This window comes from Vibrio sp. 1CM24A (genome assembly GCF_023161725.1).
In the GTDB taxonomy this organism is placed as follows: Bacteria; Pseudomonadota; Gammaproteobacteria; order Enterobacterales; family Vibrionaceae; genus Vibrio; species Vibrio coralliirubri.
Genome location: NZ_JALNTS010000003.1, coordinates 403,700 through 461,370 on the forward strand (window position 1 = coordinate 403,700; position 57,671 = coordinate 461,370).

Consider the following 57,671-nt stretch of genomic DNA (forward strand, 5'->3'; position numbering starts at 1 on the left):
GTTGGGCTTTCATCTAAAGAGCAGAGTGCAGGTCAAGCGGTTAACCGCTTAGTGAACAAGCTTTCTGAGCCGGTAATTCGTAAAGCGATGCACCAAGCAATGAAGGTCATGGGTCATCAATTCGTTCTTGGCCGCAGCATTGCTGAAGCGCAAAAGAACGGTAAGTCTATGCGTGATAAAGGTTTTACCTACTCGTATGACATGCTAGGTGAAGCGGCACTGACCACTGCTGATGCAAACAAATACTTCAAAGATTACCTAATGGCGATTGAAGCCGTAGGTCGAGACACATACGTCTCTTCAAAATCTAGCCCAGCACCGTCTGTTTCTATCAAGCTTTCTGCGCTTCACCCACGTTATGAAGTGGCGAACGAAGACCGCGTATTGACAGAACTTTGCGACACGTTAGAGCAGCTATTGCGCCGCGCAGTAGAGCTTGATGTTGCAATTACGATCGATGCTGAAGAAGCGGATCGCCTAGAGCTTTCTCTTAAATTATTCGAAAAACTGTACCGCACTGATCTTGTAAAAGGTTGGGGTAAATTTGGTCTGGTTATTCAAGCTTACTCAAAGCGTGCACTGCCGGTTCTTGTATGGCTAAACCGCCTAGCGAAAGAGCAGGGTGATTTGATCCCGCTTCGCCTAGTGAAGGGTGCGTACTGGGACAGCGAAATCAAATGGTCGCAACAAGCGGGCTTTACTGATTACCCAGTTTACACGCGCAAAGAAGCGACAGATGTGGCTTACCTTGCGTGTGCACGTTACCTACTGAGCCCTAGCGTTCGTGGCAATATCTTCCCGCAGTTCGCGAGCCACAATGCTCACACGGTTTCTGCTATTGCCGTAATGACCGAGCATAAAGACTTTGAATTCCAACGCTTACACGGCATGGGTGACTCACTTTACAACCATGCGATGGAAGCTTACCAACAGTCAGTACGTATTTACGCACCGGTTGGTAGCCATAAAGACTTACTGCCATACCTAGTACGTCGCTTGCTAGAAAACGGCGCCAACAGCTCGTTTGTACACCGTCTAGTTGATGCACGTTGCCCAGTGGCAGAACTGACTCAACACCCAGTCGATATGCTTCTGGCGTTCGATACATTGAACAACACTAAGATTCCTCTGCCGCCAGCGGTATTCCCTGAGCGTAAGAACTCATACGGTGTGAACATTGATATCGAAAGCGAAGCGCATCAGTTTGAAGAGCAAGTAAAAGGCTTCTTAAACAATCAATGGACTGCTGGCCCAGTGATCAACGGTGAATCTCTTGCCGAAAGCATGATCAAGGCTGATCAGAATGTTGAGCAGGTGACTGCACCTTATGATCGTCGAATTAATGTCGGTCAGGTGGCTTTCGCTAACCTTGATCATGTTTCCGCAGCGATCACTGGCGCAGATGCAGCATTCGCTGATTGGAACGCAACATCGGTAGAAACCAAAGCGGCTGCGCTTGAGAAGCTGGCTGACCTGATGGAAGACAACCTTGCTGAGCTGGTGGCGATTTGTCATCAAGAAGCGGGTAAGACGATTCACGATAGTGTTGATGAAGTGCGTGAAGCAGTCGACTTCTGTCGTTACTACGCAAAACAAGCGGATAACCTACAAGGTTTCGAACTAAAAGGTTTTGATGGCCAAACCCGAATTGCTTCTCGACAAGGTCGTGGTGTGTTCGTTTGTATTAGCCCTTGGAACTTCCCTCTCGCAATCTTCCTTGGCCAAATTACAGCAGCTTTGGTTGCGGGTAACACGGTTGTGGCTAAGCCTGCCGAGCAAACAAGCTTAATTGCAGCTCGCGCAGTGGAACTGATGAATGAAGCGGGTTTCCCTGCTGGCACGATTCAGTTACTACCGGGTCGTGGCGCTGAGATCGGTAGTGCACTCACCAGTCATGATGCAATTGCTGGCGTTGCCTTTACGGGTTCAACACCAACAGCACAACGTATCAACGTGTCATTGGCGAGTCGTAACGCTAAGCCTGTTCCGTTTATCGCGGAAACCGGTGGTCAGAATGCGATGATCGTCGACAGTACCGCACTGCCTGAACAGGTAGTCCGTGATGTTATTCGTTCGGCATTCGCTTCTGCAGGTCAACGTTGTTCTGCACTACGTGTGCTTTACATCCAAGAAGACATCGCAGACCGTGTGATTGCATTGATTCACGGTGCAATGGATGAGCTGAGTGTTGGCATTCCACATCTTCATCAAACCGATGTTGGCCCTGTGATCGACCAAAACGCGAAACAGAAGTTGTTGGCACACTTAGAAAACATGACCAATACCCAGAAGAAGGTGGCTCAACTTTCTCTAGGTACGGATTGTGAACATGGTGACTTTGTTCCACCAAGTGCTTTTGAAATTGATGACATCAGCTGCTTGAAAGAAGAACAGTTTGGCCCAGTGCTACACATTGTTCGCTTCAAAGCGAGTGAGTTAACACAAGTAGTAGACCAAATTAACCAAACTGGTTTTGGCCTAACTATGGGTATCCACAGCCGTAACGAAACAACTTACCGTTGGATCGAGAAACACATTCGTGTGGGTAACTGCTACATCAACCGTGACCAAGTGGGCGCTGTTGTTGGTGTTCAACCATTCGGCGGTCAAGGTTTGTCGGGTACTGGCCCTAAAGCGGGTGGTCCTCACTACCTATACCGCTTTACTGATGTTCATTTTTCTCAATCACAAGACAAGGCATAAGGAGCAGTATCATGGTTCATCAAGTGACAGGTTTTTCTGATGCTTTGTTAGCGTGGGAACAATGGAATCTTACCGACTTTGATCATAAGAGTGCTCAGGTACTTTCATTTAAATCAGAGATCGAAAGCCAATCTGCGCCTTTGGCAGCGGTGGCGACTTATCATCTAGAGCAAGCCTCAGCGCTGCTTTCTGAACATCACCTAATGGCGGGTCCTACGGGCGAAACTAATGAGCTGTATGCCGCTGGCCGCGGTGTGGCTTTGGTGATTGTTGATGATTGCGAAGAGAAGCTGCCGGCACTGCAAACTGCAACGGCGATGATTACTGCAGCACTATTAGCAGGTAACAGCGTTCAATTGTGCAGTGATGACGTGCAGTTCAACACCTTAATTGCTGATGCTGCAAAACAAGCGAATCTACCAACCAACCTGGTACAGGTTTCATCGTACGACGCTGCTCAACAGCTGCTGTCTTGCGATGTACGAAGTGCAGGTTACGTGGGTAATTCACAAACGGCACAAGCTATCAATTTACAGCTTGCTAAGCGTGACGGTGCAATCGTCGGTTTAGTGGCTGAAACGGATCTGGCGACAATGAATGTTGCTAATGATCCACACCTATCGCTGCGCTTCATTACCGAGCGTACGCGAACTATAAATATAACAGCCGTGGGCGGTAACGCGACCTTGCTCGAACTTGGAAGCGAAGCTCACTAACCTTCAGTAAAATTGGCTCTAAGCACTTTTGGTTTCTCCATTGTTGGTTTTTCCATTTTTGGATTTACCCCATAGTGCTTTAGAGCCTGAATACCTAACTCAATGCATTTGCTTGCCTTTACGGTAAGTGCCTTGCATTGAACTAGGCATGGAAGGCTTTCTACAAAATGAGGACTATCAAATGATAGAAAACAGTTTTGCAATAACGACGACGTTCATTGCGTATCTAATTATGATGCTAGCGATCGGTGTTATTGCTTACAAACGTACATCTAACTCAACTGACTACTTCCTAGGTGGTCGTTCGTTAGGCCCATGGCCTGCTGCACTTTCTGCTGGTGCATCAGACATGAGTGGTTGGTTGCTACTTGGCCTGCCTGGTTACGCTTACGCTGCTGGCTTTGAGGCATTCTGGCTTGCTGGTGGCCTACTGGTTGGTACTTGGGCAAACTGGTTAATCAGTGCTAAACGCCTACGTACTTACAGTATTACAACTGAATCACTGACGCTGCCTGAGTTCCTATCTCGTCGCTTCAACGATAACTCTAAGCTGATCCAAACAATTTCTGCTTTCTTTATCCTTTTATTCTTCCTTTTCTACACAAGCTCAGGCTTGGTAGCAGGTGGTAAATTGTTTGAAACGGTATTCGGCCTAGATTACACAACGGCGGTAATCATCGGTACCGTATGTGTGGTTTCGTACACCCTGTTTGGTGGTTTCCTAGCGGTATCTTGGACTGACTTAGTTCAAGGCCTGCTAATGTCTGCTGCGCTATTGATTGTACCAATCGCAGCAATGAACGGCGGCCTTGGCCAGCTATCGACTGACCTTCACAACATCAACCCAGAGCTACTCACGCTATGGAATGATGCGAAAGGTGAGCCTCTTTCTGCTATCGCGATCATCTCGCTAGCGGCATGGGGTCTAGGTTACTTCGGTCAGCCACACATCCTTGCTCGTTTCAAAGCAACGCGTAGCAATAAAGACCTAACAACCGCGCGTCGTATCGCCGTGGTATGGACTGCACTGTCTATGATTGGTGCAATGCTGGTTGGTCTTGTTGGTCTTATCTACGTAACTAACTCTGGTGCACCTAAGCTAGACGATGGCGAGAAGATCTTCATGCTTCTTGTGAACGCGATGTTCCACCCAGTAATCGCAGGTATCCTACTGGCGGCAATCCTAGCGGCAATCATGAGTACTGCGGATTCACAACTTCTTGTTTCTTCATCCGCAATGGCAGAAGATCTGTATAAGCAAGTTCTGAAGAAAGACGCTACGTCAGAAGAGATTGTTCGTGTAGGCCGTTTCGCGGTTATCCTAATCTCTCTGATTGCACTTGTACTCGCGATGACGCCAGACAGTTCAGTACTTGGCCTTGTGTCTTACGCATGGGCTGGTTTTGGTGCTGCATTCGGCCCAGCTATCGTATTGAGCCTGTACTGGTCTCGTATGAACCGTAACGGCGCTCTAGCGGGTATCGTGGTTGGTGGTGTGACGATTGTACTTTGGAAACAGTTCACGGGCGGTTGGTTCGATGTGTACGAAATCGTACCGGGAATCATCCTATCGACTCTTTCTATCGTTATCGTGAGTCTAATTACGGGCGAGCCTGAAGACGAAGTTAAGAAGCAACACGCTGAGTTCGAGAAGAACCTCGTTGAGCTAGACTAATTTACATTGTAAAACAGATGTGAATTAGCAAAGAACATGAGCTAAACATAATAGAGTCACTTCGGTGGCTCTATTTTTTTGCCTATATCTAAATGCTTTGACGTTTTGACCTTTTGTTGCGCCTGGCAAGTTGAGTGTATTGAGCATGTTTACCTTGTTGGTGACGCTGGCTAAGTCATACTTCTAGGCTCAGAGCATTTCCGTTCCCATTGCGATACATTACTCTTGCTAAGAGCAGTTGAGTAAATGAATAGGAAGTTAATAGTGCCTCAAGTAATCCCGAGCATTGGCTTTAACCATGAGAAAACGGCGCAAGCTGAGCTGGAGTTGGTGCCCTTGTCTCGGCTCTATTCAGAAAGCAATATTAACCACGATCCTCAATTGCCACATCGTGTCAGCTTCTTCCTGATTCTGTTTATCGAGCAAGGCTCAGGCACGCACATGGTCGACTTTGAGGACTACCCTTTTAACCAAGGGAGCGTGTTGTTCATTCAAAGAGAGCAGGTGCACGCCTTTGATTTTAGTAACAAGCCACAAGGCACTGCGGTTTTGTTTACTCAAGCGTTCTTAGACAGCGTTCACGCTAATATGAAGTTACCAAACTACACGCCCACTCATTTGAACAAGGCGCACTCGGCACTGTTGTCACTAGACGAGTCCCACCAAGATCGGACGCGAAGTCTCATACAGCAAATTATGACGGAACTAAAACAGTCAGAATCCGATCCCTTGATTGTGATGTACTTGTTCTCAGCACTAGCCCTGATTCTTCATCGCCTGCGACCAGAAGTGAAGCAAGACGCCTTGAGCTTGCAACAGAACATTAAGTTTGCCCGCTACTTTGAGCTTCTTCAAAACAACTACCTGCGCGTGCGCGATGCAAACTGGTACGCCAATCAAATTAACACCACCTACAAGACGTTGAACCAAGTGTGCAAAGTCGCAACGGGGTTAACTGCCAAGCAGATCATCGACTCTTTTACCGTTTTAGAAATGAAGCGTCAGCTGGTGGTAACCAATATTACGTCTCAGAAAATGGCGTTGGATTTTGGGTTTGAAGACGCCAGTAATTTCGTTAAGTACTTTAAAAATCATACTCAGATGACGCCGGGTGAGTTTCAAAAGAAGTATTCCAAGCCTTCACTCTCTGAATAGCTAGCAGGTCGACACGAATCATCTAAGGTTCGATATCTACCATTTTTCTGCCTAAATCCACTCTGCCGTGAGCCTCTTTCGTTGACTAATATAGTTTCCAAGCCAACGAGAGGACTCAATAATGAAAACAATAACCAACGCATTCCCAACAGCAACATTCAAAGCAGCTGAATCTAAAGCGACGAAACTCAAATCAACACTACTCACGGCAAGTGTACTCGCAGCCTCTATGATTACCGGCACGGTTGCAGCACAAGAGCTGTCTATTCAAGAAAAAGCGGTAGCGGTCATTTCGAGCATTGAAACGGGCGACGCAAAAGCGGTGAGCTACATTAACCCTGAAAAGTACATTCAACATAACCTAGCGGTAGGTGATGGCTTAGCGGGCTTTGGTGAAGTATTACAAATGCTTCCAGAAGGTTCAGCGAAAGCGCAAGTGAAACGCTCATTTCAAGACGGTGATTTCGTAGTAACACACACTGAATACAACTTCTTCGGCCCTAAAGTCGGCTTTGACGTGTTCCGTTTTGAAGAGGGACAGATAGTTGAGCATTGGGACAACCTGCAAGAAATTGCCAAGCCAAACGCAAGTGGACGAACTCAATTAGATGGTGCGACTAAAGTCGTAGACCTAGAGAAAACGGATCATAATAAACAGCTTATCGATGGTTTTGTAAAAGACATCTTGATCGGTGGTGATATGGCGAAGATTAATAACTATATCGACAATGAAGATAGTGCTTATTTACAGCACAACCCAGGTGTAGCCGATGGCCTGAGCGGTTTGGGTGAAGCTTTGGGGGCGTTAGCGGAAGCGGGCATGCCGATGGTTTATACCGCTAACCATAAGATCTTGGGTCAAGGTAACTTTGTGTTGTCGATCAGTGAAGGCCAATTCATGAATAACCACGTTGCTTTTTATGACCTGTTCCGTGTTGATAACGGCAAGATCGTTGAGCACTGGGACACCATCGAAACCATTCCTGCGCGCTCAGAGTGGAAAAATGACAATGGTAAATTTGGCTTCTAAACCTAAGTGAAGTTGAAGCAAATATGACTTATTTAAGCGGTACTTTCATCGAGGAAGTGCCGCTTTTTTATTGCTTAATTTAGTGGCTAGCATGAGAGAGGTACTGTCGTTATAGGGTTTTACAATGTAAATTGAAACTGAGTGAACGAGAGAAATTGCATGGAAGAGGTTGGACCTTTATGGCGTTTGATGTCAAAAAATGAAACAGAAAAATGGCTATTTTTTGAACTTGGCGCTCACTTTTGTGATTAGCTCGGTGAATTGTTGAACTGAATTGGACATGATGTGTCAATTGTCAGTAACCACTAAAGACCTATAGGACAAAGGTATGCCAGATCTCTATTGCAAAGGATGTAAAAAAACAACACTACATAAGTCTATAATGAAACGTTGTGAGTCAGAGCCCGTGACAACTTCTGGCCGTATGATGCAATGGACATCAAAGCTATTTAGTGGAAATCTGTATTACGATATGGAAACTCAGCACTTCTGCCGCACGTGTAACTGCCGTTGCGAAACAGGAAGTACTGTACCCCAAGTTGGTTTAGCTTAACTTACAGTAAGCGCTCACTAACTTAGATCAAAAAACCTCCGTTTTAGGAGGTTTTTGCGTTTCTATGCGGCTTTGAGTGCTAGCTCGGCATCAATGGCGTCGCCATCAATCTTCACATCCCAACCATAGTTTGAGTACTCATTTGCTAGTGCCTGAGCAACATCTTTTGATACCGTTACGTGTGTCCATGAACCAATACCGTAAGGTTTATATGCGAGTTCTTGCGTTTTCATAATAGAGTCATCCTTTCTCTTTGATAATTCTATTATTCACTTTGGCCTATATGCTTTCTTTCGTTTCCGGCTCAACTTATTTGTTAATCAGGTCATTTCTATAATAATTTGTTAATAACCAGAGTTTGATTTATAAGGGTTGTTATCTATTTGTATGTATTTATATTTGGTGTGAATATCATCTGCACATTTAGTTTTTAAATGTGTGAGCGAGGTTTTCTTCGATTGCTGTTGGTATGGAATATACTGAGCGGAATTTAGAATGTTTAAGGAATGTTATGTCTCAGCATCAGCTCGATCGTATCGATAAAGAGATACTAAGAATTCTGCATATGAAAGGGCGTTTACCTGTGGTTGAACTGGCAAAACAGGTCAACCTTACGACGTCACCTTGCTCTGATAGACTCAAGCGATTGGAGAAAGAGGGCTACATCACGGGCTATCATGCTGAGCTTTGTTCAGAAAAGCTGGGACTCGATGTTCAAGTCTTTATCCATATTCGTCTCGATCAGACTAGCTTTTCGATCTTCGACAAATTTGCCCAAGCGGTAGAAATGATGCCTGAGGTGGAAGAGTGCTACTCACTGTCGGGTGACTTTGACACCATGATCAAGGTTCGAGTGAAAGACATGAAGGCGTACCAAGCGTTTATGGCAACGAAGTTGGGTACTCTACCTGGTGTGATTCAGACACGCAGTGAAGTGGTGATTGAAGAGCATAAAAAGGGCTTTGGTGTGAACCCTGAGTTGTTGGCAACTCTAAAATAGTGGCCTGCTTTCGCCTTACCAAGGTGATTTAGATATAAAAAAATGGAAGCTAATAAGCTTCCATTTGTTGTTGAGCGTCAGATAAAGGTAATCCGATAAATTTGTTCGGCTTACAGCGTAATGGCCGCAGAGATTAAGCCAATCACACCACCGAATACACCGCCCCAAACGACCAACCAACCAAGGTGTTTCTTGATCATGGTCTGAACCATCTCTTTAACCAGCTTAGGTGTCAGTTCATTCAAGCGCTGATCGATGATCGCCTCAATGTTCTCTTTGATTTCATCCATCATCGCAGGTGATTCTAGCTCGTCTTTGATGGCATTTTTTACAGAGTCACTCTTGCTGATTTCAATCACTGATTCTTGCATCTTCTCAACAAACGGCGCTTTCATTGGCTCTAGTGCTTCTGTGCCACCAAACATTGCCAACATACCGCCAAACTGAGAGTTCTCGATAACATGCACCAGTGAGTCGAATGCAGGGTTAAAGTCGATCTTCTGAATCACAGGCTCTAGATTGAGCGACTTTCCTGTCATCTCGCTGCTTAGGAAGCGATCGATGTTACTTTCTGTAAAGAATTGCTCCATCATCAGTTGCTTGATGGCTGCCTTGAACTCTTCAAAGCGCGCTGGAATCACGCCAGAACCGTATAGGCCGGGTACTTTCTCGAACAACATGTGAATCGCAAGCCAGTTGGTGATGGCACCAGAAAATGCGAATAGGCCTGCGTAAAGCAAGTATTGGTTTGCTGTCGCATAGCCGCCAGCAAGCAGTGCTAACGCAATAACGTTAGTTAAGACACTTTTGTTCATGGTTGATCTCTAGAAAGAATATTGCGCGCATTTTAAGAAAAAAACGCCAAGAAAAAAACAAAAGGATCGATGAAGTTTATTGGACAGGTAGCAAAGAGCACCAAATAGCAGGCATAAAAAAGGCTAGCCTCCCCCCGAAGTCTAGCCTTATTCCAGAACGCGCAAGCGAGGCGTCTTTGGTGTTAATGTCATTATATAATTACGACATAACATTCTGCCACGTGTAATTTACCGCTAATAAACAAATTGGTGTGAATCACGCCGCACTTTTAAAGTAGCACAAAAATTAAGCGCTTGTAGCTTGCTCAAGGTCATCGGCAATGAAGCCACCGGTTTGGTGATTCCATAGCTGCGCATAAATACCATTCTGGTTAATCAGCTCTTGGTGCGTGCCTTCTTCTACGATATTGCCTTGGTCGAGCACGATCAGGCGATCCATCGCTGCAATGGTCGACAGGCGGTGTGCAATCGCAATAACCGTTTTGCCTTCCATTAGCTCAATTAAGCTCTCTTGAATCGCTGCCTCTACCTCAGAATCGAGTGCAGAAGTTGCTTCATCGAGAACAAGTAATGGAGCATTTTTCAGAAGAACGCGTGAGATAGCCACACGTTGACGCTGACCACCAGAAAGCTTAACGCCACGTTCACCCACTTGAGCATCGTAACCAACGTTGCCAAACGGGTCGGTTAGCGTTTCGATAAACTCATGCGCGTGCGCTTGTTTAGTCGCCGCGTATACCTCTTCGTCTGATGCCTCTGGTCGACCGTAAAGAATGTTGTCTTTGATCGAACGGTGCAACAGTGAGGTATCTTGGGTCACCATACCTATGTTGCTACGCAGAGAATCTTGAGTAACGCTCGAGATCTCTTGGTCATCAATCAGGATGCGACCACTTTCTACATCGTGGAAACGCAGCAGTAAGTTAACTAGGGTCGATTTACCTGCACCTGAACGGCCTACCAAGCCCACTTTTTCACCCGGTTTGATGTTGAGGTTTAGGTTGTTAATCACTCCCTTATTCTCGCCGTAGTTAAAGCTTACATTGTCGAAGTGGATACCGCCTTGTGGAACGTCCAGAGGCTTCGCGTCTTTCTTGTCTTCGATAGCGATAGGCTTAGATAGAGTTTTAATGCCGTCAATCACGGTACCAAGGTTTTCAAACAGACCACCGATTTCCCACATGATCCATTTCGACATGCCGTTAATACGCAGAGCCAAGCTGACCGCAATCGCAATCGCACCCACGGTGATTGCGTTGTCTAACCATAGGTAGATAGAGATGCCCGCAATGCTGAACACCAATAGATAGTTAGCGAATTCAACGCAGATGTTGAAGCCAGTAACCAAGCGCATTTGGCGATGAACCGTATCTAAGAAGCCTTCCATGCCTTCTTCGGCGTATTCGGTTTCTCTTTTACTGTGTGAGAACAGTTTGACCGTTGCGATGTTGGTGTAGCTATCAACAATACGACCCGTCATCAGTGAACGAGCATCCGCTTGTTCGGAAGACACGTCTTTTAGCTTTGGCACGAAGTGCAGTTGGATACCGATGTAAACGAAGAGCCAAATCAGCATCGGAGCCATCAAGCGCCAATCTGATTCAGCAAGCATGAACAGCATCGCCGTGAAGTAAACCGTCACGTAGACAAACACATCGACCATTTTGGTCACAGTTTCGCGCACCGCGAGCGAGGTTTGCATCACTTTAGTCGCGACACGTCCGGCGAAGTCATCTTGATAAAAGGACAGGCTTTGCTTCAAAAGGTAGCGGTGCGCTAACCAACGAATCGACATTGGGTAGTTGCCCAGCAAAGTTTGGTGAAGCAATAGCGAGTAAACACTGATCAAGATTGGCATCACAACCAACAGCAGAATACCGAGCCCCATCAATGTCGATTCGTTGTCTGCTAAGAAAGTGTCTGGGTTGCTTGTTGATAGCCAGTCGACCAACTGCCCCATGTAACCGAACAGCGCGACTTCGATGATCGCGATGGTCATGCTCATCAACCCGAGCAAGATCAACGGTTTTTCGAAACCTCGAGTGTAATGGCGGCAGAATGCCAGTATGCCCGTAGGAGGTTGTATCGGCTCTCCCTTTGGAAAGGCTTCAGTAAAGCCTTCAAATTTCTTGTACATAGATTTCCCTTTATAAACTAGTGCATCTATAAGCGACTGCATCGTTGGTGCAGCTTTGTTTTTATGGTCTTGATTTGAAATTTAACTGTCTTAGTTTGAAATTATATAAACGCCCATGGGTTCTTATCAGTATTAAGTCATTCGATGGATTTTGTTCTAGCGCTTATTTAGGCACTTGGCTTTAAAATACTAAAACTTTGTCTAAGCGATGCAGGAAAGGTCCAAAGAAAATCTTTCATGACGCTTATTTTAGATTGAATTAGACAGGAAAAGTTAAGCTTATTTCAAACGTAATTGATTGTTATGCAACGGTGATAATCCTAACGTTAAATGGATTAAATTGTAATCAAAACTCGTGATAGGCGAGAAAATGGAATCAGAATATTTATCCATAAAGTGACTTAACGAATATGCATACAGTTGGTTCTTTCTGATGTGCTGTTATCTTGCAGTAAAAATTACCGATTAATCTAAGATCTGCAGTAATTGTTTGGGATAAATATTCAAATCATTATTCTTTTCAGTGAATCTTGTCGTAACAAGTTGTTTACAATTCTGAAGTAAATAAAAGATAGGGACGGTCGAAATGTTAAACCTACACAAAAAATCACTTCATATTACTAATGTTCAAAACGCCAATTGCGTTGTTATGGTGCCGCCAAAAGAGTTTAAATTTAACGAAGAAACAGCACGTGATAACGAATTTCAGCACAGAGTGAATCTGACCGAAGCTGAGGTGAAGGTAGAAACGATGGCCGAATTTAAGGCCATGGTCGCTTCGTTGCGTAAAGAAGGAGTGCAAGTTGTAGAGTTTGATTACCCTGAATTGGGCGTTGAAACTCCGGATGCTGTATTCCCTAACAACTGGTTCAGTACCTGCAGTGATGGAAGCTTATTTACTTTCCCTATGGCGTGTGAAAACCGTCAAAATGAAGTTAAGCCAAATGCTCTTATTGAAGCGTTAGAAGCGTCGGGTCGCATTGTTAACCACAGCGAGTCTCTAGAGTCTTACATCGCGCAAGGTTCTTATCTAGAGAGTACGGGCGTGATGGTTATCGACCATATCAACAAGACCATCTATGCTGCGCTTTCTCAACGTTGTGACCGCGAAGTATTGGAAGATTATGCGAAGCGCATTGGTTATTCTCGCGTGGTCTCGTTCCAAACGGCATTACCGTCTGGCCAGCCGATTTACCATACCAATGTGATGATGGCGATTGGCGATAATTTCTGCGTGATCTGTGATGAAGTGATTCCTGAGTTTGAACGCCGCTTTGTGGTGAAGTCGCTTGCTAAAGATAAGCAGGTTATCTCTATCTCAATTGATCAGATGAACCGTTTCTGTGGCAACATCCTGCAGCTTGAAACCGTGAATGGCGACAAGGTGATCGCGATGTCTCAATCGGCTTACGATGCGTTTTCTCCAGCTCAGTTAGCTCAGCTATCGACACATGGAAAACTGCTGCCATTTAACGTGAAAACGATTGAAGACATTGGTGGTGGTTCGGTGCGATGCATGTTGGGTGAGGTGTTCCTACCAACGCGAGTGAATCGTCTGTAACAAGCATTCATTTCCAGCAATGAATTTTTGAATACCACTCTCATCGTAGAGTGGTATTTTTGTTTTTATCTATCACAAATAAGAGAACAAGAGCTCGATACAGGAGTCAACGCGCAAAAGCTAACGTAAATAAGCTATGAAGCGTCCTTAAAAGCTCTGTGTTCGATGAACTGAGCCGACAGTGTTACGACTTCTTTGGAGTAGACAAGCGCCGTGTGGTTGAGTTTGAGGGCGTAAGTATCCGTTGCTCCTCTCAGGTTGGCGTCTTCGAGTGTGACTGTGCCATCGCCCGGATTTCTTCCCAATACAATGCGTCCTACTCCGGCGTCGTAGGTACCTGTAATCACGCCAATCGGCACATCAATATCGTAGTCACCCAAGCCATCGCTTAAGATCATTTTGCTCGAACCAAATATAAACCCAAGCCCATGATTCGAAAGTGTTTTGGCGATGGTTGCCCCATTGTGCGGCGTGCCTGCTGTAATAATGCAGGTGTCGGCAAAATTGGGCTGATAAAACTTAAAGTAGTGACGAATGAGCAAGCCACCGAGTGAGTGACCGAAGAAATAGACCTCATCGTACTCATTAAAGCGAGCATTCACGAAGCGATTGAGGCGTTTGGCTGCTGAAGGAAAACGCAGAGAGTTGTAGGCAAATTTGTGGGTTGTAAAGCCGCGTTTTTTGAAGTTTCTATCCAGATATTGCATGATCAACGCAGGCATATATAGACCATGAATTAAAACTATATGTTTGTTTTTATTATTCATTTTTGTCCTCCGTCTGATGATGTCCCCAGTATATTTAGTCGCAAATCTAAACTCAATAAAACTTGCTACTAATGGGACACAAAAGGCAGAGGTGTACGTTATAAACAGAACCTTTGTTATAGAGAAAGGGTGGGTTAGTCCGCTCTCACTCCACCATACACATCTATGGTTAATCCCCCTTGTTTGGCGTAAGTATTGGGTGTTAGACCGATGGTTTTCTTTAGGTAACGAATCAGGTGCGGTTGGTCGCTAAACCCAAATTGAAAGGCGACGTCCATCCAGTCGATGTCATCCAAATTTCGCTTATACAAGTATTCCAACATCGCTTCGAGTTTGTTCATCGATTGGCATTGTTTTAATGTCAGCCCTGTTACCTTGTTGAAGCTTCTTTCCAATGTTCTTTGCGAGCAAAACAACTTGTCATCAAGCTCTGCAATCGGTGTCGAGCCAAGCACACTCAACACCTTGCGTGTGAGTTCGCTGTGCCTATCCGTTTTAGCTGTCGATAGCCAAGGAAGCAGCAAATCATCTAACTGCTGACAGCAGGCCTCAAAGTCGGTTTGAGCGAGGTTAATGAGCGACATGGTATCGGCATTTGGGTTGCCCAGTAAATGGACGAGATCGATAGGGTTAACACTGTCTAGGCTGGGGTGTGGACAGTCTGGAATATCTAACGTGTACAAGGCTCCGACATGGAATTTAATACCTAGGTGAACAAAGGGCTTTGAGTGATCCAATTCGATGGCTTTATGGTGTGGTAACAGCAGATGGCAACCAACGCCTTGATCGACCTGTTGCTCAATCGTGTAGTGATATGCCTGCTCGTTTGGCGATAAGATCAGGTGCGCTGATGGATCGGGATTGAGTATCGGAAATTGATGAGTTTGAGCGTCGGGTGTCTTTTCAATCAGCCAGTAGCAATCAATGAACTTAGCGACTTGAGGGGATTTTGGAGACTGTAACCAATTGATCATTAGACCTTCTATTCGAAATGACTGCCATCCACAACTATATGTGTATATCGCTGCAGGTGACAGTTTTTATCTGTATCTATTATCAAAACTGAACTTTCAGCTTAGTTCTGAAATTTAGTCAAAATCAAACTGTAAGATACGATGTTTTGAAGACAATCCAGCACGTGTGATGGCCTTTTGTGCTCCAATGTTGCTGCTTTCCGTAGAACAGATAGCTTCTAACCCTTGGCTGTTAGCGAGCTGCTTTAGAAAGTTAAGAACACGCGTTGCTAAGCCTTTACCGCGTTCTTGCTCAGCGACAATCATGCCTAGGTCGGCAAACTGCGTTTGGTGTTCATCAAATTTCCGACATTCTCCTGTAGCGAGAACATTGTTATTTTCCCAGTAGCCCCATAGCTCTTGGCGAGCAATTAAGTTGCTGTAGTAACCGGTCAGCCACTCTTTGGGAGCGCCAATCGATGATGAAGCAAATTCGACTAGTTGATCGAGTTGCTCTTCCGTCGCGAGAGTCATCTGAATGTTTTCAATGCTGTTTTCGACGGCTGTTGGACGCTGGCGAAACATCAGTGCGTTGACTTTGAAGGACCCAGTATTGTCCAAGCATAGTGACAGATATTGTGATTCAGCCGTACTTACAAATGCGCCTTTCACTTCACCAACCACAGAGCTGTTGTTTTCTACGATTAAGGTAAACAAGTCTGCAATATTGGTGTTGGTGGTTGGTGCTAGATAGAATTGAAGTAAGTAGCCTTCACCATTCAACACGCAATAACCGACAAGTTTGCCACCGTCGTAAAAGCCGTAATGGTCAGACATAGGTACAAAGCCGAAGTGCCACATACCATCAAGAGGTGCTGTTGACTCAGCAAAGTAAGCCGTTTTAAGTTCGCTCAAGTCTCTAAGTGCTGAGATCTTTTTGATGTCTAACATCGCGTTAATTCCTGTTGTTTCAATAGCTGCAAGTGTAGGCGACTGCTTTTAGAAGGTATTGAATAAAAGCGACAGTTTTATGTGTTTCACTAGTGGAGTAGCGGCCTAATCGTTTGGATCGGACCATGATTTAGGAATGTTGAAGTGGGGCAAGTTGGTGGGTTTGTTTCTTTCGCCTTTGCGCCATGCTTTTAGCTGGTTCACGTACGTTAGGATGTGCGCTATCGCGACAAAGAGTTGGTTTGGAACCATTTGGTCGATTTGAGTGGTGTTGTAAATCGCCCTAGCGAGTGCAGGGCTCTCGACGACTTCAACCTCATTTTTAGTCGCTAGTTCTCTAATGTAAAGCGCCACATCATCTTGCCCTTTCGCGACAACAAACGGTGCCTCTGCTTGGCTTAAATCATAAATTAGGGCAATGGCGTAACGGGTCGGGTTGGTTAACACAACGCTCGCTTTAGGCACGCGCTCATTGGCACTTCTCTTGGCATTTTGAGTCTGTATCTGACGGATTCGAGCTTTAACCTCGGGCCTACCCTCTTGGTCTTTGTGCTCATCTTTGACCTCTTGCTTGGTCATTTTCATCTGTTTTGTAAATTCATGCCGCTGATAAGGGAAATCAAATAAGCCAAACAGTAAGACGATTAAAAGAAGGTAGCCTAAGTACTCAATGGTAATGGTTGCTACGGAAAGTACGACGGTATCAAAGTGGGCACTGACTAGGTTGGTGATCACCGAGATGTAGCTCGATATTACCCAATACAGTAGGGTAAAGAACAGAGAGACCTTAATGACGTTCTTAAACAGTTCGACGATCGATTGAGAGGAAAATATGCGTTTCAGTCCTTTGAGTGGGCTTATCTTTTCCCACTTGGGGATCAATAAAGATGGGCTGAATATCCACCCACCAAGTAGCGTTGAGCTGACGATCGCGGCAATCATTTGATAAATCAGTAGCGGGAAAAATAGCGTGATCATCGAAAAAAGCGCGGTGCCTACTAACTCAACGATAGCCATTGGCTGGCTGACCGTTTGGCTATCAAACTGAAAGCTCACAAGAAACAGTTCAATGAAGGTCTGTTTAATCATGTCTACATTCAACACGTAGTAAGCAACGACGCTGACAAGGGTTATTGAAGAAACGAACTCTTTAGCGCGCGGTACTTGCCCTTCTCGCCTAGCTTTGGCGAGCTTATGTTGACTGGGTTGCTCGCTCTTATCTCCGGAATCTTGATGATCAGACATTAGGCAGCCTCAACATATAGTGCAGATGCTGGTTCAACTCTAATACCAGATCAAAATAGTGATCGCCGATACCGGTTAGGGAGGCCATTAATGCGAATAAGCCAAGTAGCATGGTCATTGGGAAACCAAGTGCAAAGACATTAAGAGACGGTGCCGCTTTGTTCATTAGACCAAACGTGATGTTGCTCAATAGCATCACGACAATAGCAGGCACCGCAACCAGCAGGCCGGTCGCAAACATCCAAGAGACCATTTTTAATACGTATTCAATGCTGGTGAAAGGGAAAGGCGAATTGAGAGGCCAATATTCAAAGCTTTCTTTAAACACAAGCAGCATCACTAGGTGTCCATCTAAAGAGAGGAAAAGCAGCATAGAGGTGATGAACATGATTCTGCCAATGATGGCGATACTGACGCCGTTGGCAGGGTCATTCATTATTGCCATGGCTAACCCCATTTGCATGGAAATCGCCTGCCCCGCAATTGAAAAAATAGTGAAAAATATCATTACCGCAAAGCCAATTAAAAACCCAAATATGAGCTGGTAAAAAGAGAACAGTAGCGTGTCGATGCTGAAAGGGTTAAATGGAGGAACCTCCTTCACTAAGGGAGCGAGAAGCAAAGAAAAAATAAAAGCAAACAGCAACTTAACTCTTACCGGTATCGCGTTATCACCAAAAAATGGTGCGATAAGAAAAAGCCCAGTAAATCGGACAAATGGCCACCAGAGTATCCCTAGCCATTGGGTGATATCAGTAAAGGTTATTTGCATCAGGGCTAGCCAACCTTGCTTGGTATTGTATTGAAGATAAACAAGAATAGGTCGTTGATCTCTTGTAATAACCAATGGCCAGAAAGAATGATGCATAACAGAGTTACTAATAGCCTAGGAAGGAAGCTAAGGGTTTGTTCATTGACTTGAGTTACCGCTTGGAAAATTGCTACGACCAAACCCACGACAAGGCTAGGCACGATAAGAACCGACACCATAAGAATGATCAGCCAGATTGCTTGGCTTACCAGGGTGACGGCTTCTTCCGGACTCATCCACTTATCCAAAAACTGTTGGCTAAACTCCCCATGAGTAAGCCCCAGCCATCGACTATGACAAATACCAGCAGTTTAAAAGGCAGAGAGACAATCAAGGGCGACAACATCATCATCCCCATCGACATCAGAACAGATGCCACCACTAAGTCGATGACAAGAAAGGGCAAAAACAACATAAAGCCAATTTGAAAGGCGGCCTTGAGCTCGCTCAGTAGATAAGCCGGCAGTAATACTAAGAAGGGAATATCCTGATCGGACTCTATGAAGGTTTCGCCTGCGATTTTGGAGACTTGTTCGAGTGCCTTACGTTGCGTTTGGTCCAGCATGTATCGACGCAGCGGCTTTTCTGCTGTGGCTAACGCTTCCATCAAGGACACTTCATCGTTCGAGTATGGAATGTAAGCGGTATCGTAAATCTTGGTCCAGACTGGCCTCATGATCAGCAAAGTAAAAATGAGTGCAATCCCCACAAGCACCTGATTTGGCGGCGTTTGTTGCAGGCCGAGCGCTTGCCTTAAAATGGCCAAGACAATGACGATTCGCGTGAAACTGGTGCACATGATCACGAAAGCTGGAACGAAGCTCAGTAATGTCATCAGGATTAGAATCTGCAATTTAATGCTGTATTCAGTTCCGTCAGATGTGGTTGTTTCACTGAGAATCGTCAGCCCTTCTGCGTGCGATGTACTCGCGAATAACGCAAAAGCTAGCGTGAAGAATATTCGTTTTGGCATCGTACTCTTTGCGTTATTCAAAGGAGCTACTTACTCGGTTTCTTGATGATGCTCAGTAATCTAACGCCATACTGACCATTCTTGGATACTATCTCCCCTGTGCCAAACGCGGTGCCATTGATCTTGATATCGACGGGGTCGCCTTCATGTTTTTCCAGCATCACGACACTGCCTGCTTTTAAATTCAGTAGCTCATCTAATATCAATGTCTTACGTGCAACCTCAACGGTGATGTCGACAGGGATACTTTTTAGCAGAGAGATGTTACTCATATGCTCTTTGTCGTCTCCCAAGTCCAAGTCGTCGGTAAGATCATCCAAATCTAAGTCATCAAGATCTGGTAATTCATCATGAAGGTTTAAGTCGCTCATTGAGCTGTCAATGTTGTGTGTCTCTTTGTCGTTAGCCATCGATTTCGACTCCCAGTTCAGAGTTTATGGATTGAAGTTTGCCAAAAAAAGTAGGGTGTCCGTTGACCTTGACCGTGAGGTTTTTGCACAAGGTCATGGGCATAAAATCCCCGGGTTTTAGCTGAGAAAGCTCATGGAGTGTGCACTGCCGGTGAAGCATGACGCACCCTAGCTCAACGGGCTGATAGCGTAAGTTGTCGAGTATCTCTTCCCGATCAAAGGTTTCGTTACTTTCCATCATGTCGCGCAGCTTTTTCACGTATTTGTTGTCGATCATGAAGGTCAGATCGAGCTGTTGGTCGTCGAACTCAAACGTAATGGTGACACCAATGTCAGAGGGCTGATGGTCGGTGTGCTCAATGGCGTAGTGATTGGCATCGGCAGTCAGCGCGTTGGTTATCGCCATGGCGAATTTTTGAAAAAGCCTTAGGTGGGTTTGGGTTAACGCAATGTCGTTATTGCTACGCTTTGATTTCTTGAGTGGTAACGGGTTGTTGAGGTGCTTGTGTAGCAGAATATCGGCAGCTTGAGGTGCAATAAAGAAAAAAACATGCCCAAATTCCTCAATATGAAGAACGGTTTTGATGCTATTTGCTGGAGGTCGACGAGCTTCTGAAAACGTGGCTTTTACGTGACGGCCCGCAAAGTTAAATTTAAAAATATCAATAATTTCTGTAGAGAAATGGCTTGAATGTCTTAACAGAAACTTACGCATTTTTATGCTCGGATTTCCGAATTCAGTCAATGATAACTTCTTCATGTCAAGTACCAATTGTTGGTTTTTGCGGTCATTCTCAAATTTGACACGCTAATTAATCCTAACTATAGGTTAAAGCAATCTCATTTCAACTTCGGTTGTGAGAGAAAATATAAAAAGTTAAAGGCCTACTTCTTAAAAGGATTAAGGCCAAACAACGACGAGGCTAGGGCTATGATTCACTTAGACGATGCACTTGGGGTACACCCAAAAATGGTGCAGTTTCGTTTGGACAGAGCGGCAGTATTGAGCTCCAATATTGCTAACGTGGACACGCCTAATTACAAAGCGATGGATCTAAGATTCGAGGCGGTACTCAGTGGTATTGGTCACTCAAAAGACTGGTACATAGGTACGACGGCTCAATATCGGATTCCTGTGCAAAGAACACGAGATGGCAACACTGTTGAGCTAGAAAATGAGCAAGCTAGGTTCGCAAAAAATGTGATGGACTATCATCAGAGCCTTGCGTTTTTGCAGTCTAAGATCAACGGGATAAAGTCTGCCATCAAGGGACAATAAGTGAATTAGGTAGGGACATCATGGCTTTCTTAGGTATCTACGAGACGGCAGGCTCAGCGATGAGTGCACAGACCGTCAGGCTTAATACTATCTCCAGTAATTTGGCGAATGCCGATTCAGTATCTGGTGACCCATCAAAAGTCTATAAACCGCTGAAACCGATTTTCTCAGCAGTCTATAACCACTTCAATGCACAGCAAACTCAGCAGCAAGGTGTGGTGCCGATTCGCATTGCCGATGTTGTTGAAGTCTCTTCAATGATGGAAGGCCGTTATGAGCCCAACAATCCTCTCTCCAATGACGAAGGGTATGTTTATTACTCTGGCATTAATGTCGTTAACGAAATGGCTGACATGATATCGGCTACTCGTAGTTTTGAAGCCAGCGTAGAAGTGCTCGGCAACGTAAAGTCGATGCAACAATCACTGATGGGGCTTTGGCGTAGTTAATGTAACTGCTGCCAATGACGCCAGAGGAATTACACCATGACGACGATATCCGGTGCGGCGCAGGTCAATAATATTGAGTCTGCGTCAACGATCACCCCTCAAGATAATCCGAATAGTGCGAGTGCATTAAAGAATGAGTTCATTACTTTAATGGTGGCTCAGATTGAAAATCAAGATCCACTCAACCCAACTGACGGCACGGAATATGTCGCACAGTTGGCGCAGTTCTCTCAGGTTGAAAGTACAGAAAACCTTGTTCAGCTGACGCAAAACAACTCGACAATGCTCGATAACTTACAAGTGCTTAGCACCGCCGCGCTGATTGATAAAACAGTGACGGTAAAAAGTGATCGCTTGTCTGCATCGGGTGTTGATCAGCATGCGGGATACGTTGAGTTACAGGCGCCATCGAATACCGTGATACTGGAGTTAGTTGACTCACTTGGTAACGTTAAGTCGATGAACCTTGGCTCGAACAGTGCAGGGCGAGTGGATTACACATTGGATGCGCAAGCCATGGGGCTGACGGGTGAGTACCAAATGCGTATCAAATTGGACAGTGGACAAGATTATCAGCCATCGATTTATCAGCATGGCCAAGTGGAACATGTGACGACACCTCTAATCGGTGGTACCAGTCACTTGCAGGTAAAGGGAGTTGGCATGGTGGCGTTTTATGACGTTGCTGCCTTCTCAAATGAGTAAAGTTTGAAATAGGTTAAAAGATTTTCGCTATATTTTTCGGCTTTTGCCGGTTTTAGTTTGTTTTTTAAAGTAAGTAAGATGGCGGCTGTCGTTCTTCGCTAGCTAAGTAAACCTGCGGAGATAGCCTCTTTAGCGTGAAGAGGAAGACATTATGAGTTTTAGTATTGCACTGAGCGGGCTTAATGCCTCGAACTCAGAGCTGAACACCATTTCGAATAATATTGCTAATGTTTCTACGACAGGTTTTAAAGAGTCGAGAACCGAGTTTGCTTCCGTTTATAGCGGTAGTGAAGCTGGTGGCGTTGAAGTGGTTGGGGTTTCGCAAAACTTTGAAAAAAGTGGAACGGTTACAGGTACAGGGCGATCTCTGGATATGGCATTGAGTGGTAATGGCTTCTTTGTGCTTGAAGACAGTAAAGGGCAAACCCTCTATACCCGTTCTGGTATTTTCAACATGAATGCCGATGGCGTGATCACAGCAAATAGTGGTGCGGCTCTGCAAGGTTACTCGGTTGATGGCAATAATAACCTGCTGTTGGGGTCGGTAGGCACCGTGCAGATCAGTACTGCATCCTTGCAGGCTAGGGAAACAGATGCCATTGAGTTTGTTGCCAATTTAGATGCCAGAGAGCAAGTTCCCGCCACCGCATTTGATTACAGTGATTCATCCACCTACAACCATTCCTATACCACTCCAGTCTATGACTCTCTGGGTAACCCACATACGGTGAGTCAGTACTTTGTAAAAGGTGCATCCAATGATTGGGATGTCCATGTTTTGGTCGATGGTAAAGCGATTGATGGCGCTGATGCCTTGATACCTGCCGCGTCACCAACTGCAACAGACACAGCAAACTTTACTTTTAATGCCGATGGCACCATTTCGTCAGGGGGAAATTATTCGGTCAGTTTTGACCCTGCGAATGGGGCGAACAGTGTTACGGTTAATATTGACCTTGCTGCGGTCACTCAATTTGGTAGTGACTTCGTTGTCTCCAAAAACAGCCCGAATGGTTATACCTCTGGTGACTATGCCAGTGTTCGTATGGAAAACGATGGCCGTATATTTGCGACCTACACCAACGGCCAATCTCAATTGCAAGGTCAGGTGGTGCTTGCCGACTTTGCTTCTCCTCAAAACATGATCAAAACCAGTGATACCGCTTGGTTGCAAAGCTTCAGTTCCGGTACGCCAGTTCTTGGTACCGCGGGCAGTGGGGTATTCGGTGATTTGACTTCTGGTGCGCTCGAAGGTTCTAACGTCGATCTGACGTCTGAATTGGTGGCCTTGATGACGGCTCAGCGTAACTATCAAGCCAATACCAAGTCGATATCGACATCGGATCAACTGACGCAAGCCTTGTTCAACGTGGTGTAGCGCTATGAATCCTATTCTATTTAGTGCAGCGAAAGGTGCTGAGCGAACCATGCTCGCTCAGCACGTTCGCGCAAATAATCTGTCACATGCGGACACCGTAGGCTTTAAAGCCTTAATGGAGCACTCAACACCGATGCGTCTTGAGGGCTCAGGCTTTCTGACTTCCGTCACTTCCAGAACCAACTCATCGATTAATAACTTTGCTCAGGGTGAAGATATACGTACAGAGCGACCATTGGATATTGCGATTAATGGTGATGGCTTTATTACGCTCGAAGGGCTAGAGGATGAACCTGCTCAGCTCTTTACCCGGGCGGGTAATTTTCGGTTGGATGGTAATGGGCAACTCTATCTTGGTGAGCGTCGGGTGATGTCGACAGAAGGTCCAATGGTGTTACCCGATTTTGAGTTTGTGTCGGTGAGCTCGAATGGTTTGGTGTCTATTACCCCAATTGGTGGTGAGGCGTCGCTAGAGGTTGGCGCCCTCAAGCTGGTTAAGCCTGAGAATGAGCAAATGACCATGCATGCCAGTGGTCATTTTGTTCCGAAAGGTGGGCAAGCATTGGCTGAAGATTTTACCGTTCAGGTTCGTTCTGGTTATTTAGAAGCGAGTAATGTCTCCAGTTTAGAAGAGTTGGTCAGCATTATGTCGCTGACTCGACAATACGAAATGCAAATTGAAGTGATGGCATCTGCAGATGAAATCGCTCAGATAGGCAATAAGCTTCTCAAAGCTTAAGGAAGGGAATTATGCACAGTGCCTTATGGATATCCAAAACAGGGATGGCCGCACAAGATGCAAAAATGACGGCTATTTCGAACAACCTTGCCAATATCAATACGGTGGGTTTCAAGCGTGACCGCGTGGTGTTCGAAGATCTTTTTTATAGCGTCGACAAACAAGCGGGTACCGAAACCACAGAGCTCAATGAACATCCAACAGGTATTCAGCTTGGTAATGGTGTTCGAGTGGTCGGCACCGAGAAAGTGTTTACCCAAGGGAATATTCAGAATACGAATCAACAGTTTGATTTAGCTATTTTGGGGGATGGTTTTTTCCAGATAGAGAACTCAGAAGGAGAACTGCTTTATACCCGAAATGGGCAATTTCAAACTAACTCTGATGGGCAGCTAGTCAACACGCAAGGCTATCCTTTGATTCCTGAAGTTGTCATTCCTCCAGAAGCGACCCTAGTCAGCATTACTGCTGATGGTGTGGTCAGCGCCACGATACCGGGCCAAGTTAACCCTGAAGACCTAGGGCAAATTACCATCGTTAAATTCATGAATCCTGCGGGGCTTTCTGCTCAAGGGGGAAACCTATTTATTGAAACTGAAGGTTCAGGTGAAGCGGTCGAGCTCGTCGCCGGAACAGAAGGTTCAGGCCAATTAAAACAAGGAGCACTTGAAGGGTCGAACGTACAGGTGGTGGAAGAGATGGTCGATATGATCGCCACCCAACGCGCTTATGAGATGAGCGCCAAGATGGTCAGCGCAGCCGATGAGATGCTGCAGTACATCGCGCAACAATCATAGCTTTCGCTTTAACGAGCGAATAGCGATGGTCGTTAGGGAGTTCTGACATGGAAAAGTCAATTAAGCCAGGGTTGGGTAAGGCGCATGCAATCTGTGTGATTTATTACCTCACCGTAGTTACCTTGCTGGTGGTGATGGTTGCCGGCTGTGCTGGTCGCCAAGACGATTTTATTCCACCATCGCCGAATGATGAAGCGTATGCACCGCCAGAGCTGGACTATCAAGTGACAAGAGTCAGCAAAGGCAGCCTTTATACGGGCACCACCTCGATGACCCTGTTTCAAGATCGAAGAGCGTACCGTGTGGGCGATATTTTAACGGTGTTGTTGGATGAAAAGACAGAGTCAGATAAGAGTGCCTCAACTCAATATGGCAAAGATTCCAGTGCCAACATTACCGCGCCCACATTGGGCAACAAGACGTTTGATGACGTGAGCGCTTCCGTTGATGCCACGCGTGATTTTGATGGTGCTGCTGCCTCAAAGCAAGGCAACAGCTTGTCAGGCTCTATTACTGTCACCGTTTACAACGTCTTGCCCAATGGTGTGCTTAGGGTAAGAGGTGAAAAGTGGCTCAAGCTTAACCAAGGGGACGAATATATTCGTCTGACCGGCAATGTCAGAGTCGATGATATTCAGGCAGACAACACCCTCTCCTCCCAGCGAATCGCTGATGCAAGAATCACTTATGCTGGCCGCGGTTCGTTTGCTGATACCAATACTGCAGGTTGGTTGACCCAGTTCTTCAATTCGCCATGGATGCCATTCTAATGAAATCCCAAATTCGCTTCTACTTAACCTCGTTGGCGTTGCCTTGGTGCTTGCTCTGTTTTACTTCGGTGGTCGATGCAGCGCGGCCGATTGCTGAAGTCGCAGAGGTGTATGGAGACAGACAAAACCAACTTATTGGCTATGGATTAGTTGTCGGCTTGGACGGGTCTGGCGATAAATCGCAAGTGAAGTTCACACAACAATCGGTGGTTAACATGATCAAACAATTTGGGGTGCAACTGGATGATTCCACCAACCCTAAACTGAAAAATGTCGCCGCCGTTAGTGTCACAGCTATGGTGGAACCTCACCAAGGGGCAGGTCAAACCCTGACGGTGACGGTGTCTTCATTGGGGGACGCAAAAAGCTTGCGCGGCGGCACCTTATTGCTGACTCCATTACGAGGTATCGATGGCGAAGTGTACGCAATAGCACAAGGCAGCCTAGTTGTTGGTGGCTTCAATGCTACCGGTGAAAACGGAACCAGCATTACAAGAAACACACCGACCGTCGGGCGCATTCCCAATGGCGCGACCTTGGAGCGTGAGGTCTCGACCGGTACTGATTTAGAGCCAACGATACGCTTGCAACTCAAACAACCGAATTACGAAACCGCGCTCAATGTTTCCAAAGCCATTAATAAGATGTTCGGCGGGCAGGTAGCCAAAGCGCTCAATAAAGGTCAGATCCAAGTCTCTGCCCCGATTGATAGCGAAGACCGAGTGATGTTTGTTGCCATGATTCAAGAGCTTGAGGTTGATGAGGGGCGACGACTGCCTAAGGTCGTGTTCAACTCTCGCACCGGAACTGTGGTGATCAGCCAGAACGTGACGGTGTCTGAAGCGGCGGTCAGCCAAGGCGGGATTACCGTGACGATATTGGAATCTCAATCTGTTTCTCAGCCTGGTGGTGCTTTCAATACTGCTGGAGAAACCGCGATTATTCAGAACTCTCAAGTGAGTGTTGATGAGGAGGATGGGACCACTATGGTTTGGCCGAAAGGGACCAATCTGCAAGAGATCGTTGATGCGATTAACAACATTGGTGCGACACCAGAAGCGCTTATGCAAATTTTGCAGGCACTCGATGAGATAGGTGCCATCAACGGTGATTTGGTGGTGATCTAATGACGAACCTAACGGCTTTGACTCACACGGCGCTTGAACCGATATCGAGTAACCAAGCGACGCCAATACTGGATAACCCAAAAATGGCAGCGTCGGTTAAACATGCTGATCATCCGCTGCAATTTGCAAGAGTAATGATGAATAGAGCGCCTGAAACGGTGCACATGGCGAAAGCCAGCGCAGGTTCAAGCCAAGCTATGACCAACTTTTACTTAGACAACAACGCGCTTGCTAAATTGAAGCATGACAACACTGCCTCAGGATTATTAGCGGCTTCACAGCAGTTTGAGGCGTTGTTTTTACAACAAATGCTGACCCGAATGCGCTCTGCCAGCCAAGCGCTTAGTGACAAAGATAATCCGTTGTCGATGAAATCAGACGATATGTTTCAGGGCATGCTAGATGCTCAGCTTGCACAACGAATCAGTCGTCAATCGTCGTTTGGATTAGCCGAGATGATTTTTAAACAGTTGTCATCACAAGTTATCGGCCGACCTTTTGATAAGGAGAATCAGTAATGGGAATGACCAACATTGGATTAAGTGGCGCACTCGCCAACCGTGTAGCTCTCAATACAACGGCGCAAAATACCGCTAATGTGAATACCCCTGGGTATAGCCGTCAAATCGTGACGATGGAAGCCAGTTTATCTGGCAATGCCGTGAATGGTATTAACTTAGGCTCTGGCGTTGAGGTTAGCGATATCCTGCGGATTGCCGATCAATCGTCTATTAATCGACTAAGAGAAGCGACGGAATCTGCCCAATATAGCCAAAGCTATTTTAATGGTTTGTCCAATTTGGAGAACTTGTTAGGAGCTGATGGGCTTAGCCTCACACAGGGAATGAACGGATTTTTTGCTGCCATTGATGAGGCTAGTGTGACACCTGAAAGCGTCGCTTTTCGCCAGCAAGTACTGACAAATGCTGATGCTTTAGCGCAGCAGTTTAACGCCGTATCTGCGCAGTTGAGTCAGCAAGAAGCCGCGCAAAGTGAGCGTTATGGTGCACTGGTTACCCACGTGAATAGTCAATTAGAAAGCATCGCTTCCCTAAACCAAAAACTGCAAGAAGATGCGCTGCTCGGCAAGAGCATTGGTGGCTTACAAGATGCGATGGATAAACACCTCAATGAACTCTCTAAGTCTCTCGATGTTAAGGTGATCTACACCAATGGCGGCGTCGAACTCTCGACACCAAACGGTCAGCCTTTAGTAATTGGTGGTTATGCCGCATCGCTTGAGCGAGACCTATCCAGTGGCGATCCTTACAGCACAGATCTGAACATTACCTTTCAGTCGATGACGACGCCTGTTGATGCTTCGTTAGGTGGAGAGTTAGGGGCGCTCGAAGCGCTAAAAACGAACCAATACGATCCCATCCAAACGCTGTTAGCAGATCTTGCCAAAGGCTTGGCTGATGGAGTGAATACGGCATTGAGTTCAGGGTTTGATCTTAATGGTGTAGCTGGTCAGAACTTGTTTACCTACACCCCAGGCAGTGAAGCCTTATCTTTGGCGATTGATCCTAACCTCACTGCACAAGACTTAGCCTTTTCATCGAGTGCGACCCTTGCCGGAAACGGCGATGTGTTGAAAGACCTATCGATGTTGTCACAAACACCACTAACCAATGGCTCTGTGGTGGGAGAAACACCCTACAGCGCCTATTCAGGGTTACTCGGTGATATCGGTATTTTCACTCGACAGGCGCAGAGCGAGGCAACGGCAGCTCAAGTCAGCATGGAAGACGCACAAGTGGCGAGAGACAGTGTCAGTGCGGTTAATTCCGATGAAGAGGCCGCCAACATGCTGCTGTACCTCAACGCTTATGAGGCCAACATGAAAATTATTAGTACGGCGAATCAGATGTTTCAGACCTTGCTAAGAGCATTCTAGGAGAAAAGTGATGCGTGTAACGGACTCCCAATTTAACGCGGTGATGCAGCGTTCATTAATGGACAACAATATCCGCTTGAACAAAGTTTTTGAGCAAATGTCGACCGGGCTGAAGATCAATCATTTATCCGATGACCCGATTGCCGCTGTGCGCCTTGAAGGGCTCAAAAAGACCGTCTCTGACAATCAGCAGTACCAACGCAATATCGAAAACGTGCAGTCACAGCTGACGCGCTACGAAACTAACGTCAACACGCTTGAGGAGCTCTCTCAACAAGTGAACGAACTGCTCCTACAAGGGAAAAACGGTACGCTTGATTCACAGAGTAGAGCGGGGATAGTGCTAGAACTTAAGTCCCTCAAAACGGAAATGTTGAACACATTGAACCAAGCCAATGATGGCAGTTATCTCTTTTCAGGAACGGATATCAGCACCCCAGCGATCGCTACAACACCGCCTTATGCCTTAAATCCCAACTCAGATTATCGTGAAACTAAAGTCGGTGATAATCAATACGTGCCAAGTAACTTAACCATCACCGATACCATAGGTAGTAGTGCAATTTTTACTGATTTAGACAATGCGATAGCAGAACTGGAGCTTCCAACTGGGGGATTTACTGCTGCTTTAGATAACGCGCTCAATACCAACCAAGCGCTTCATCAAAGCTTGTTGGTTTCATTAACTGATATTGGTAGTCAATACAACGCCTTAGACAGGTTGAAAGAGACCAGTATCGATATGGTGTTCTTTGCAGAAACCGTTCGCTCTGAGCTAGAGGAACTCGATTATGCAGAAGCATCCGTTGAACTTAACCAAGGTATGATCGCGCTAGAAGCTACGCAAAAAACCTTTGCGCGTGTTGCCGGAATTTCACTGTTTGATTTGCTATGAATAAATACTTTTGGGCAACCGTTAGCTTGGGCACTTTCTCTGTCTTTCGCCGTGCCCTTGGCAAGATGCTGAGCGCATTGCTAATAGGCTGGGGAGTGATGCTGTCGACTCAGGTTTTGGCGCAGCGCTACATTGTTCCGTTCGATAGTGTCGAGTGGCGGTTCACAGAGTCTGTCGATCAGTGTGAATTGAACTCTTTCGATCCTCACACCGGCTTTTCTGTGCAATTCATTTTGTTGGCGGCAAGCCCGATGGAGGTCAGAGTGGAAAAGCGTGGTGTGCGTTCACTTCCGACATCAACGTCATTCAATACTACAGAGCCTGTTTGGGGAACGTCCCAGTCTTACACCACAACCACCATCGAAAGAGTAAACAAGCAAGGGGCCGCTCTCGTGACAGACGATGGCGCAACCTTGATGTTGGATGATATGGCAAGTGGCGCTTGGTTTAACGTTAATGCGATGGACTTTGATGTCTATTTCCCAACCACCAACTTTAAGCCAGCTTTAGAGCAATTTAATGAGTGCCGTTATGGCTTGCCGCCGGTCAACTTCCAGCATGCGCGTCGAGTTGAATTGCGCTTTCAGCAAGGGGCGGTGTCACTCACCGAAGGGCAGAAACGCACCATTAATGACATCAGCACCTTGGTCAAACGAGACTCGAGAATCATTAGAATCCTGATTGATGGTTACACCGATAATTCCGGTGATTCCGTCGCTAATTTACAACTTTCAAAGCAGAGAGGATCCGACGTTGCGCAGTGGTTTATGGGCAATGGCGTGTCAAAGAAAATGATTGAGATACGTGGCCACGGTGATCGTTATCCAAAGTATGACAACACGACTCAGCAAGGCCGGGATAAGAATCGTCGCGTAGAGATTCGGTTAGTGCGCAAGTGATGCAACCGCGAGGGTAAACAATGGAAAAGATGACTGCAGTCCAAATGCAACAAGCAATGTTAGGGAAGATAGAGCAGCAGCAAGAGGTTGCCAGTAATCCGTTCTCTAACCAGGCTGTCACTGGAGCGATGGTGAGAGGCATCACGCATGACAATCACACGGTTAACCCGGTATCCGATAATTCACTGGCGTTCAGCAACACCTTGAAAAGTGTGCTCGATACCGTAGATAGATACCAATCTCATGCTTCGGAAAAAATCACTGCCGTTGAGTTAGGTAAAAGCGATGATTTATTGGGAGCGACGGTCGCATCACAGAAAGCTCAGCTCTCATTTAATGCATTGATGCAAGTGCGCAACAAGATGGTGTCCAACTTTCAAGACATCATAAAAATGCCAATTTAGGCTAGGGATTAGCGATGGCAGTAGAAGCAGAAACTCAACCCGCGTTGACCAATAATATGGGAGTAGCCAAAGAGAAGCTCACTGAGGCCTCTAGTTGGCTCACGAGGTTTTGGCAGAGTTCACAACGCAACGTCATTATCATCACTATTTTTGCGACGATTACTGCGGCGATCATCGTGATTATGCTGTGGACGTCATCAGAACGGTTTAGGCCCCTCTATAGCAAATCAGCGAACTTCGATTCTAGCCAAGTACTGCAAATGTTGGATGAGGAATCAATACGTTACCAGTTGAGTCAGGACGATGGGCAAATACTGGTTCCCGAAGGTGACGTCGCCAAAATCCGCATGATATTGGCGTCTAAAGGCTTAAAAGAACAATTGCCGAGTGGCTTTGATTCGCTAGATAGCTCAAAGAGCCTCGGCGAGAGTCAGTTTATGGAAAATGCTCGCTATCGCCATGCTCTAGAGGGCGAGTTAGCGCGCAGTATCACCACCATGAGTGCAGTGAGCTTGGCTCGTGTTCATTTGGCCATACCGAAGGAAAGTTTGTTTATGCGTGATGACGCTGAGCAGCCGAGAGCCTCGGTGATTGTACATATTATCAATGGAATGGATCTTAAGCCGACTCAGGTTGAGTCCATCATTAACTTAGTGTCTGGTGCGGTTATTGGACTTAAATCGGAACATGTGCGAGTGGTCGATCAACATGGTCGTTTGTTATCAAATGATGCGACGGTTGGGGACATTACCGTGACGACTGGCAAGCAATCCGATTACAAGCGTAACCTTGAAAAAAACTTGGTCGCTCAAGCGACTGACATGCTGACCCCAATTCTCGGTGCAGCCAACTTTCGAGTTCAAATTACCAGTGATATTAATTTTTCTAAGGTTGAAGAAACAGAAGAAATCTACGCTGATCCTGTGGTCCGAAAAGAGACCTTATTGAGTGACATGAACGAGTCGTCGATGGCGCTCGGGATTCCGGGGGCATTGAGCAACACACCACCAGTGACCGATGGAGAGCCTCAACCAGAGCCTAACGCCAAGGTCAATCGAAGTGAAACATCGCGTGATTATGCGGTGAGTGGCAAGGTTCGCCATACTCAGCATCAGCAAGGTGTATTGCAGAACCTTTCTGTCTCTATTGTGGTGAACGACTTAGCGAACCCCAATCAAACTTGGACACCTGAAGAGCTTACTAATGTTGAGAATGTGGTTCGTTCGGCAATAGGGTTCAATACCGAGCGCGGCGATAGCATTCACATCACTCACTTCCCTTTTGTGATTGCCAGTATTCCAGAGCAAGCTCCGATTGCTTGGTTTGAGAACACGCATATTATGCAGCCTCTTAAATATCTACTTGGAGTGATGCTCAGTGGCTTGATGATCATGGTGGTGCTGCGACCTCTAGCACAATACCTTACTAAGTCAGCGGAGCAAGAAGAGCTGGAAGCGGAAAGTATGGAATACGATGACGTCATTACCAAAGAGGAGCGTGCCGCTGATGCAGCCTTACAATCCAAACTGGAATCGTTAGGTATTGATGCAACCGGTATTAAGGCGCTTGATGACAACTTGCCATCTGCGGATAGCCCACTCGAAGTTCAAATTAAACATCTCAAATTAATCGCAAAAGAAGACCCGAATAGGGTGGCTGAGATTTTACGTACTTGGATACAAGCATAACGAACCAAATAAAAGTCAGTAGGGAGAAGGTGCATGGATGGCAAACAAACCTATCAATCAGTGGATGGCGTCGCGATGTTGGTGTTGACGATGGGAGAGGACATCGGTTCTGAAGTACTCAAAGGCTTCACCCATGAAGAGATCAAACAGATCACGCATGCCATGAGTAAAATGAAGGACATCAAAGCCAAAGATGCGCTGGTCTCTTTGTCGGGCTTTTTTGATGATTTTCGTAAGCACTCCGGGATTCTCGGCGGGACACGACAATACATCACCAATGTGTTGGAAAAAACGTTAAACGGCAATTTGGCGAGAGATCTTGTGTCGGAGATTTATGGCGATGAGATCCGCTCACATGCTGAAAAGCTGGCATGGATTCCTCCGGAGCTTTTGGTCAATGATCTCAAGAAAGAGCACATCAACCTGCAAGCGCTATTGATTGCCCACCTCCCTTTGGAATACAGCGGTCGTGTTATGGAGGAGTATGAGGAACAAGAGTGCCATGCGTTAATCCTGCAAATCTCTAAGACACAGGTGTTAACCTCTGGTTTGATGGAGACACTAAAAGACCTTATCGATCGCTGCAAAGTCAATTATCACAGCGGCGGGTCTGCCAGCCTGCAGGGGTCGAAAGTGGTCGCGAACCTTATCAACCGTTATTCCGGTGACAAAAGCAATTTATTCCAATTCCTTCATGATCAAGACGCTGAAGCCGCAGAACTGGTGGAAGAGGCGATGTTTGATTTCTTCACCCTATTTAATCAAGACCTAGAAACCATCAACCTGATTAACGAAAGAGTCAGCCTGGAGCAATGGGCATATGCACTCAAAGGTACCAATAAAGATTGTCGCCTTTACATCATCAACTCTATGCCGCAACGGGTATCGACAGAGCTCAAAGAGAACTTGGTGCGCATTGGCGCGGTTCCGGTCAGTCAGGTTGAGCAAGCACGTAAAGATATCATTGAAATCGTCAAACAAATGCAATCGGAAGAGATCATCAAGCTGAACTTTGCTAACGAGCCAAGGTTGACCTAATTGGAGAGGTAGTATGAAACTCACGGGTATTACTCAGCGCAAGAATCAGGTGAATCCGACAACGACAGGAAAGATCAAGAAGCCAGAAAAGCTGACCAGCAACAAGCCGAATAATGCACTTATTAGACAGCAAATGGTGCAAATGAACTTGCAAGAAAGGCCTAAGCTGATTGCTGAAGTCGCCGACTCTCACAAAATGTACAGTAGGCTCATGATGGCTGGGGAAGTGCTACGAACCGTGGCGAGTGAACTGATTAAGCTGCGCCAATTAGCAGAGCTGAATCAATACAGCCCAGAGCAAGCTAACCACATCGATGTGATTAAGAAAAAATTGGTGTTTTGGAGCCAGAAAAGATTGTTTGGTGACTATGTGGTGGATTCAAGCTTTACACCGATTCAAGGCGATAACCCTTTTATCGAATTTACGATTCCGGGGCTCGACTTACAGCGAGAGCGGTTTCGTGATGAGGTTGTCTCTCTGTACATCAATAACCGCTTGATACCCTTGGCGTTTGAACGTTCTGAAGACAGAGAGGTATTGTTAGAACAATTCAAGATGATGTTTGCTTATGCGCATTTGCAGCTCAGAATTAATGCACAACAAGAGTTCGTGATCGGCATTCGAGACCAACAATGGCGTTTATGGGATGGGCAGGTCTTCGTTTCCGGGCAAGGTGGTCGGTACGCTGCAGGACCACCGATTGCGGTGCAGGTTCAAGCTCGCTATCCAGTGTTGGACGACATCAGCCGCCTGTTGGTTAATGAACCGGGCTCGAATCAACAAATCGATGCCTTGCTTGAACGGGTCAATAAACTGTATTTGGCATTATCGAAAATGTTGAAAATGAAAAGGCAAAAAGCTGATCAGCTTATCGCGTTTTGTTCACACCCCGAGTTGCACAAATTAGGCAGTTTTAAACATCAGTTAGTGAGCAATCCAGAGCTGTCGCTGAAGTCAATTCATCGCGGCTTTAGTGGGCCAACCAGAGACAATGTAATCAAACTATTGAGAAAAAGGTGAAACAGAGACGAAATACTGCCGTTATAGTTAATTAGTAGTGCAGCAAAATGGGTAGGCAGAGATGAGTCAAATTAAGGTCGACAATGTGAAACACGTTGTGCCTCATACTCAGGTAGATGTGGTTCAAAACAAAAAGACAGAGCCCGATCAAAAAGCGAAGGTGAAGCCGATTAACCTCTCTCAGCATGAAGTGGAGTTACTCGATAATACCAAGAGCCTTTTTGACGGTGTTGAAGATATCGATACGGCTAAAGTCGAGCAGATTAAAGCGCAAATTTCCGCGGGAGAGTTAGTGTTTGATATGGATGAGCTAGCGAAAGTCATTACGAGACTGGATCATGGAACGTAGAAGTGACCTGATTGGTTATATTACCTATGGTCAGCATGTGCTGGCTTTGTCGGGCGAGTTATCTGTACGTTTAGATGATATTCGTGCTGCGATATTGAATCGTGAGTATCAGAAGCTGGAATCCCTCAATCAAGCGGTCACATCACTGACTCAACGGCTAGCTGACGCTGACGCCAAGCGATTTACTCTGGCCAAAAGGCTCGGTTGTAAGGAGCGACAGTACGCAAAAAACATGCAGGCTCGGCTTAAAGGAAAGGCACTGCAACGCGTTCAAACGTTGGATGCGGAAATTGAGCAGTCGATAAACCAATGTAAAACCAAGTTGGCGCGCCAAGGCAGTGTCATGGTGATGCAGCATCAAGCAATGGAAGAGGCGCTTGGTAAGCATCAATTAAGAGTCAATGTTTAGGCTGAGGCGGTGTATGGTTAGGTTATTAAAGCTAGCTGGTACATTGCTGCTCGTCTATGGTTGTGTGACCAAGGTGAATGCAGAATCAGATAGCATTGCACTTGAACAACAACTCTCCACTCAAATCCATTCGCTCATTGAGCAAACCATTCGCTACCGCTATCCCCAACAGTACCAACTCGATGTTCAGCTGCGTTTTTCTCGGGCTATTCATCAGTTACCGCCGTGTACTGAGTCTGTTGAAGTGACCCATAGAAGCAAGATCAAGCTTGGCAAACAAAAGTGGAATGTGCGCTGTGCGCCTGAGAGATGGACCCTTTCTGCGACCTCAACGTCGACAATAACTGTCTGGACTGCGACAGCTAATAAAGCACTTAAGAAAGGCCAACGGCTAACGCATGACGATATTACGATTGAACCGATCAAACTCTACAAAGACCAAAAAGTGTTCTTCAAGGCCAGCGAAATCGTTGGCAGCAAAATTAAGCGCTCAGTGAACAAGGGAGGTTTGTTGACCACTTCCTCTATGTATTTGGATTATGACGTTGAAAAGGGGCACTCTGTGGATGTGGTTTTTCAATCGAATCGTATACGTTTAGAAACGTTAGGAATGGCGTTAGAAAGTGGGCTGATAGGCGACACGGTCTCTGTTAAGAATCGACAGTCTGGAAAGTTACTACGCGGCGTCGTCATTGAAAAAAACAGAGTTCGTGTGTTCTAAAATCAGATTCAATGAGCGAATTATTATTTACTCCACATCTCCTAACACATTTAATCCATACTCATTTGGGATCTCATTGTAACTCAGCACAATCAGCTCTTTGGCAAAGGCCTTGGCTAACTTGGCTATCATAGGGCGTGTGGTGGGAGGCACTACGATGACCGGTGGCAGGTTTTGGCTCTGCATGGTTTGTACTATGGTCGGCATGCGATTTTGGAATTTCTGCAAGATCGTCGGTTCAACAGGAATCGAGTCCAGAGGAATATTGGGGTCGCTTTGCTGACTCAAAGAGATCGCGCCCTTTAACTCACCTTCTAAGGTTGCACCAATAATGAAAGCGTGGATGGTTTTGCTGTTTGGCGAGATCAAATTGACGATGGTTCGTTTTAACGCGACCCGGATATTAGAAGACAGCAAGATTGGATCCTTTATGGTGTCGACGCTTTCAATAATGGTGTTGGCGATGGTTCTCACGTTAATGATAGGCACTTGTTGAGCCAGCAATTGACGGACGACCTGCATCTGTAGGTTAGGGCTAATGACGCTTGCTAGGTTCTCTGCAAGCTCAGGATGCTGCATAGCAAGTCGTTGGTTGAGGGCTTTCACGTCATCATAATTGAAGATGTTGTCTAGGTGTTCGCTGCACACTTTACTGACGTGAGTGGCGATGACATCATGCACCTCAATAACTTGAAAGCCATGATTGATCGCCTTGGTTTTATCCCCTTTTTTAATCCATAGCGCTGGAAGCTGATAGGCTGGGTCGATGCCAACAATGCCATCGAGATCTGGGTGCTCAATATGGTTGCCTACTGCCATCGCTTTATCGGCATAAACCTCGCCACGCTCAATCTCATCGCCATCAATGCTAATGGCGTATTCGGAAGGCTTGAGTGAGAGGTTGTCGGTTATCACCACCTCTGGCATCACAAAGCCTATTTGTTCACTGAGTGTTTTTCGGCTGCCACGAATACTCTTAATCAGGTTACCGCCCTTTTGAGAGCTTGCTAAAGGAACCAACTTGAAGCCTAACGACAGGGCAATCACATCCACGTTGGGAATAATGCTCCAATCAATCGTATTTTCTTGATGAGGCTGAGGAAGCGTATCTAAATCGGGGCTTGTATCGGGCGTAACATGCTGAAATTTAGATTGTCTCCAACCGACAAACGCTAACAATACGGTAAAGGTATAAAAGGCTAAGTGCGGCATGTTTGGTACGCTACCAATAACAAACATGACTCCCGCAGCCATGTATAAGTTGTTCGGTGACGCAAGCAACTGCCTTTTCACCGTTTGTGCCATGTCGTTATCGTTATCACTAATTCGCGTCACGATGATAGCGGCGGATGTGGCCAGTAACAGCGATGGAATTTGTGCAACCAGACCATCACCAATGGTCAGTAGGGCATAGGTTTGGAAAGCTGCTTCTGCGGTTAGGTTGTGCTCAAATATTCCTATTAGAACCCCACCGATTAAGTTGATGAACAGGATTAATAGCCCAGCAATCGCATCACCACGAACGAACTTACTGGCACCGTCCATTGCGCCGTAGAACTCCGCTTCTTCTCCTACTTCTAAACGTCGAGTTTTGGCTTCTTTCTGATCGATAGCGCCTGCATTTAAGTCTGCATCAATGGCCATCTGTTTCCCTGGTAGGGCGTCCAGAGTAAAGCGCGCTGATACTTCTGAAATCCGTTCGCCCCCTTTGGTGATGACCACAAAGTTAATGATCATCAAGATCACGAACACCACGATACCGACAACGTAGCTCCCGCCGATAACCACTTCACCAAAAGACTGAATCACCTTACCAGCGGCGTCTCCGCCATTGTGACCTTCGAGTAGAACGATACGGGTAGAGGCTACATTGAGGGTTAATCGAAGCAGGGTAGCGACAAGTAATAGCGAGGGAAATATAGAAAAATCAAGCACTCGTGAAACGGTACTGCTGACCAGCAAGACGACTATGGCAAGCATGATATTAAAGGTAAAAAACGTATCCAATAAAATTGGTGGCAGCGGCAGAATCACCATCGCCAAGATCATGAGTAACACAATTGGAATTGTTAGCCGAGCAGCTATTGCATTTAATACGTGTCTCATAACAACCATTATTATGAATATTGTTGATTAATATACTAGGATACTTTTACGCACTTCTCATTTTTGAGTCTTGCTATTTTTAAATTTAGTGATCTTTTTTCCGAAAAATATGAAATGAAATTTTTCCTCTGTCGTTAACAGTTAGTGAACAGCAAACACAGATGGGGAACATCAGATGGCTATATCAGTACATACAAATTACGCAAGCTTAGTGACTCAAAATACATTGCAGTCGACCAACAGTGCATTAACCAAATCCATGGAAAAACTGTCTACCGGCTTTCGAATTAACTCAGCTGCCGATGATGCGGCAGGCCTACAAATTGCTAACCGCTTGGAAGCTCAATCACGCGGGATGAATGTAGCAATGCGTAATTCTCAGGATGCGATTTCTATGATGCAAACTGCAGAGGGGGCCTTTGACGAGATGACCAATATTGCTTATCGAATGAACGACCTAGCCGTTCAGTATGCAAATGGGACTAATTCTACAGCAGACCAAACTGCGATTGATGTTGAGTTTAATGCGCTCAGTGATGAGTTAGCTAACATAGCGTCGAATACAAATTTTGGTGGTACCAATTTGCTCACTACAGGTAGCTTTGGTGCCGGTGCGGTTGTGTTTCAGATAGGTACCTCATCAACGGAAACCTTATCGGTTGATGCATCAACTGAAGTCGGTGCGGTGACAGGTCACGCACTAGCTGCTGGTGGCGGTGCTTTAAGTGCAGCATCTAATATTGATGCTCTATCTGGTACAGGTGGTCTTATTGAGCTGTTGGGTACTGCGCGAGCAGAGTTCGGTGCGAATATTAACCGTCTTGAACACACTATTACCAACCTTGGCAATATGACGGAAAACTTAGAGTCTTCTAAAGGTCGAATCATGGATACCGATTTTGCCTCTGAGTCTGGAATGATGAGCAAGCAGCAAATGCTCATGCAATCGGGTGCTTCTATGCTGAGTGCATCGAAGATGGTGCCTCAATTAGCGATGAGCCTATTGGGCTAGTTTGAGTAGCAATTATTTACTCAGTAGCGGCTATATATTAGTCGAGTAGCAGGAGGGTAGAGCTGTACCTCCTATACGAGTTAAGGGGAAGAGTTATGAACGTTGATGCGGTTCAGTTAGCTAGCAATTTTGCTAGTCTAGATGTGCAGCCTTTTGAGTTGCGCTATACCCAAAAGTTGTCAACGATTACCTCAAAGACCTCTGCGATTGGTAAAGTTAAAACGGCCCTTCAGTCGCTTGAAGATAAAATTTACGAGTTTACTCAATCTGGGTCCAGCCTAACTCAAACGTCAACCTCGACATCGAGTGATGACTATTTCTCTCTCTCCGTCGACTCTGGTGTGAATGACATCAACTTAGATGTTTTTGTGCAACAGATGGCTTCCAATCATCAAGTAGTTTTTGATGCCAACTCGGTCGATTCAAATGATGTTATGGCGTCGGGAGGCGTGTTTTCTGTCACTCAAGGCGGCGTTACTACAGACATCAACATTATGGATGCAGACACTGACGTAAGTGGTGATGTTACGTACAGCGAGTTTGTAAGTTACTTCAATGATCAATTTGACGGTTCTATTCAAGCCACTCTCGTTAAGTCGCAAGGGTCGATGAAAGTGCTGTTTGGTTCTGAAAATGAAGGCGCTGACGCTGCTTTTACTTTGTCTGCAGATGCCGCCAGCGGTTGGGATACGGTGGTGGCAGCAGCAAGCGCCGCACCAATGCAAACAGCCCAAGATGCGGTGATCGCACTCGGTGGCGAGTTTGGCACTCAACTTACTAATTCAAGTAATACCTTTGAATCACTCATTGATGGCGTTGACCTTACGGTGACTAAATCGAACAACAGCGGAGATTCAGCAACAAAGATTGAAATTGGCGATGATCTTTCCGCCACGGTCGCTTCCTTACAAGAATTTGTTGATGCCTATAACAGCGCTGTTACTGAGATCACTAACCTAACCGCTTCTGGTAATGAGGATGAGACAAGGGGCGTATTGGCTTCGGATAGCGCAGTGCGCAGCATCAAAAACCAACTGGCTAGCGTTATACGTGATGACTACAACGGTACTCGCTTGTTTGAGTTAGGACTTGAAATCGACCGCGATGGCAAACTTAGCCTCGACTCCAGCAAATTTGAAAGTGCGGCAACGACGGTCGATTTTGAAACACTATTCACTGGAAGCGGTGGAGTCTTTGAAGCTTTTGAAAGCAAACTTGAAACCTATATCGACTTCTCTAACGGCTCCCTGAGTCGACGAATAGATACGCTCGATAATGAAAAGAGCCGCATTAATGACGCCTTAGCGGCGCTCGACACTCGCTATGAGACTTACTACAACCGCTACCTGTCTCAGTTTACTCAACTGAACTCACTCAGTAGTCAATTGGATTCGGTATCTGGACTTTTCACTATCTAAGGAGCAACACATGCTTTTAGGGAAACAGCAGCAAGCCAACTATGCCAATGTTCAAGTGACGGCTAATGCTTCAGTGTCGTCGAGCTTTGAATTGATTTGTATGTTACACGAGCGACTGATCCAAGAGTTAGAAAGTGTCAAATTTTCAATTGAAACCAAAGACTTGGAGCTCAAGTCTAACGCAACGCAAAAATCGATTGATATCTTAGTTGGGCTCGATGCATCTCTGGATTTATCGACTGGGGAAGAGCTTATCCAAAATATACACGCCTTGTATGAGCACGCCATTGCGACTGTATTTGAGGCGTCGAAAGAGATGAATACCGAACTTATCGTTAAGTTGATTGGTGTCGTGACCGATCTGAAAGAGGGATGGGAAGGAGCAATGGAGTGGCTTGATGAAGCCCAATCCTAAACAGGTAGAACGTCTTGTTAGTAAGTTAGAGGACGCAGCAAATCGCAAAAAATTTGCTGAGATCGTGAAGCTTAATCTGTTGGTGAAAAAGGTGCTGCTAGAGGTTGAACAGTCGCACCCTGATTATGTTGCTATCGTTAGGCGACTTAAGTCGGCTCATGAGCAATGTCGAATCTTAGTGACTCATGAGCAAGCCTTATTAAAACAGCAGCTTAGTAACAATATCAGTCTACGTGAACGTGACAAAGCCTATGCTCAGACACAGGTCAGAGCGGGAGAGTAATTATGGAATTACAAGCACAAACGTCGTCTTATAGGAGCAGTTTGGATTTACTGTCGACGGCAAGTCCTTCAGTGAAAAGTAACACCGCGAGTACGTTAGCGACGCCTATAGCTTCTGAAACCTTAGCCTCTGAAGCTTTAGCTTTTGAACCATTGGCTTCAGAACTAGGCGAGATACGTATGACGCCGCTTGCGCAGTCTTTTCAGTCGCTATTTTCGGTGCTTGATCAGGTGAGTTCGTCTATGTCTGCAATTTCTCCAGATTCCGCTTTGATACCTAATATGAGTGTCTCTGAAAGCACGGCTAGTTTTTCTCATTCGGTACTTTCTTACTCACAACTATCTAATCCTGAACTATTGAGTCCTGAGTTTGATACTACTCACTCTCACTCACCTCTAACTCGATTGGAGGCATCAGGGGAAGGGTTGAATTTGGGTGATAGAGCTGTGGTGCAGTCACTCGACTCGCCACAAGATCTCGTGCAGCAGTCACAGGTTCAACTGCCGCAGTTAAGTACGATTGCTCATTTTGTTACCCAGCAGTTGGAATTGATGAATCAAAGACGGGGAGCGGGTTCTGAATTCAGTTTAAAGAGCAGCTCGCTATTATCTTCTAAAGGAGTGGATCATTCAGGGGCTGATTGGCAAGCGAGCGCGCCTTCATTTTTTGGTCACACACCTAATAGGTATACCAGTTCAGAGTTGGCCTTGTCGTTTAATCATCAGCTAGCCAGTTCAATGTTCAATGCCACTCCAGCAAGCCTCAAGTTAGGGGCTACTTCCACCACTCCATTGTTAATGGGGCAGCCGATAATTGAAGCGGTTAATGCTACCAGTGATGGCAGCTATGTTAGGGCTTCGGCTCCGATGGTAGAGGCGACCAAAGAGCTCAGCTTAGAAAGTCAAAGGCAGATACATCAAGTATTGAGGGATAAAATCCAGCTTCAGTTCGACACGTTAAATCAGGCCGCGCGAATACGTTTTGATCCACCTGAGCTAGGCAAGGTAGAGATGTACATTCGCATGGAAGGTGACAAAGTAAATATCCAAATGAGTGCATCATCGGCGCTAACCAGAGAGGCGATCTTAGCGACATCGGAGCGTTTGCGACACGAATTGATTTCGCAAAATTCAGAGTTGTCTGAGGTGAACATTAGTCTTGACCAACCTAGCCACCATCAACCTGAGTCGAAGCAACAAAATCAGCCGTTCGAACAAGAACGCCTATCCTCTAGTGATGCTCATACGCAAGATCAACCCGAGTATGTACTGGAATACCAAGCATATATTGCGAGGGTCTGAACATGATTAAAGTTTTCATCACCTTTGCTTTAACTCTCGCATTATGTGTGACCGGATTTTGGTTTTATCAAACCAATCAACTGAATATGGGACTGTTGAATTCATGGTTAACCCCAAGTGAGCCAGAACCGGCTCCAACGCAACAGATCGAGGTTCAGTTAGAAAATGTACTCGTACCGATTAACCTAGGTAATCGACAAAGCCTGCTGTTGCTGGATGTCTCTATGTTTACGCCGGAGCGGAACAGTGGTTACGTGCACGAGCAGCTCAGTCGAATCAAAAATCGAATCATAAAAAAATTCAGTGTGAAGGAGGCGTCTTACTTCTATAACAAGCAGTTTATTTATGTCATTCAAGACGATTTAAAGGACGATTTGGACGAGTTACCCAGCTTACAAGTGGGTGATGTGCTTGTGACGAAAGCGGTATTTCAATAGGTCGTCATCATGTTAATGCAGCCTAAATATCAACATACCCAAACCGATGACCAGGCGACGCTACAGGAGCTCGAGAAGTTGGTATTGCAGCAAAACATTAAGTTGATTAATGGGCTGCTGTATCAATATCGCTATGCGGTTGATGAGGGGACGTTTGAGGACCTTAAACAAACCGCCATGATGACCTTAGTGATTGAACTGAGAAAGTTTGACCATGTTGCAAATGATGATTTTCGCCGTGCCGTTGCGGTGCGCATTCGTGGTGAATTGATCGATGAATTGCGTCGACGTGACTACATGGAACGTGATAAACGCCAGCTCGTCAACCGCATCAAACATGCCGAGCGGCAGTTACTTCAGCAACTCGGTAGGGAGCCAACCAGTAATGAAGTCTGTCGACACTTAGGGGTAGAAGCGGATGATTACCAGCAAGCCATGACCCTCGTGGATGTCTTTGATGATATCGAGTTGGAATCTGTAGTTACTGCAGTGCCCGAAACCGATAAAGAAGTATTGTTTAACGAGGTGAAGCTGGTACTGAATTCACTCCCAGCAATGGAACAGCGGATTTTGTATCTGATTTACGTGAAGAGCTTGAGCACCAAAGAGACGGCGTTAGTCCTCGATATCAATGAGATTAAGGTTCACAGGCTCAAACATCGAGGCTTAGACATTCTCAAAAGCAGAATTAAGGAGAGTGATGTATGCAAAAGTTAATCGGCATTGTTGTCGTATTAAGTGTGATTTTTGGTGGCTTCATTTTCCTTGGTGGTAAGTTTGAGTTCATCTTTAAGCTGTCAGAGATCATCATTATTTTTGGTGCAGCCTTCGCTAGCTTGCTGATGTCTACGACCTCTTCAACCCTCAAATTGATGGTGCAACAGATTGGTATTGCGTTTCGCTCTACTCCTTACAACAAGGACTATTATCAGCAGTTACTGTCTTTGATGTTTGAGCTGATTAATACCGCGAGAGTGAAGAACATCAAAGCGTTGGATATTCATGTTGAGAACCCGGAATCGAGCAAGATTTTCGCGAAGTATCCTCGAATTACCAAAGACGCGTTAACCACACAATTCATTATCGATTCATTTCGTCAGGTGATTACGGGCAAGCAATCTCAGCATTTGCTCGAGGCTTTTCTTGAAGAAGAAATCGAACATTTGGAAGACGAATATACTAAGCCGTCGGAGAAGCTACATGCCACTGCTGAGGCGATGCCAGGGTTAGGGATCTTAGCGGCTGTGATGGGAATAATCCTCACTATGCAGGGGCTGGATGGTGAGATAACCGAAATTGGCAAGAACATTGCTGGCGCATTGGTGGGTACCTTCACTGGCGTTTTTGGGTGTTACTGTGTGTTAGGTCCGATGTCGAGCAGCATTAAAGATGTGTCTGAGAATCAGCTCGCACCACTGTTTTGCGTTAAGTCGATATTGTCAGCTTATGCTCAAGGCCAGTCGGCTCACATGTGTGCTAATGCAGGTCGAAAAAATATCGAGACTCGCTACAAACCATCATTTGTTGAACTTGAAAAGGCGGTTGAAGTGTTAAGACAACAGCCGTCATCAAGTTAAGGAGACGATGATGCAGCAACCTCAAGTCATTATTCAGAAAAAAGGTCGCCGTAAGCGCAATGAACTGCAACATGGTGGTTGGAAGGTCGCAATGGCGGATCTGATGATTTCGTTGATGTGTCTCTTTTTGGTGCTGTGGATTTTGCAGGTGGTGGATGTGGATGATCAGAAGAAACTGCTTAACTACTTTGCTTACGGAAATGATCCAATCATGCACCTAGGTACCAGTGAAAGTGGTGGTAATTCCATAAACCCATTGCCACTGCCTCATGTCGCGACCTCTCACTATGATGCCGATCTTCATCGAATTAATGATACCTCAGTGTTAGAAGGCGAGTTTAATAGCCAACAGGAGCTTGAATTGCTGGCACAACGTATAACCCAAGAGCTTTCAGGTATTGATGCATTAGGTAGTGTCAGTGTTTTCGTTACGCCTCAGGGAGCCAAATTGGTGATTGCTGATTCAGACAAAGGGCCGATGTTTTTCCGAGGCGGAGCTAAAGTGACGCCATTTTATCAAGACCTGTTATTGAACCTCGCAAGGCTACTCGAAAAAATCGAGAACAAGATGATCATTACTGGTCACACAGATGCCAGTCGTTATAAGGGTAGCCGCATGACGAACTGGGAACTATCAAGCAATAGGGCAAACAGCGCGCGTTACTATCTCAATAAAGGGGGGCTTCAAGAGCACCATATCTTTCAGGTCACGGGTATGAGTGATACCGCCCCTGTTGACTATGAGAATACGAAATCTGGAGTCAACCGTCGTATAGAGTTGTATATATTGACCGCAAATACCCTAGAGCAGCTGAATAAAGTCTATAAGTCGTTTTCGATAGGCAGTGCCACAAGAGCTTCTCCACTTGGTCAGCACGAGTTGGATAAGGTGTTGCCCGACAGTAAGAGAAGGGCGGTTAGACAAGCGGAGTTGAACCAACCTGTCACTTCTTTTGAAGTGCTAAGTCGTTATGACTGAATCAATCAACGTCATGTTTAATTCACGGAAGTGCCTGGCTTGGTTAGTGCTCATTGATTACATTTTAATAGGCTATTACGTCTATTTAGCGACGAGTTTGCTGTATTTCGATGTTTTTATCGTAGGTTTGCTGATTGCTATCTACAATATTTTGCTAGTCATGTTTATCGTTCAACAGCCACAAGGTTTTATCTCTCTCGAGAAGGATAAGCATTTAGTTATTCCCATTTGTTTCGCGGTATTTTTGGGTTGTACCATCGTGGTATTAACCTTTTTTTGGTGAGCCTTTGAGTGAACAGATTTTTAGGTGTGCTTCTAATACTGAAGGTAGGGTTGGGGTTTAAACAAGGATAAAGGACAATACGATGATGGAGCGATGTTTTGGCTAAAGGCTTTGGCTTTCAACTTCTGGTGCACTGGTTTTTAGGACTGGTGTTATTAATTATGTGCTTTCAAAGTAGCTCCAGTTATGCGCAAAACCGTCCATCCCAAAATGTCATCCAACCCCATATAAACACGCTTAAACCATACCAAAACCAAATACTGAAAAAGCTAGAAGAGTTCGACCCACTGGTTAACGAAATCTTTAGACAGCTTACCGAGCGGTCTTTACCTGATAGCTTTGTGTTGGTGCCTATGCTGGAATCTTCGTACAACTCCAATGCTATATCCCCCGCTAAGGCGGCAGGCTTATGGCAGCTGATGCCTGCCACTGCTGAAAGGTTTGGCTTGACGGTTAATGACAGGCAAGATCAAAGGTTTGAGATTGAACCTAGCACTCATGCGGCGATGCAGTATATCGATTTTTTATATCGTAAGTTTGATGGTGATATTAACCTGACTCTTGCGGCATATAACGCTGGAGAAGGACGGGTACAACGAGCAGTAAAAAAGGCGGGTAGTCGGCAGTTTTCCGATTTAAGGTTACCCAAAGAGACGGTTGACTATGTACATCGTTTTTACGCCCTGTTGGTGTTAGTGGATGTTACTTCACTCAAACAGAATACGGTTGCTCCAATGTGGTTATTTGCCAGTGAAAGTTACTGGCAAAGTACTCCTTTGGTTAACTTGACTCCTTTGCCGCCATTGATTTCGCTGTAATGGTAGCCGAATGGTGCTTATGTAAACGAACCTTTGGAAATTAATTTACATAAGTCACCTATAAAACTAGCGACACGCAGCAAAAATATCTTGGTTCTCTCGGTATTCTTTGGTTTGTACATCCATTAGGCCAAGCAAAGAGTCGAACAGGTTGTCTTGGGAGAAGCTCTGTTCTTTGCCTGCCTTTCTCAAGCAGGTTTGGTTTATCCCTTTCTGCTCGGCAAAATCATCAGACATCCACATGATCATAGGCACATGGGTTTGCTCTTTCGGTGCCAATGAATAAGGCATGCCATGTAGGTAGACGCCGTTTTCCCCTAAAGATTCACCATGATCGGAAATGTACATCAGCGCCACATTGTACTTATCGGTGAGTTTCTCTAGCTTTTGCATAGCCCGTGAGAGAAAGAAATCCGTGTACAAGATGGTGTTGTCGTAGGTGTTAACCACTTCCTCTTTGGTGCAGTTTTCAATATCTGCACGAGGGCAATCAGGCGTAAATTTCTTATGTTCTTCTGGGTAACGTTCAAAGTACGTTGGGCCGTGAGAACCTGCAATATGATAGAAGATGATGCTATCTTGCTTGAGATCTTGCGTATCTTGTTCGAAGTTCTCTAGCATCGCTGTGTCGTAGCATACGTCGTTATTACACAATGGGTCGCTGTCTTTGGCGACGAGCGTCATCTCTTTGATTCGGTGCGCGACCGCCTTGTCTCCACCATCATGTTCTCTCCAGATAGAGTGAATGCCCGCGCGGTTCATAATGTCGACCACGTTATCTTGGTTGTAGGCTTTGTCGCGATCATAGTTGCTGCGATTCATGTTCGAGAACATGCACGGTACAGAAACCGCGGTGGCTGTTCCGCACGACTGAACATCAGAGAAAAATATTGGGTTATAAGGCTTGGTATGAGCGTTGGTTTCTCTCTCATAGCCATAATATTGGTAGTTATACACGCGAGCGGTTTCGCCAAGCACAAACACCAATAAGGTCGGTTTGGTGGCCGCTTTTGCTTGTGGTTTGAGTTGAGCATCTAACCCCAATTCTTGATAGGGGATGGGCTGTTTGATGTAGGTGTTATTGATGTATTTGACTGTTGATGCCACATACTCGGTCGGAATGATCATCTTTTTGATGTGCGAGTTATTGCGACCAATCGATACGTAATCTTTGTAGAAAAGCCCGGCAATAATCGCAATGACGATCAAGGAAGAGAGCAAGCCAATCGATTTCCAGACAAAGAAATCTTTCCAAGACTCTTTTTCAAGTTTGGTAAACAACAGGATGAGTGATGGAATACCGCCCATAGCCAGTAGCCATAAGATCGAGTGACCACTGATATAGCTGGCTGCTTCACCGCTATTGGTCTCAAACACATTCTCTATCATGCCGTAGTCGACGAATATGCCGTAATTGAACATGCTGTAGCTGACTAAGGTGGAGGTGATCAGCAATAAGATGAAAAACGGCTTAGAGAAGATAGGCCAGTTGAAGACTTGGAAGATGAAATTAAAGGCAGCAAGGAAGAAGATAGGAATGGAGATAAGAAACGCAACGCTTTCAGATTTCGATGCCTGAACAATACTAAACAGTTCTTGGGAGAGAGGTAGGTTGACGACAAGCAGATAATACACGGCCAACACAAAAGGCAGCTTGTTTATCGACATGTTTAAGCTTGGTAGATTCATAGGTCTTGTTTTCCTGCGTCTCTTATCCCTTATTTTAGTCTCGATACCAAGAAAGCTCTAATATCAACGCATAAAGCTCAATAAGTGATGGTGAGCGATAAACTGGCTAAAGTGAAATGACGCGATAGGGCGTGTAGAAACAAAAATTCACTTTACTGAGTGACCTTCATGACAAGGTGGAACAGCAAAGTGAATTAGTATGTTCAGCTTATTCTATGTGGTTCAATCACATTAGAAGTTGTATGAACCACCGAAGCTAATGCTGTTGAAGGCAAGCGTGTGGTCACCAGCTGATATCTGAGAGTTACCAAGTTGGACCGTGTCGTCTACGCTTACTGCATCCGCTTGCGAGATCAAGCGTAGCGTTAGGTGTTCGATTGGCGTGTATTCAACACCTACACCAAAGTGGAAACCTGTACCGCTATCATCAGCGTAACCAGCACTCTTATTTGCGTTTAGGTCAACAGAGCTTAAACCTGCTAGCACGAATGGGCGGATTGTGTTGTCGAACGTATAACCTAGGTTTGCTGATACAGAAATAGACGTTGGCGACAGCTTTTCAGCGCTATTTTTGTAGTTTGCGTAATCTGTGTAGCCAAGTTCAACACCAACGATGCGGTTGAATTGGTAGCCGCCGTATAGGTTGTAGCCCATGCCATCTGAATCTAAGCTACCGTGGCCGTCTGTATCAGAATCTTGGTAGACACTAAGTCCGCCACCAATGTATGCACCGCCATCAGTACCTGCAGCTAAAGCTGGAAGAGAAACTGCGCTGATTAAGCCCAGTGCTAATGCTGATTTTGTTATCTTGTTCATCTTTGTTACTCACTCTGTCATGTCTTCAAATGTGATTGTCGGTCACTGTCGATTTTTAATCGTTGTTGGTTTTTGGCCTCTCGACCGTTGTTGACAATTATCCCTGAGTCTTTTGCTCATTACTGTATGGCTTTGTAAGCTGAATCGTTACATAGATACAAAAATTCACTTTACTGTGCTGCCTTATCACAGGGCAGAGTAGCAAAGTGAATTTGAGCTACTTACGACGTAGTCGTTTGGGGAGAATATTAGAAGTCGTATGAACCACCGAAGCTCACACTGTTGAATGCTAAAGTATCGCTACTGTATGTCTTGCCACCAATCGTATTATCTACACTTACCGCATCAGCCTGAGAAATAGCTCGAAGTGTTAAGTGTTCGATAGGTGAGTATTCAACGCCGACGCCAAAGTGGAAGCCAGTGCCGCTGTCATCATCAAACCCTGAACCACTACTTGCGTTTAGGTCTACGGAACTCAAACCTGCTAATACGAATGGTCGAATGGTATTGTCGAATGTATAACCGAGGTTTGCTGATACAGAGATAGACGTCGGTGATAGGTCTTCGTAGCTATTTTTGTAGTTTGCGTAATCGTTGTAGCCAAGTTCTACGCCAACGATACGGTTGAATTGGTAACCGCCGTATAGGTTGTAGCCCATGCCGCTAGAATCCAGACTTGGCGCGCCATCAGTATCCGAACCTTGATAGACGCTCAGCCCGCCACCTACGTATGCGCCACCATCGATACCTGCTGCAAAAGTTGGAAGTGAAACTAAACCGATTAAGCCGAGTGCTAATGCTGATTTTTTCATGATAATACCTTGTTTACTCATCCTGTGATGCAAATCACGGTATCGCTGATAATTGATTTATAAAACCCTCACAAATGAAACCTATTTTTTCATTGATATCGTGATTGTCTTCGGTCCTTGATTTATCAAGGGGTAACAGAAAATTTTTTGGTTATATTGTTTATAAATAAAATTCATATATTGACAAATGGTTAAATTTGCTAAATAAAACGATGTTTTTTAAGGTTGGAGTGAGCTGGGGTTTGTTTAAATTTTTGAAAAATAAAACATAATAAATATCGTATTTGTTCTATTGTAGTATTTATTTCGGTGTTATTGAGAACAAAGCAGTACGCTGATTCTAATGATGACAAGGAGAGTTGGATGTTAAACAGAGCAAGCACAGGTTTGGTGGTTGTGGACGTGCAAGGTAAGCTCGCACGCCTTGTTGATGACAGTGATGTGCTGATTGCTAATTGCGGAAAGTTGGTTCAAGGAGCGCAGGTTTTGGGTCTGCCAATTATTCGTTTGGAGCAGAATCCAGAGAAGCTAGGTGCTACGGTCGACGAGCTGAATGACCTGCTGAGCGATGTTAATCCGATACCAAAATTTACGTTTAACGCGTGTTACGAACCCAAGTTTGTTGAGACTGTTCAAGCCAAGGATGTAGAGACTTGGTTGGTGTGTGGCATTGAGGCTCATATTTGTGTCTATCAAACCGCAATGGGGTTGTTAGATCTTGGGTACAAGGTTCAGGTAGTTGGCGACTGTGTTAGTTCGCGAACAGCACTTAACAAGGATCTGGCAATCCGTCGACTAACCGATGCTGGTGCCCAAATTACGGGATTAGAAATGAGCTTATACGAATTGGTGAAACATTGTCGCGCACCAGAATTTAAGCCGATCCTAGCCTTAATTCGTTAACTTGGGTTTCGTTAAGGCCCGATTCGTTATTTTCCCTTTTGAAGAGGTTTGTTTGAATAATCTAATCGTATTTACCGGTGGCCCGGGATCAGGAAAAACCTCGGTTATCGATGCGTTAAAAAGTCGCGGCTATCGCTGCGCACCAGAGGTTGGACGTAAAGTCATTCAGTACCAAGTAGCACGACAAGGGAGTGCCTTGCCATGGTTAGATAAAGTAGCCTTCCGTGACGAGATGGTGCGAGAAGAGTTAGTTAATTATCAAGTGTTTGAGGCAAGTGAACAGCCGGTTTTCTTTGATAGAAGTATCGTAGATTCATACGGTTACAGCTTGTTGGAAGCTTTGCCGATTTCTGAATCTCTGTTGAATCAATGCAATGAGCTTGAATACAACAACAAGGTATTTATCTTCCCGCCATGGGATTCGATTTTCATCAATGATGAGGAACGTAAGCAGGATTTCGATGAAGCGATCGCCACTTACGAAAAGATGGTGACAGCCTATAACCAATTCGGTTATCAGTTGGTGGAAGTGCCCAAGTTATCTGTAGAGGAAAGAGTCGAGTTTATCTTAACTTCAATTGATTCAGGCGAGTGATTTCTAGAAAAACACAACGAAAAGGCCCCGGAGTAACGACTCGATGGAGTGAATACTGCGGGGCTTTTTTATTCAGATTCATTTTGCGGTGATTTAGCAGCGAGGAGCTTAGTCGCGATAACGTTTAATCACCGAGAGGCTGTCTGTCGCCCCCACCTCGGTAGGAATCTAACGCAACCTTCAAGCGACGCAGCTTGTCGCGAGAGCGATTCTTATGATTGACTGCGATCCCCATAGAAAGCACATCCACTAACGCCAACATTGCGTAGCGAGAAGCCGACGGTTTGTAGATGAAGTCAGTTTCCATATGCTTGATGGGTAACAAGATATCGGCAATCTTTGCCAGCGGTGTATCTTGTGGCGTAATCGCGATGATCTTAAGTCCATACTGCTTAGCCAGCTCTGCGGTTTCAGTGATCACAGGCGTGAAACCGGTCGCGGAGATCATCACCATCACGTCATTAGCATCTGCTGTCGCGGCAACCATACGTGACATTAAGCCATCGTTGTACGACACCACGGGATAGCCCAAACGGAACAGTCGGTGTTGCAGCTCTTGAGAAGCGATGGTCGAGCCACCACCCATGCCGATAGCGATGATCTGTCTGGCGTTATGCAGCCAGCTGACTGCGGTTTCAACGTCTTGCTCTTTGAACAAGGTGCGGTTGATGTCTAGGCTCTGCTTGATCGATTCGTAGATACCTTGATAACCCGTTTGGTCAACCGGTTCGAGAATAAAACGTTGGCCGACTGTCAGTGTTTGAGCAAGCTTTATCTTCATATCACGTACGTTGCTACAGCCGATAGCCTTAGCAAAGCGCGTAATGGTAGCTTCACTCACTTGAGCGCTTTCAGCAAGCTCTGTGATGCTGGCATTGGCTGCAAAATCAATGTCGTCCATGATCAGCTTAGCGACTTTTTTCTCTGCATCACGAAGAGCGGGAAAACGCTCCGTTATCTGTGAAATGATATCTACTTCTAAACTCAAGAATCCTGATCCTTTGTTGATGGGGCTAATTGTTATTACCTAGTTATTAAGAATCTAGCTCGTAAGAAGCAAGCTCTTTAGCTCTTTAGCTTTTTAGTCATTTAGCTATTGAGCACTAATCCATTAAAAACTAAGCCTTAGCCCCGTTAGTATATCTTATTGCTTCGCTGATTCTAGCTTATTGAAAAATCGAACTAGAAGCAGGTTTCCACCCAGTTTGTTACCTGATGGTCGTCATCGCTGATGGCAATGTAGCACCACTTATCGAAGGTTAAACACGGGTGTGAGGTTGAGAATGCAATCATGTCGCCCACTTCAATCTCACAAGTGCCGTCCGTTTCAACAAAGGTATGTTGATCCATCACGGCGGTAGCAGTCAGCCCTTTCACTGAGATTGCTTCGCCATTGCGATAGCCGCGCTCGGCAATAGGTAAGCCTGCATCGAACGCCACATCACGTTTGCCTAGCCCAACCACTAATTTGGTCGGTTCTGGGCGAGAGATTACATACGCCCATACTTCAAGTGCCGATTCTAAATCACCACCCAATTCACATGCGTAACCTTGGTTTGCTTGGGCACGTTGTAGCACTTTGCTTTGAGCGTCTAGGTAGATACCTGTGTCGTGAATGGCATAACAGCCCGGGCGGATGATCGCCAAGTAATCGGTTAGGTTCGCTAAACATTCTGCAACCACGTCATACCAAGCAGAGCCGGCACCCGTGATGATAGGTTGCCCTGCAATTAGGCCATCTGATGCGAGGCTTTCGACCGAAGTCAGCGCCTGTTTCAAGAAGGTGCGAATGTCTTGTTCTGCGTTGTCACCGTGAATCACACCTTCATACACCTCAATACCCGCGAGCGAAAGGGCAGGTGTGTCTTGGATGGTTTGAGCCAGCTCTAGAACTTCTTCCGGTGAACGACAACCACAGCGACCGCCCGGTACACCAAATTCGATCAGCACTTTTAGCGTCTGCTTTGTATTAGCGAAATATTGGCTAAGTTGCTGCACGTTTACCGATGAATCCACACAACAGTAAAAGTCGACATCAAATTCACTGATCAGCTGTTCAACGATCGCCATGTTGGTTTTACCCACCAACTGGTTGGCCATGATGATTCGTTTTGCACCCGCCATAGCGGCAACTTCTGCTTGTGCAGGTGTCGCTACTGTAATACCCCAAGCGCCATTTTCTAGTTGTTGGCGGAAAAAAGCAGGGGTCATTGATGTTTTGCCATGCGGTGACAATTTAACCTGATGGTGATCGGCGAATGATTGCATCCAATTTAGGTTATTGGCTAAGGCGGATTGTTTGATAATTGCTACCGGAAGCGAAATATCTTCATCAACCAGTCGGTAAATACCGTTCTCAGATTGTGATACTGCTCTCCCTTTTTGGCCTTTTTCAGTCAAGACGAAACTATCTTTTTGATACTTTATAACATCTTTTTGTGTAGGGTTATGTTTCATTGCTGATTCCTAACATGATTTAAGTTGTTGTTATTTAATGTTTAAATATATCTTCAATCTACTTTGTGGTAGAAACTATCACACAAATTAAAATATTATGTGTGTTTTGTCACTGAAAATAATCGGCTGGATTCTTAATATAGCTCCATCAACACAGTGGATTGAGAGAGTGAAAAATGTTGTTCGATACGATAATCAAAAATGTAGAGGTGTTTGACGGCACCGGCGAACAATCGTTTTGTGCCGATGTAGCAATCCTTGATGGAAAAATCGCCGAAATTGGTCAAATCGATCACGAAGATTGTGGCCAGTTGGTTGAGGGAGCAGGCTTAGCATTGGCTCCTGGATTTATCGATGTACATACACATGACGATACCAACGTAATTCGTTACCCAGACTGCCTACCTAAGATCAGCCAAGGTGTGACAACCGTGATTGTTGGCAACTGTGGCATCAGCGCATCGCCAACGGTTTTGGCTGGCGATCCACCTGACCCAATGAATCTTTTAGGTGCGCAGGCTGATTTTAAATACCCAACTTTTGCCGCGTATGCACAAGCGGTAGAGCAAGCTCAACCCGCAGTAAACGTAGCTGCGTTAGTGGGCCACACCACACTGCGTAACCAAGTGATGGACGACCTACAACGCACGGCAAGCGAAGATGAAATTGCAGCGATGCAAAGCAACCTTGATTTAGCGATGGCGCAAGGTGCATTAGGTTTGAGTTCAGGTCTGGCTTACGCAAGTGCGAAACAAGCGAATGCCAACGAAGTGATGCAGTTAGCAAAGGTACTGTCTAGCCACGGCGGCATCTATACCACACACATGCGTACCGAATTCGAAGAGATCTTAAGCGCGATGGAAGAGGCGTTTGAGACAGGACAATACGCGAAAGTGCCAGTTGTCATCTCTCATCTTAAATGTGCAGGTGCGGGCAACTGGGGCAGAACCGTTGAAGTACTTGATTTGATGGACAAGGTTTCTGAGCACCAAGATGTGTCTTGTGACTGCTACCCATATTCAGCGAGCTCTTCAACACTGGATTTGAAACAGGTGACGGATGATTTCGACATCTTCATCACTTGGTCTGAAGCAAAGCCAGAACATGCAGGAAAAACGCTTAAGCAGATTGCTGATCAAATGAATCTACCTCTGATGGATGCGGCGAAAGCACTTCAACCAGCGGGTGCGGTGTATCACTGCATGGATGAGAATGACGTAAAGCGCGTTTTGAAATACAAATTAACCATGGTCGGTTCTGACGGTTTGCCAAATGACCCGCATCCACACCCAAGACTGTGGGGCACCTTCCCGAAAGTATTGGGTCACTACTGCCGAGATGAAAAACTGTTCTCGTTGCCAGAAGCGATTCACAAAATGACCGGAATGTCTGCAGAGCGTTACAACTTAGCGGGCCGAGGCGAAGTTCGCTGCGGTGCATTTGCCGATTTAGTTTTATTTGATCCAAAGAATATTAAAGACACAGCAACATTTGAAAATCCTATTTCAGTTGCTGAGGGAATAGAAAGCGTATTTGTAAATGGTGAGTTAACTTACCAGCAAGGAAAAGTGAAAAATAATCGTTCAGGCGTTTTTATTTACCGAAACTAGATTTTAATTATCAAATTAAATTTACGGTAAATATAAAAACGACGAATTAATTTAAATATATTGGAACAGAACCAATATTATCTATAAAGAAGTGGAGTTAAAAAATGACTATTAAACGTTACGGTGTTGAAGGCGGTACAGGTACAGGCGGACAACATTTACCATTTGCACGCGCAACTGAAGCGGGTGGTTTCCTATACGTTTCTGGCCAGACACCGATGACAGATGGTGAAGTGGTTGAGGGTGGCATTGTTGACCAGTCTCGCCTAGCGATCCAAAACTGTGTCGATATCATGACTGAAGCGGGCTACGGCCTAGAAGACGTAATGCACGTAAAGGTTGTGCTAACAGATTCTCGTTACTTCCAATCTTTTAATAAGGTATTCAAAGAGTTCTTCGGTGCTAACCCTCCGGCACGTATCTGCATGGTCTGTGACCTAGTGGTAGACGTGAAAGTTGAAGTAGATGTGACTTGCTACCGCGCTGATCGCGTTTAGTTATAACCTAATCACAATAACCTACTTAGAGAGTATTAGGGGGTAAGCATCCCTGTTATTATCCTTTAATACTCTCACCCTACATTTATAAAAATTACTTTAATTAAAAATATACAAAACCAATAAAGTAATTATATGAAATATAAAATGAATGAATCATAAATAAAGTTCAGGAATGAACTTAATATTTCACTGAGAGGTGTCAAATGAACAGCACACTTTTTCTTACAGGCTTCGGCGTGTACGTATTATTTTTAATTTGGTTAGGCTGGTTTGTCTCGCGTAATCAAAAATCTGGCGAAGATTTCTTATTAGGCGGCCGTGGCCTGCCATTATTCTTAGTTCTGGGTACAACCGTCGCGACTATGGTCGGCACGGGCTCAAGTATGGGTGCGGTTGGCTTCGGCTACGCGAATGGTTGGGCAGGTGCTCTGTACGGAATTGGCGGTGCTATCGGCATCCTATTGCTAGCCCTTTGGTTTGCTCCGGTTCGTAAACTGAACTTCATGACCATGAGTGAAGAGCTGGCTTACTATGTTGGCGCTAACCGAATCGTGAAAAACGTGGTTGGTCTGCTTATCTTTATCGCGTCAATCGGTTGGTTAGGTGCGCACATTCTAGGTGGCGGCATGTACCTAGCGTGGATTGCTGACATCGACCTTAACCTTGCGAAGATTATTATTGCTGCGGCATTTACTATCTACGTGGTGATCGGTGGTTACACAGCGGTTGTGTGGACCGATACTATCCAAGCTATCATCCTTTTTGCTGGTTTCATCTTGATGGCGGTTATGTCTGTGGATCACATCGGTGGCATGGATAACCTTTACGCTGCGATGGACCCTGCTGCTACGAGCTTTTTAGCAATCGATAAACTGGGCATTCTTCCTGCTGTTTCTTTGGCTGTAGTTATCGGTGTGGGTGTACTGGCGACGCCTTCATTCCGTCAACGTATCTACTCTGGCAAAGACGTTAAAACCATTCGTCGCTCATTTGTGGCATCGGGTGTGTTGTACCTTTTCTTCTCTATCATCCCTGCAATCATTGGTATGGCTGCACACGCAATCGACCCATCATTGGATAACCCGAACTACTCGTTCCCTTACGTAGCTGCAACGGTTCTTCCGGTTGGCGTTGGCATGATTGTTCTTATCGCGGGTCTTTCTGCAACCATGTCGAGTGCAAGCTCAGATGCGATTGCGGGCGTGTCTATCTTACTGCGTGACGTTTACGTGATGTTCACAGGCCGCGTACCAAACAAAGAGTCGATGCTGAATTACTCTCGCTTGGCACTGATTGTGGTGATTGGTTTTGCATTGCTGTTCGCACTGACGTCGAACGACATCATTGGCTACATCACGAAGATGATTTCAACGGTAATGTCGGGCATGTTCGTGTGCGGTATGTTGGGTAAATTCTGGAAACGCTACAACTGGCAAGGTGCGCTTGCAACGCTAGCCGGCGCTTCTGTAGCTTCATTTGTAGTGATGCTAAATGCTGATTACACGGCTTTCTGGGGCAACCCTGTGATTCCTTCATGTCTGTTTGCTCTAGCAGCTGGTGTGGCAGTGAGCCTATGTACTCCGGCTAACCAAGTAACACCAGAAATGGCAAAAGCGATTCTTGATGATGAACGCGCTCTG

The 57,671-nt window shown here is 45.6% G+C and carries 60 protein-coding genes (2 of these 60 running past the window's edge); 42 read left to right on the forward strand and 18 right to left on the reverse strand.

All coding sequences use genetic code 11. The features are described from left to right. From putA to MSG38_RS09360, 6 genes are all read left to right on the forward strand, one after another. Positions 1-2,703: the 3' portion of a bifunctional proline dehydrogenase/L-glutamate gamma-semialdehyde dehydrogenase PutA gene (gene putA / locus MSG38_RS09335; protein ID WP_248401681.1), read on the forward strand. Its footprint begins 435 nt before the window's first position; only the last 2,703 of its 3,138 coding nucleotides appear in the window; the start codon falls outside the window, past its left edge; its stop codon occupies positions 2,701-2,703. Positions 2,704-2,714: 11 nt separating this feature from the next. Beyond that, a complete protein-coding gene (locus MSG38_RS09340) occupies positions 2,715-3,419 on the forward strand; it encodes a 1-pyrroline-5-carboxylate dehydrogenase (RefSeq protein WP_048614230.1) in 705 nt (234 codons plus the stop codon). Positions 3,420-3,567: 148 nt separating this feature from the next. Further along, on the forward strand, positions 3,568-5,094 hold the full coding sequence (gene putP / locus MSG38_RS09345) for a sodium/proline symporter PutP (protein ID WP_170930181.1): 1,527 nt from the start codon (positions 3,568-3,570) through the stop codon (positions 5,092-5,094). A gap of 264 nt (positions 5,095-5,358) precedes the next feature. After that, positions 5,359-6,249 (forward strand): helix-turn-helix transcriptional regulator, encoded by an 891-nt coding sequence (locus tag MSG38_RS09350; RefSeq protein WP_248401682.1) that lies wholly within the window; start codon positions 5,359-5,361, stop codon positions 6,247-6,249. Between the two features lie 229 nt (positions 6,250-6,478). After that, positions 6,479-7,279 (forward strand): hypothetical protein, encoded by an 801-nt coding sequence (locus MSG38_RS09355; RefSeq protein WP_081322175.1) that lies wholly within the window; start codon positions 6,479-6,481, stop codon positions 7,277-7,279. Between the two features lie 328 nt (positions 7,280-7,607). Further along, the gene (locus tag MSG38_RS09360) at positions 7,608-7,832 is read left to right on the forward strand and encodes a hypothetical protein (protein ID WP_081322170.1); all 225 of its coding nucleotides are present in this window, start codon (positions 7,608-7,610) and stop codon (positions 7,830-7,832) included. A gap of 62 nt (positions 7,833-7,894) precedes the next feature. On the opposite strand, the gene MSG38_RS09365 is transcribed toward MSG38_RS09360, so the two are convergent. Further along, complete coding sequence (locus MSG38_RS09365; protein WP_019823299.1) at positions 7,895-8,065, reverse strand: hypothetical protein; 171 nt, start codon at positions 8,063-8,065, stop codon at positions 7,895-7,897. A 278-nt stretch (positions 8,066-8,343) separates the two neighbouring features. Between MSG38_RS09365 and MSG38_RS09370 the strand changes: the two genes are divergently transcribed. Next, the gene (locus tag MSG38_RS09370) at positions 8,344-8,832 is read left to right on the forward strand and encodes an Lrp/AsnC ligand binding domain-containing protein (RefSeq protein ID WP_004732526.1); all 489 of its coding nucleotides are present in this window, start codon (positions 8,344-8,346) and stop codon (positions 8,830-8,832) included. Between the two features lie 110 nt (positions 8,833-8,942). Here MSG38_RS09370 and MSG38_RS09375 read toward each other — a convergent pair whose 3' ends face one another. Together MSG38_RS09375 and MSG38_RS09380 are read right to left on the reverse strand one after the other, a co-directional pair. After that, positions 8,943-9,647, reverse strand: coding sequence for a hypothetical protein (locus tag MSG38_RS09375; protein ID WP_017065155.1), 705 nt, complete (start codon positions 9,645-9,647; stop codon positions 8,943-8,945). A 286-nt stretch (positions 9,648-9,933) separates the two neighbouring features. Then, complete coding sequence (locus tag MSG38_RS09380) at positions 9,934-11,784, reverse strand: ABC transporter ATP-binding protein (RefSeq protein WP_248401683.1); 1,851 nt, start codon at positions 11,782-11,784, stop codon at positions 9,934-9,936. A gap of 586 nt (positions 11,785-12,370) precedes the next feature. Here MSG38_RS09380 and MSG38_RS09385 point away from each other — a divergent pair. Continuing rightward, entirely contained in the window at positions 12,371-13,345 is a 975-nt protein-coding gene (locus MSG38_RS09385; RefSeq protein WP_017061193.1) for an arginine deiminase-related protein, read from the forward strand. 134 nt (positions 13,346-13,479) lie between these two features. Here MSG38_RS09385 and MSG38_RS09390 read toward each other — a convergent pair whose 3' ends face one another. The 9 genes from MSG38_RS09390 to MSG38_RS09430 all read right to left on the reverse strand — a co-directional run bounded on the left by MSG38_RS09390 (position 13,480) and on the right by MSG38_RS09430 (position 20,215). Next, positions 13,480-14,112, reverse strand: coding sequence for an acetyltransferase (locus MSG38_RS09390; protein ID WP_050647609.1), 633 nt, complete (start codon positions 14,110-14,112; stop codon positions 13,480-13,482). A 134-nt stretch (positions 14,113-14,246) separates the two neighbouring features. Continuing rightward, positions 14,247-15,086, reverse strand: a complete 840-nt coding sequence (locus tag MSG38_RS09395; RefSeq protein WP_248401684.1) for an AraC family transcriptional regulator — start codon at positions 15,084-15,086, stop codon at positions 14,247-14,249. A gap of 114 nt (positions 15,087-15,200) precedes the next feature. Next, a complete protein-coding gene (locus tag MSG38_RS09400) occupies positions 15,201-16,016 on the reverse strand; it encodes a GNAT family N-acetyltransferase (RefSeq protein WP_248401685.1) in 816 nt (271 codons plus the stop codon). 105 nt (positions 16,017-16,121) lie between these two features. Next, positions 16,122-17,261 carry a flagellar biosynthesis protein FlhB gene (flhB, locus tag MSG38_RS09405; RefSeq protein WP_248401686.1) on the reverse strand — a complete coding sequence of 380 codons (1,140 nt, stop codon included), beginning with the start codon at positions 17,259-17,261 and terminating at the stop codon, positions 16,122-16,124. After that, complete coding sequence (fliR, locus tag MSG38_RS09410) at positions 17,254-18,129, reverse strand: flagellar biosynthetic protein FliR (protein WP_348983502.1); 876 nt, start codon at positions 18,127-18,129, stop codon at positions 17,254-17,256. Before fliR ends, flhB begins: the two co-directional genes overlap by 8 nt. Next, a complete protein-coding gene (fliQ, locus tag MSG38_RS09415; protein ID WP_048610132.1) occupies positions 18,039-18,308 on the reverse strand; it encodes a flagellar biosynthesis protein FliQ in 270 nt (89 codons plus the stop codon). The genes fliR and fliQ overlap by 91 nt, the downstream gene beginning before the upstream one ends. Further along, positions 18,305-19,045: a flagellar type III secretion system pore protein FliP gene (gene fliP / locus MSG38_RS09420; protein ID WP_248401688.1), complete on the reverse strand. Its 741-nt coding sequence runs from the start codon at positions 19,043-19,045 to the stop codon at positions 18,305-18,307. The genes fliQ and fliP overlap by 4 nt, the downstream gene beginning before the upstream one ends. A gap of 26 nt (positions 19,046-19,071) precedes the next feature. Next, on the reverse strand, positions 19,072-19,455 hold the full coding sequence (locus tag MSG38_RS09425; protein ID WP_048610127.1) for a FliM/FliN family flagellar motor switch protein: 384 nt from the start codon (positions 19,453-19,455) through the stop codon (positions 19,072-19,074). Beyond that, positions 19,448-20,215 carry a FliM/FliN family flagellar motor C-terminal domain-containing protein gene (locus MSG38_RS09430; RefSeq protein WP_048610125.1) on the reverse strand — a complete coding sequence of 256 codons (768 nt, stop codon included), beginning with the start codon at positions 20,213-20,215 and terminating at the stop codon, positions 19,448-19,450. Before MSG38_RS09430 ends, MSG38_RS09425 begins: the two co-directional genes overlap by 8 nt. 171 nt (positions 20,216-20,386) lie before the next feature. Here MSG38_RS09430 and MSG38_RS09435 point away from each other — a divergent pair, with 171 nt between their 5' ends. The 19 genes from MSG38_RS09435 to flgA all read left to right on the forward strand — a co-directional run bounded on the left by MSG38_RS09435 (position 20,387) and on the right by flgA (position 36,020). Further along, positions 20,387-20,734, forward strand: a complete 348-nt coding sequence (locus MSG38_RS09435; RefSeq protein ID WP_048610376.1) for a flagellar basal body protein — start codon at positions 20,387-20,389, stop codon at positions 20,732-20,734. Between the two features lie 20 nt (positions 20,735-20,754). Then, entirely contained in the window at positions 20,755-21,183 is a 429-nt protein-coding gene (gene flgC, locus MSG38_RS09440) for a flagellar basal body rod protein FlgC (RefSeq protein WP_048610123.1), read from the forward strand. A 36-nt stretch (positions 21,184-21,219) separates the two neighbouring features. Then, positions 21,220-21,888 (forward strand): flagellar hook capping FlgD N-terminal domain-containing protein, encoded by a 669-nt coding sequence (locus MSG38_RS09445; RefSeq protein ID WP_248336296.1) that lies wholly within the window; start codon positions 21,220-21,222, stop codon positions 21,886-21,888. Positions 21,889-22,039: 151 nt separating this feature from the next. Beyond that, the gene (gene flgE, locus MSG38_RS09450; protein ID WP_048610121.1) at positions 22,040-23,266 is read left to right on the forward strand and encodes a flagellar hook protein FlgE; all 1,227 of its coding nucleotides are present in this window, start codon (positions 22,040-22,042) and stop codon (positions 23,264-23,266) included. Positions 23,267-23,270: 4 nt separating this feature from the next. Next, positions 23,271-24,005: a flagellar hook-basal body complex protein gene (locus MSG38_RS09455; RefSeq protein ID WP_048610119.1), complete on the forward strand. Its 735-nt coding sequence runs from the start codon at positions 23,271-23,273 to the stop codon at positions 24,003-24,005. An 11-nt stretch (positions 24,006-24,016) separates the two neighbouring features. Then, the gene (gene flgG, locus MSG38_RS09460; RefSeq protein WP_048610117.1) at positions 24,017-24,802 is read left to right on the forward strand and encodes a flagellar basal-body rod protein FlgG; all 786 of its coding nucleotides are present in this window, start codon (positions 24,017-24,019) and stop codon (positions 24,800-24,802) included. 134 nt (positions 24,803-24,936) lie between these two features. After that, on the forward strand, positions 24,937-25,572 hold the full coding sequence (flgH, locus tag MSG38_RS09465; RefSeq protein WP_048610372.1) for a flagellar basal body L-ring protein FlgH: 636 nt from the start codon (positions 24,937-24,939) through the stop codon (positions 25,570-25,572). After that, entirely contained in the window at positions 25,572-26,699 is a 1,128-nt protein-coding gene (locus tag MSG38_RS09470; protein WP_050651147.1) for a flagellar basal body P-ring protein FlgI, read from the forward strand. The genes flgH and MSG38_RS09470 overlap by 1 nt, the downstream gene beginning before the upstream one ends. Beyond that, on the forward strand, positions 26,699-27,217 hold the full coding sequence (locus tag MSG38_RS09475; protein WP_248401689.1) for a rod-binding protein: 519 nt from the start codon (positions 26,699-26,701) through the stop codon (positions 27,215-27,217). Before MSG38_RS09470 ends, MSG38_RS09475 begins: the two co-directional genes overlap by 1 nt. Then, a complete protein-coding gene (gene flgK / locus MSG38_RS09480) occupies positions 27,217-28,596 on the forward strand; it encodes a flagellar hook-associated protein FlgK (protein ID WP_248401690.1) in 1,380 nt (459 codons plus the stop codon). Before MSG38_RS09475 ends, flgK begins: the two co-directional genes overlap by 1 nt. A 10-nt stretch (positions 28,597-28,606) precedes the next feature. Next, positions 28,607-29,491 (forward strand): flagellar hook-associated protein FlgL, encoded by an 885-nt coding sequence (gene flgL, locus MSG38_RS09485; protein WP_050643539.1) that lies wholly within the window; start codon positions 28,607-28,609, stop codon positions 29,489-29,491. After that, positions 29,488-30,390, forward strand: coding sequence for an OmpA family protein (locus MSG38_RS09490; RefSeq protein WP_248401691.1), 903 nt, complete (start codon positions 29,488-29,490; stop codon positions 30,388-30,390). Before flgL ends, MSG38_RS09490 begins: the two co-directional genes overlap by 4 nt. A 29-nt stretch (positions 30,391-30,419) precedes the next feature. After that, complete coding sequence (locus MSG38_RS09495) at positions 30,420-30,794, forward strand: flagellar hook-basal body complex protein FliE (RefSeq protein WP_086968991.1); 375 nt, start codon at positions 30,420-30,422, stop codon at positions 30,792-30,794. A gap of 14 nt (positions 30,795-30,808) precedes the next feature. Beyond that, positions 30,809-32,482, forward strand: a complete 1,674-nt coding sequence (fliF, locus tag MSG38_RS09500; protein WP_248401692.1) for a flagellar basal-body MS-ring/collar protein FliF — start codon at positions 30,809-30,811, stop codon at positions 32,480-32,482. 33 nt (positions 32,483-32,515) lie between these two features. After that, the gene (locus tag MSG38_RS09505) at positions 32,516-33,520 is read left to right on the forward strand and encodes a FliG C-terminal domain-containing protein (protein ID WP_248401693.1); all 1,005 of its coding nucleotides are present in this window, start codon (positions 32,516-32,518) and stop codon (positions 33,518-33,520) included. Positions 33,521-33,533: 13 nt separating this feature from the next. Continuing rightward, positions 33,534-34,541, forward strand: coding sequence for a hypothetical protein (locus MSG38_RS09510; RefSeq protein WP_116871144.1), 1,008 nt, complete (start codon positions 33,534-33,536; stop codon positions 34,539-34,541). Between the two features lie 61 nt (positions 34,542-34,602). Then, positions 34,603-34,890 carry a flagellar biosynthesis anti-sigma factor FlgM gene (locus MSG38_RS09515; protein WP_008223385.1) on the forward strand — a complete coding sequence of 96 codons (288 nt, stop codon included), beginning with the start codon at positions 34,603-34,605 and terminating at the stop codon, positions 34,888-34,890. Continuing rightward, the gene (locus MSG38_RS09520; RefSeq protein ID WP_248401694.1) at positions 34,880-35,299 is read left to right on the forward strand and encodes a hypothetical protein; all 420 of its coding nucleotides are present in this window, start codon (positions 34,880-34,882) and stop codon (positions 35,297-35,299) included. The genes MSG38_RS09515 and MSG38_RS09520 overlap by 11 nt, the downstream gene beginning before the upstream one ends. A gap of 13 nt (positions 35,300-35,312) precedes the next feature. Continuing rightward, entirely contained in the window at positions 35,313-36,020 is a 708-nt protein-coding gene (gene flgA / locus MSG38_RS09525) for a flagellar basal body P-ring formation chaperone FlgA (RefSeq protein ID WP_048610364.1), read from the forward strand. Positions 36,021-36,047: 27 nt separating this feature from the next. On the opposite strand, the gene MSG38_RS09530 is transcribed toward flgA, so the two are convergent. After that, positions 36,048-38,135, reverse strand: a complete 2,088-nt coding sequence (locus MSG38_RS09530; RefSeq protein WP_048610099.1) for a flagellar biosynthesis protein FlhA — start codon at positions 38,133-38,135, stop codon at positions 36,048-36,050. 166 nt (positions 38,136-38,301) lie between these two features. Here MSG38_RS09530 and lafA point away from each other — a divergent pair, with 166 nt between their 5' ends. The 10 genes from lafA (at position 38,302) to MSG38_RS09580 (ending at position 46,649) form a co-directional block, all read left to right on the forward strand. Further along, positions 38,302-39,138 (forward strand): lateral flagellin LafA, encoded by an 837-nt coding sequence (gene lafA, locus MSG38_RS09535; RefSeq protein WP_048610097.1) that lies wholly within the window; start codon positions 38,302-38,304, stop codon positions 39,136-39,138. Positions 39,139-39,233: 95 nt separating this feature from the next. Further along, positions 39,234-40,556, forward strand: a complete 1,323-nt coding sequence (gene fliD, locus MSG38_RS09540) for a flagellar filament capping protein FliD (RefSeq protein WP_050651140.1) — start codon at positions 39,234-39,236, stop codon at positions 40,554-40,556. Between the two features lie 10 nt (positions 40,557-40,566). Next, positions 40,567-40,971 carry a flagellar export chaperone FliS gene (fliS, locus tag MSG38_RS09545; protein WP_048610093.1) on the forward strand — a complete coding sequence of 135 codons (405 nt, stop codon included), beginning with the start codon at positions 40,567-40,569 and terminating at the stop codon, positions 40,969-40,971. Then, positions 40,955-41,254, forward strand: a complete 300-nt coding sequence (locus MSG38_RS09550) for a hypothetical protein (protein WP_059017864.1) — start codon at positions 40,955-40,957, stop codon at positions 41,252-41,254. The genes fliS and MSG38_RS09550 overlap by 17 nt, the downstream gene beginning before the upstream one ends. A gap of 41 nt (positions 41,255-41,295) precedes the next feature. Then, on the forward strand, positions 41,296-42,555 hold the full coding sequence (locus MSG38_RS09555) for a flagellar hook-length control protein FliK (RefSeq protein ID WP_248401695.1): 1,260 nt from the start codon (positions 41,296-41,298) through the stop codon (positions 42,553-42,555). A gap of 2 nt (positions 42,556-42,557) precedes the next feature. Beyond that, entirely contained in the window at positions 42,558-42,992 is a 435-nt protein-coding gene (locus MSG38_RS09560) for a flagellar biosynthesis sigma factor (RefSeq protein WP_105058585.1), read from the forward strand. Between the two features lie 9 nt (positions 42,993-43,001). Continuing rightward, positions 43,002-43,709 carry a sigma-70 family RNA polymerase sigma factor gene (locus MSG38_RS09565; protein ID WP_050651137.1) on the forward strand — a complete coding sequence of 236 codons (708 nt, stop codon included), beginning with the start codon at positions 43,002-43,004 and terminating at the stop codon, positions 43,707-43,709. Then, positions 43,697-44,569, forward strand: a complete 873-nt coding sequence (motA, locus tag MSG38_RS09570) for a flagellar motor stator protein MotA (RefSeq protein ID WP_048610084.1) — start codon at positions 43,697-43,699, stop codon at positions 44,567-44,569. Before MSG38_RS09565 ends, motA begins: the two co-directional genes overlap by 13 nt. 10 nt (positions 44,570-44,579) lie before the next feature. Then, on the forward strand, positions 44,580-45,548 hold the full coding sequence (locus MSG38_RS09575; RefSeq protein WP_081090177.1) for an OmpA family protein: 969 nt from the start codon (positions 44,580-44,582) through the stop codon (positions 45,546-45,548). 381 nt (positions 45,549-45,929) lie between these two features. Beyond that, positions 45,930-46,649 (forward strand): lytic transglycosylase domain-containing protein, encoded by a 720-nt coding sequence (locus tag MSG38_RS09580; RefSeq protein ID WP_082242635.1) that lies wholly within the window; start codon positions 45,930-45,932, stop codon positions 46,647-46,649. Between the two features lie 66 nt (positions 46,650-46,715). On the opposite strand, the gene MSG38_RS09585 is transcribed toward MSG38_RS09580, so the two are convergent. The 3 genes from MSG38_RS09585 to MSG38_RS09595 form a co-directional block, all read right to left on the reverse strand. Next, positions 46,716-48,338, reverse strand: a complete 1,623-nt coding sequence (locus tag MSG38_RS09585; RefSeq protein ID WP_050651135.1) for a phosphoethanolamine--lipid A transferase — start codon at positions 48,336-48,338, stop codon at positions 46,716-46,718. Between the two features lie 231 nt (positions 48,339-48,569). Beyond that, a complete protein-coding gene (locus MSG38_RS09590) occupies positions 48,570-49,154 on the reverse strand; it encodes a porin family protein (RefSeq protein WP_248401696.1) in 585 nt (194 codons plus the stop codon). Positions 49,155-49,402: 248 nt separating this feature from the next. After that, a complete protein-coding gene (locus MSG38_RS09595) occupies positions 49,403-49,987 on the reverse strand; it encodes a porin family protein (protein WP_086968972.1) in 585 nt (194 codons plus the stop codon). Positions 49,988-50,329: 342 nt separating this feature from the next. Here MSG38_RS09595 and MSG38_RS09600 point away from each other — a divergent pair, with 342 nt between their 5' ends. Continuing rightward, complete coding sequence (locus MSG38_RS09600) at positions 50,330-50,869, forward strand: hydrolase (RefSeq protein WP_248401697.1); 540 nt, start codon at positions 50,330-50,332, stop codon at positions 50,867-50,869. A 52-nt stretch (positions 50,870-50,921) separates the two neighbouring features. Next, entirely contained in the window at positions 50,922-51,464 is a 543-nt protein-coding gene (locus MSG38_RS09605; protein ID WP_059017847.1) for an AAA family ATPase, read from the forward strand. Positions 51,465-51,588: 124 nt separating this feature from the next. On the opposite strand, the gene MSG38_RS09610 is transcribed toward MSG38_RS09605, so the two are convergent. Both MSG38_RS09610 and MSG38_RS09615 read right to left on the reverse strand, forming a co-directional pair. Beyond that, positions 51,589-52,452, reverse strand: coding sequence for a MurR/RpiR family transcriptional regulator (locus MSG38_RS09610; protein WP_017062019.1), 864 nt, complete (start codon positions 52,450-52,452; stop codon positions 51,589-51,591). 194 nt (positions 52,453-52,646) lie between these two features. Continuing rightward, positions 52,647-53,921 (reverse strand): amino acid deaminase, encoded by a 1,275-nt coding sequence (locus tag MSG38_RS09615; RefSeq protein ID WP_248401698.1) that lies wholly within the window; start codon positions 53,919-53,921, stop codon positions 52,647-52,649. Positions 53,922-54,097: 176 nt separating this feature from the next. Between MSG38_RS09615 and MSG38_RS09620 the strand changes: the two genes are divergently transcribed. The 3 genes from MSG38_RS09620 to MSG38_RS09630 all read left to right on the forward strand — a co-directional run. Then, complete coding sequence (locus MSG38_RS09620) at positions 54,098-55,531, forward strand: D-aminoacylase (protein ID WP_248401699.1); 1,434 nt, start codon at positions 54,098-54,100, stop codon at positions 55,529-55,531. A 104-nt stretch (positions 55,532-55,635) separates the two neighbouring features. Continuing rightward, complete coding sequence (locus tag MSG38_RS09625; protein WP_017065166.1) at positions 55,636-56,028, forward strand: RidA family protein; 393 nt, start codon at positions 55,636-55,638, stop codon at positions 56,026-56,028. 206 nt (positions 56,029-56,234) lie between these two features. Next, positions 56,235-57,671: the 5' portion of a sodium:solute symporter family protein gene (locus MSG38_RS09630; protein ID WP_048610233.1), read on the forward strand. 78 nt of this gene lie beyond the right edge of the window; 1,437 of the gene's 1,515 nt are visible here — the first part of the coding sequence; its start codon is at positions 56,235-56,237; its stop codon lies off the right edge, out of view.

Bases quoted from the DNA above. Each gene is read 5' to 3' on its own strand.
- MSG38_RS09590 (WP_248401696.1), bottom strand. From the start codon at position 49,154: ATGAACAAGATAACAAAATCAGCATTAGCACTGGGCTTAATCAGCGCA.
- fliP (WP_248401688.1), bottom strand. From the start codon at position 19,045: ATGCCAAAACGAATATTCTTCACGCTAGCTTTTGCGTTATTCGCGAGT.
- putP (WP_170930181.1), top strand. From the start codon at position 3,568: ATGGAAGGCTTTCTACAAAATGAGGACTATCAAATGATAGAAAACAGT.
- fliR (WP_348983502.1), bottom strand. From the start codon at position 18,129: ATGCATCATTCTTTCTGGCCATTGGTTATTACAAGAGATCAACGACCT.
- fliD (WP_050651140.1), top strand. From the start codon at position 39,234: ATGAACGTTGATGCGGTTCAGTTAGCTAGCAATTTTGCTAGTCTAGAT.
- MSG38_RS09620 (WP_248401699.1), top strand. From the start codon at position 54,098: ATGTTGTTCGATACGATAATCAAAAATGTAGAGGTGTTTGACGGCACC.
- fliS (WP_048610093.1), top strand. From the start codon at position 40,567: ATGCTTTTAGGGAAACAGCAGCAAGCCAACTATGCCAATGTTCAAGTG.
- MSG38_RS09400 (WP_248401685.1), bottom strand. From the start codon at position 16,016: ATGTTAGACATCAAAAAGATCTCAGCACTTAGAGACTTGAGCGAACTT.
- MSG38_RS09505 (WP_248401693.1), top strand. From the start codon at position 32,516: ATGGATGGCAAACAAACCTATCAATCAGTGGATGGCGTCGCGATGTTG.
- MSG38_RS09615 (WP_248401698.1), bottom strand. From the start codon at position 53,921: ATGAAACATAACCCTACACAAAAAGATGTTATAAAGTATCAAAAAGAT.
- MSG38_RS09375 (WP_017065155.1), bottom strand. From the start codon at position 9,647: ATGAACAAAAGTGTCTTAACTAACGTTATTGCGTTAGCACTGCTTGCT.
- flhB (WP_248401686.1), bottom strand. From the start codon at position 17,261: ATGTCTGATCATCAAGATTCCGGAGATAAGAGCGAGCAACCCAGTCAA.
- MSG38_RS09365 (WP_019823299.1), bottom strand. From the start codon at position 8,065: ATGAAAACGCAAGAACTCGCATATAAACCTTACGGTATTGGTTCATGG.
- MSG38_RS09385 (WP_017061193.1), top strand. From the start codon at position 12,371: ATGTTAAACCTACACAAAAAATCACTTCATATTACTAATGTTCAAAAC.
- MSG38_RS09425 (WP_048610127.1), bottom strand. From the start codon at position 19,455: ATGGCTAACGACAAAGAGACACACAACATTGACAGCTCAATGAGCGAC.
- flgK (WP_248401690.1), top strand. From the start codon at position 27,217: ATGGGAATGACCAACATTGGATTAAGTGGCGCACTCGCCAACCGTGTA.
- flgH (WP_048610372.1), top strand. From the start codon at position 24,937: ATGGTTGCCGGCTGTGCTGGTCGCCAAGACGATTTTATTCCACCATCG.
- MSG38_RS09550 (WP_059017864.1), top strand. From the start codon at position 40,955: ATGAAGCCCAATCCTAAACAGGTAGAACGTCTTGTTAGTAAGTTAGAG.
- MSG38_RS09585 (WP_050651135.1), bottom strand. From the start codon at position 48,338: ATGAATCTACCAAGCTTAAACATGTCGATAAACAAGCTGCCTTTTGTG.
- MSG38_RS09370 (WP_004732526.1), top strand. From the start codon at position 8,344: ATGTCTCAGCATCAGCTCGATCGTATCGATAAAGAGATACTAAGAATT.
- flgG (WP_048610117.1), top strand. From the start codon at position 24,017: ATGCACAGTGCCTTATGGATATCCAAAACAGGGATGGCCGCACAAGAT.
- MSG38_RS09560 (WP_105058585.1), top strand. From the start codon at position 42,558: ATGATTAAAGTTTTCATCACCTTTGCTTTAACTCTCGCATTATGTGTG.
- MSG38_RS09595 (WP_086968972.1), bottom strand. From the start codon at position 49,987: ATGAGTAAACAAGGTATTATCATGAAAAAATCAGCATTAGCACTCGGC.
- MSG38_RS09520 (WP_248401694.1), top strand. From the start codon at position 34,880: ATGGAACGTAGAAGTGACCTGATTGGTTATATTACCTATGGTCAGCAT.
- MSG38_RS09625 (WP_017065166.1), top strand. From the start codon at position 55,636: ATGACTATTAAACGTTACGGTGTTGAAGGCGGTACAGGTACAGGCGGA.
- MSG38_RS09510 (WP_116871144.1), top strand. From the start codon at position 33,534: ATGAAACTCACGGGTATTACTCAGCGCAAGAATCAGGTGAATCCGACA.
- MSG38_RS09530 (WP_048610099.1), bottom strand. From the start codon at position 38,135: ATGGTTGTTATGAGACACGTATTAAATGCAATAGCTGCTCGGCTAACA.
- MSG38_RS09360 (WP_081322170.1), top strand. From the start codon at position 7,608: ATGCCAGATCTCTATTGCAAAGGATGTAAAAAAACAACACTACATAAG.
- flgA (WP_048610364.1), top strand. From the start codon at position 35,313: ATGGTTAGGTTATTAAAGCTAGCTGGTACATTGCTGCTCGTCTATGGT.
- MSG38_RS09395 (WP_248401684.1), bottom strand. From the start codon at position 15,086: ATGATCAATTGGTTACAGTCTCCAAAATCCCCTCAAGTCGCTAAGTTC.
- MSG38_RS09355 (WP_081322175.1), top strand. From the start codon at position 6,479: ATGATTACCGGCACGGTTGCAGCACAAGAGCTGTCTATTCAAGAAAAA.
- MSG38_RS09470 (WP_050651147.1), top strand. From the start codon at position 25,572: ATGAAATCCCAAATTCGCTTCTACTTAACCTCGTTGGCGTTGCCTTGG.
- fliF (WP_248401692.1), top strand. From the start codon at position 30,809: ATGGCAGTAGAAGCAGAAACTCAACCCGCGTTGACCAATAATATGGGA.
- MSG38_RS09565 (WP_050651137.1), top strand. From the start codon at position 43,002: ATGTTAATGCAGCCTAAATATCAACATACCCAAACCGATGACCAGGCG.
- MSG38_RS09515 (WP_008223385.1), top strand. From the start codon at position 34,603: ATGAGTCAAATTAAGGTCGACAATGTGAAACACGTTGTGCCTCATACT.
- flgL (WP_050643539.1), top strand. From the start codon at position 28,607: ATGCGTGTAACGGACTCCCAATTTAACGCGGTGATGCAGCGTTCATTA.
- MSG38_RS09495 (WP_086968991.1), top strand. From the start codon at position 30,420: ATGACTGCAGTCCAAATGCAACAAGCAATGTTAGGGAAGATAGAGCAG.
- fliQ (WP_048610132.1), bottom strand. From the start codon at position 18,308: ATGAGTCCGGAAGAAGCCGTCACCCTGGTAAGCCAAGCAATCTGGCTG.
- MSG38_RS09600 (WP_248401697.1), top strand. From the start codon at position 50,330: ATGTTAAACAGAGCAAGCACAGGTTTGGTGGTTGTGGACGTGCAAGGT.
- MSG38_RS09390 (WP_050647609.1), bottom strand. From the start codon at position 14,112: ATGAATAATAAAAACAAACATATAGTTTTAATTCATGGTCTATATATG.
- MSG38_RS09455 (WP_048610119.1), top strand. From the start codon at position 23,271: ATGAATCCTATTCTATTTAGTGCAGCGAAAGGTGCTGAGCGAACCATG.
- MSG38_RS09445 (WP_248336296.1), top strand. From the start codon at position 21,220: ATGACGACGATATCCGGTGCGGCGCAGGTCAATAATATTGAGTCTGCG.
- motA (WP_048610084.1), top strand. From the start codon at position 43,697: ATGCAAAAGTTAATCGGCATTGTTGTCGTATTAAGTGTGATTTTTGGT.
- MSG38_RS09380 (WP_248401683.1), bottom strand. From the start codon at position 11,784: ATGTACAAGAAATTTGAAGGCTTTACTGAAGCCTTTCCAAAGGGAGAG.
- flgE (WP_048610121.1), top strand. From the start codon at position 22,040: ATGAGTTTTAGTATTGCACTGAGCGGGCTTAATGCCTCGAACTCAGAG.
- MSG38_RS09575 (WP_081090177.1), top strand. From the start codon at position 44,580: ATGCAGCAACCTCAAGTCATTATTCAGAAAAAAGGTCGCCGTAAGCGC.
- MSG38_RS09435 (WP_048610376.1), top strand. From the start codon at position 20,387: ATGATTCACTTAGACGATGCACTTGGGGTACACCCAAAAATGGTGCAG.
- MSG38_RS09475 (WP_248401689.1), top strand. From the start codon at position 26,699: ATGACGAACCTAACGGCTTTGACTCACACGGCGCTTGAACCGATATCG.
- lafA (WP_048610097.1), top strand. From the start codon at position 38,302: ATGGCTATATCAGTACATACAAATTACGCAAGCTTAGTGACTCAAAAT.
- MSG38_RS09430 (WP_048610125.1), bottom strand. From the start codon at position 20,215: ATGAAGAAGTTATCATTGACTGAATTCGGAAATCCGAGCATAAAAATG.
- MSG38_RS09340 (WP_048614230.1), top strand. From the start codon at position 2,715: ATGGTTCATCAAGTGACAGGTTTTTCTGATGCTTTGTTAGCGTGGGAA.
- MSG38_RS09490 (WP_248401691.1), top strand. From the start codon at position 29,488: ATGAATAAATACTTTTGGGCAACCGTTAGCTTGGGCACTTTCTCTGTC.
- flgC (WP_048610123.1), top strand. From the start codon at position 20,755: ATGGCTTTCTTAGGTATCTACGAGACGGCAGGCTCAGCGATGAGTGCA.